Origin of the sequence: Bacillus sp. SM2101 (assembly GCF_018588585.1) — a bacterium.
GTDB classification, from domain to species: Bacteria; Bacillota; Bacilli; order Bacillales; family SM2101; genus Nanhaiella; species Nanhaiella sioensis.
The window spans coordinates 1-47,814 of sequence record NZ_JAEUFG010000029.1 but is presented as its reverse complement, the minus strand read 5'-3'; the positions used below and the strand labels follow the sequence as shown (position 1 = coordinate 47,814).

The 47,814-nt window shown below is 34.3% G+C and carries 50 protein-coding genes and 1 pseudogene; 42 read left to right on the top strand and 9 right to left on the bottom strand.

All coding sequences use genetic code 11. The features are described from left to right. Positions 1–394 precede the first annotated feature (394 nt). The 8 genes from JM172_RS20280 to JM172_RS20250 all read left to right on the top strand — a co-directional run bounded on the left by JM172_RS20280 (position 395) and on the right by JM172_RS20250 (position 6,737). Positions 395–1,102: an MBL fold metallo-hydrolase gene (locus JM172_RS20280; RefSeq protein WP_214484199.1), complete on the top strand. Its 708-nt coding sequence runs from the start codon at positions 395–397 to the stop codon at positions 1,100–1,102. Positions 1,103–1,126: 24 nt separating this feature from the next. Beyond that, on the top strand, positions 1,127–1,696 hold the full coding sequence (locus tag JM172_RS20275) for a TetR/AcrR family transcriptional regulator (RefSeq protein WP_214484198.1): 570 nt from the start codon (positions 1,127–1,129) through the stop codon (positions 1,694–1,696). A 236-nt stretch (positions 1,697–1,932) separates the two neighbouring features. Continuing rightward, a complete protein-coding gene (locus JM172_RS20270; protein ID WP_214484197.1) occupies positions 1,933–2,823 on the top strand; it encodes a 5'-3' exonuclease in 891 nt (296 codons plus the stop codon). 346 nt (positions 2,824–3,169) lie between these two features. Continuing rightward, positions 3,170–3,628 (top strand): NUDIX hydrolase, encoded by a 459-nt coding sequence (locus JM172_RS20265; protein WP_214484196.1) that lies wholly within the window; start codon positions 3,170–3,172, stop codon positions 3,626–3,628. A gap of 74 nt (positions 3,629–3,702) precedes the next feature. Further along, positions 3,703–4,167, top strand: a complete 465-nt coding sequence (locus JM172_RS20260; RefSeq protein ID WP_214484195.1) for an NUDIX hydrolase — start codon at positions 3,703–3,705, stop codon at positions 4,165–4,167. A gap of 473 nt (positions 4,168–4,640) precedes the next feature. Continuing rightward, positions 4,641–4,766 carry a hypothetical protein gene (locus tag JM172_RS25255; protein ID WP_284730488.1) on the top strand — a complete coding sequence of 42 codons (126 nt, stop codon included), beginning with the start codon at positions 4,641–4,643 and terminating at the stop codon, positions 4,764–4,766. A gap of 343 nt (positions 4,767–5,109) precedes the next feature. Then, a complete protein-coding gene (locus tag JM172_RS20255) occupies positions 5,110–5,724 on the top strand; it encodes an HAD family hydrolase (protein WP_214484194.1) in 615 nt (204 codons plus the stop codon). A gap of 296 nt (positions 5,725–6,020) precedes the next feature. Next, positions 6,021–6,737 (top strand): YebC/PmpR family DNA-binding transcriptional regulator, encoded by a 717-nt coding sequence (locus JM172_RS20250; RefSeq protein ID WP_214484193.1) that lies wholly within the window; start codon positions 6,021–6,023, stop codon positions 6,735–6,737. Between the two features lie 36 nt (positions 6,738–6,773). Here the strand turns inward: JM172_RS20250 and JM172_RS20245 are convergent, their stop codons facing one another. Next, positions 6,774–7,202 carry a VOC family protein gene (locus JM172_RS20245; protein ID WP_214484192.1) on the bottom strand — a complete coding sequence of 143 codons (429 nt, stop codon included), beginning with the start codon at positions 7,200–7,202 and terminating at the stop codon, positions 6,774–6,776. 218 nt (positions 7,203–7,420) lie between these two features. Here JM172_RS20245 and JM172_RS20240 point away from each other — a divergent pair, with 218 nt between their 5' ends. The 12 genes from JM172_RS20240 to JM172_RS20185 all read left to right on the top strand — a co-directional run bounded on the left by JM172_RS20240 (position 7,421) and on the right by JM172_RS20185 (position 17,598). Beyond that, positions 7,421–7,828: a VOC family protein gene (locus tag JM172_RS20240; RefSeq protein WP_214484191.1), complete on the top strand. Its 408-nt coding sequence runs from the start codon at positions 7,421–7,423 to the stop codon at positions 7,826–7,828. 325 nt (positions 7,829–8,153) lie between these two features. Next, positions 8,154–8,672 (top strand): NUDIX domain-containing protein, encoded by a 519-nt coding sequence (locus JM172_RS20235; RefSeq protein WP_214484190.1) that lies wholly within the window; start codon positions 8,154–8,156, stop codon positions 8,670–8,672. A gap of 133 nt (positions 8,673–8,805) precedes the next feature. Then, complete coding sequence (locus JM172_RS20230; protein WP_214484189.1) at positions 8,806–9,435, top strand: NUDIX hydrolase; 630 nt, start codon at positions 8,806–8,808, stop codon at positions 9,433–9,435. Between the two features lie 417 nt (positions 9,436–9,852). Further along, on the top strand, positions 9,853–10,116 hold the full coding sequence (locus JM172_RS20225) for an ArsR/SmtB family transcription factor (RefSeq protein WP_250886799.1): 264 nt from the start codon (positions 9,853–9,855) through the stop codon (positions 10,114–10,116). 93 nt (positions 10,117–10,209) lie between these two features. Then, complete coding sequence (locus JM172_RS20220; protein WP_214484187.1) at positions 10,210–11,076, top strand: permease; 867 nt, start codon at positions 10,210–10,212, stop codon at positions 11,074–11,076. Positions 11,077–11,359: 283 nt separating this feature from the next. Next, complete coding sequence (locus tag JM172_RS20215; RefSeq protein WP_214484186.1) at positions 11,360–11,692, top strand: PadR family transcriptional regulator; 333 nt, start codon at positions 11,360–11,362, stop codon at positions 11,690–11,692. A gap of 14 nt (positions 11,693–11,706) precedes the next feature. Further along, on the top strand, positions 11,707–12,378 hold the full coding sequence (locus JM172_RS20210) for a hypothetical protein (protein ID WP_214484185.1): 672 nt from the start codon (positions 11,707–11,709) through the stop codon (positions 12,376–12,378). A 1-nt stretch (position 12,379) separates the two neighbouring features. Continuing rightward, on the top strand, positions 12,380–12,937 hold the full coding sequence (locus JM172_RS20205) for a DUF4825 domain-containing protein (RefSeq protein ID WP_214484184.1): 558 nt from the start codon (positions 12,380–12,382) through the stop codon (positions 12,935–12,937). A 341-nt stretch (positions 12,938–13,278) separates the two neighbouring features. Then, entirely contained in the window at positions 13,279–13,518 is a 240-nt protein-coding gene (locus tag JM172_RS20200) for a transcriptional regulator SplA domain-containing protein (protein ID WP_214484183.1), read from the top strand. Positions 13,519–13,629: 111 nt separating this feature from the next. Continuing rightward, the gene (gene splB / locus JM172_RS20195; protein ID WP_214484182.1) at positions 13,630–14,658 is read left to right on the top strand and encodes a spore photoproduct lyase; all 1,029 of its coding nucleotides are present in this window, start codon (positions 13,630–13,632) and stop codon (positions 14,656–14,658) included. Between the two features lie 242 nt (positions 14,659–14,900). Beyond that, the gene (locus JM172_RS20190) at positions 14,901–16,115 is read left to right on the top strand and encodes an NAD(P)/FAD-dependent oxidoreductase (RefSeq protein WP_214484181.1); all 1,215 of its coding nucleotides are present in this window, start codon (positions 14,901–14,903) and stop codon (positions 16,113–16,115) included. 436 nt (positions 16,116–16,551) lie between these two features. Beyond that, positions 16,552–17,598 carry an ATP synthase beta subunit C-terminal domain-containing protein gene (locus JM172_RS20185; protein WP_214484180.1) on the top strand — a complete coding sequence of 349 codons (1,047 nt, stop codon included), beginning with the start codon at positions 16,552–16,554 and terminating at the stop codon, positions 17,596–17,598. Positions 17,599–17,814: 216 nt separating this feature from the next. Here JM172_RS20185 and JM172_RS20180 read toward each other — a convergent pair whose 3' ends face one another. Next, positions 17,815–18,741: a manganese-dependent inorganic pyrophosphatase gene (locus JM172_RS20180; RefSeq protein ID WP_214484179.1), complete on the bottom strand. Its 927-nt coding sequence runs from the start codon at positions 18,739–18,741 to the stop codon at positions 17,815–17,817. Positions 18,742–18,931: 190 nt separating this feature from the next. Here JM172_RS20180 and iadA point away from each other — a divergent pair, with 190 nt between their 5' ends. The 8 genes from iadA to JM172_RS20140 all read left to right on the top strand — a co-directional run bounded on the left by iadA (position 18,932) and on the right by JM172_RS20140 (position 24,988). After that, positions 18,932–20,101: a beta-aspartyl-peptidase gene (gene iadA, locus JM172_RS20175; RefSeq protein WP_214484178.1), complete on the top strand. Its 1,170-nt coding sequence runs from the start codon at positions 18,932–18,934 to the stop codon at positions 20,099–20,101. A gap of 277 nt (positions 20,102–20,378) precedes the next feature. After that, complete coding sequence (locus JM172_RS20170) at positions 20,379–20,780, top strand: DsrE/DsrF/DrsH-like family protein (RefSeq protein ID WP_214484177.1); 402 nt, start codon at positions 20,379–20,381, stop codon at positions 20,778–20,780. Positions 20,781–20,808: 28 nt separating this feature from the next. Continuing rightward, positions 20,809–21,048, top strand: coding sequence for a sulfurtransferase TusA family protein (locus tag JM172_RS20165; protein WP_250886796.1), 240 nt, complete (start codon positions 20,809–20,811; stop codon positions 21,046–21,048). Between the two features lie 38 nt (positions 21,049–21,086). Beyond that, positions 21,087–22,226 (top strand): NAD(P)/FAD-dependent oxidoreductase, encoded by a 1,140-nt coding sequence (locus tag JM172_RS20160; RefSeq protein WP_214484176.1) that lies wholly within the window; start codon positions 21,087–21,089, stop codon positions 22,224–22,226. Between the two features lie 44 nt (positions 22,227–22,270). Then, entirely contained in the window at positions 22,271–22,807 is a 537-nt protein-coding gene (locus tag JM172_RS20155; RefSeq protein ID WP_214484175.1) for a hypothetical protein, read from the top strand. A 215-nt stretch (positions 22,808–23,022) separates the two neighbouring features. Beyond that, complete coding sequence (locus JM172_RS20150) at positions 23,023–23,388, top strand: hypothetical protein (protein WP_214484174.1); 366 nt, start codon at positions 23,023–23,025, stop codon at positions 23,386–23,388. Continuing rightward, complete coding sequence (gene yidC / locus JM172_RS20145; protein WP_214484173.1) at positions 23,337–24,146, top strand: membrane protein insertase YidC; 810 nt, start codon at positions 23,337–23,339, stop codon at positions 24,144–24,146. Before JM172_RS20150 ends, yidC begins: the two co-directional genes overlap by 52 nt. Positions 24,147–24,271: 125 nt before the next feature. Continuing rightward, positions 24,272–24,988: a hypothetical protein gene (locus JM172_RS20140; RefSeq protein ID WP_352223901.1), complete on the top strand. Its 717-nt coding sequence runs from the start codon at positions 24,272–24,274 to the stop codon at positions 24,986–24,988. 196 nt (positions 24,989–25,184) lie between these two features. Here the strand turns inward: JM172_RS20140 and JM172_RS20135 are convergent, their stop codons facing one another. Then, the gene (locus tag JM172_RS20135; protein WP_214484172.1) at positions 25,185–25,472 is read right to left on the bottom strand and encodes a hypothetical protein; all 288 of its coding nucleotides are present in this window, start codon (positions 25,470–25,472) and stop codon (positions 25,185–25,187) included. Between the two features lie 332 nt (positions 25,473–25,804). Here JM172_RS20135 and JM172_RS20130 point away from each other — a divergent pair, with 332 nt between their 5' ends. The 3 genes from JM172_RS20130 (at position 25,805) to JM172_RS20120 (ending at position 28,027) form a co-directional block, all read left to right on the top strand. Then, positions 25,805–26,425, top strand: a complete 621-nt coding sequence (locus JM172_RS20130; protein WP_214484171.1) for a DJ-1/PfpI family protein — start codon at positions 25,805–25,807, stop codon at positions 26,423–26,425. Between the two features lie 178 nt (positions 26,426–26,603). After that, the gene (locus tag JM172_RS20125) at positions 26,604–27,041 is read left to right on the top strand and encodes a GNAT family N-acetyltransferase (RefSeq protein WP_214484170.1); all 438 of its coding nucleotides are present in this window, start codon (positions 26,604–26,606) and stop codon (positions 27,039–27,041) included. 287 nt (positions 27,042–27,328) lie between these two features. Further along, positions 27,329–28,027, top strand: a complete 699-nt coding sequence (locus JM172_RS20120; protein WP_214484169.1) for an aspartate/glutamate racemase family protein — start codon at positions 27,329–27,331, stop codon at positions 28,025–28,027. A 211-nt stretch (positions 28,028–28,238) separates the two neighbouring features. Here JM172_RS20120 and JM172_RS20115 read toward each other — a convergent pair whose 3' ends face one another. Continuing rightward, the gene (locus JM172_RS20115) at positions 28,239–29,294 is read right to left on the bottom strand and encodes a beta-propeller fold lactonase family protein (RefSeq protein WP_214484168.1); all 1,056 of its coding nucleotides are present in this window, start codon (positions 29,292–29,294) and stop codon (positions 28,239–28,241) included. Positions 29,295–29,661: 367 nt separating this feature from the next. On the opposite strand from JM172_RS20115, the gene JM172_RS20110 reads away from it, so the two are divergent. Then, positions 29,662–30,711 carry an acyltransferase family protein gene (locus JM172_RS20110; protein ID WP_214484167.1) on the top strand — a complete coding sequence of 350 codons (1,050 nt, stop codon included), beginning with the start codon at positions 29,662–29,664 and terminating at the stop codon, positions 30,709–30,711. Between the two features lie 99 nt (positions 30,712–30,810). Here JM172_RS20110 and JM172_RS20105 read toward each other — a convergent pair whose 3' ends face one another. The 3 genes from JM172_RS20105 to JM172_RS20095 form a co-directional block, all read right to left on the bottom strand. Further along, positions 30,811–31,464, bottom strand: coding sequence for a class II aldolase/adducin family protein (locus JM172_RS20105; protein WP_214484166.1), 654 nt, complete (start codon positions 31,462–31,464; stop codon positions 30,811–30,813). Next, positions 31,464–32,696 (bottom strand): MFS transporter, encoded by a 1,233-nt coding sequence (locus tag JM172_RS20100; RefSeq protein ID WP_214484165.1) that lies wholly within the window; start codon positions 32,694–32,696, stop codon positions 31,464–31,466. The genes JM172_RS20105 and JM172_RS20100 overlap by 1 nt, the downstream gene beginning before the upstream one ends. Before the next feature lie 108 nt (positions 32,697–32,804). After that, on the bottom strand, positions 32,805–34,334 hold the full coding sequence (locus JM172_RS20095; protein WP_214484164.1) for a xylulokinase: 1,530 nt from the start codon (positions 34,332–34,334) through the stop codon (positions 32,805–32,807). A 652-nt stretch (positions 34,335–34,986) separates the two neighbouring features. Between JM172_RS20095 and JM172_RS20090 the strand changes: the two genes are divergently transcribed. The 3 genes from JM172_RS20090 (at position 34,987) to JM172_RS20080 (ending at position 37,539) form a co-directional block, all read left to right on the top strand. Beyond that, a complete protein-coding gene (locus tag JM172_RS20090) occupies positions 34,987–35,547 on the top strand; it encodes a TetR/AcrR family transcriptional regulator (RefSeq protein ID WP_214484163.1) in 561 nt (186 codons plus the stop codon). Between the two features lie 14 nt (positions 35,548–35,561). After that, positions 35,562–37,022, top strand: a complete 1,461-nt coding sequence (locus JM172_RS20085; RefSeq protein WP_214484162.1) for an aspartate aminotransferase family protein — start codon at positions 35,562–35,564, stop codon at positions 37,020–37,022. A 178-nt stretch (positions 37,023–37,200) separates the two neighbouring features. Next, entirely contained in the window at positions 37,201–37,539 is a 339-nt protein-coding gene (locus JM172_RS20080; protein ID WP_214484161.1) for a group-specific protein, read from the top strand. 107 nt (positions 37,540–37,646) lie between these two features. Here JM172_RS20080 and JM172_RS20075 read toward each other — a convergent pair. Beyond that, positions 37,647–38,111, bottom strand: a pseudogene (locus JM172_RS20075) (SAM-dependent methyltransferase). A 360-nt stretch (positions 38,112–38,471) separates the two neighbouring features. Here JM172_RS20075 and JM172_RS20070 point away from each other — a divergent pair. Both JM172_RS20070 and JM172_RS20065 read left to right on the top strand, forming a co-directional pair. Further along, positions 38,472–39,698: an MFS transporter gene (locus tag JM172_RS20070; protein WP_214484160.1), complete on the top strand. Its 1,227-nt coding sequence runs from the start codon at positions 38,472–38,474 to the stop codon at positions 39,696–39,698. Positions 39,699–39,787: 89 nt separating this feature from the next. Then, positions 39,788–41,002 carry an MFS transporter gene (locus JM172_RS20065; RefSeq protein WP_214484159.1) on the top strand — a complete coding sequence of 405 codons (1,215 nt, stop codon included), beginning with the start codon at positions 39,788–39,790 and terminating at the stop codon, positions 41,000–41,002. 207 nt (positions 41,003–41,209) lie between these two features. Here JM172_RS20065 and JM172_RS20060 read toward each other — a convergent pair whose 3' ends face one another. Next, positions 41,210–42,391 (bottom strand): DUF418 domain-containing protein, encoded by a 1,182-nt coding sequence (locus JM172_RS20060; protein ID WP_214484158.1) that lies wholly within the window; start codon positions 42,389–42,391, stop codon positions 41,210–41,212. A 155-nt stretch (positions 42,392–42,546) separates the two neighbouring features. Here JM172_RS20060 and JM172_RS20055 point away from each other — a divergent pair, with 155 nt between their 5' ends. From JM172_RS20055 to JM172_RS20035, 5 genes are all read left to right on the top strand, one after another. Beyond that, on the top strand, positions 42,547–43,260 hold the full coding sequence (locus JM172_RS20055) for a response regulator transcription factor (RefSeq protein ID WP_214484157.1): 714 nt from the start codon (positions 42,547–42,549) through the stop codon (positions 43,258–43,260). Then, positions 43,257–45,017, top strand: a complete 1,761-nt coding sequence (locus tag JM172_RS20050; RefSeq protein WP_214484156.1) for a sensor histidine kinase — start codon at positions 43,257–43,259, stop codon at positions 45,015–45,017. The genes JM172_RS20055 and JM172_RS20050 overlap by 4 nt, the downstream gene beginning before the upstream one ends. Before the next feature lie 693 nt (positions 45,018–45,710). Next, positions 45,711–47,030, top strand: a complete 1,320-nt coding sequence (locus JM172_RS20045; RefSeq protein ID WP_214484155.1) for an MFS transporter — start codon at positions 45,711–45,713, stop codon at positions 47,028–47,030. Between the two features lie 17 nt (positions 47,031–47,047). Then, entirely contained in the window at positions 47,048–47,338 is a 291-nt protein-coding gene (locus tag JM172_RS20040) for a glutaredoxin family protein (RefSeq protein WP_214484154.1), read from the top strand. A gap of 59 nt (positions 47,339–47,397) precedes the next feature. Continuing rightward, the coding region (locus JM172_RS20035; RefSeq protein WP_284730489.1) for a copper ion binding protein at positions 47,398–47,814 on the top strand (417 nt) is incomplete at its 3' end.

The window sequence follows — 47,814 nt, the reverse complement described above, 5'->3', positions numbered from 1 at the left end:
TTGTGTTTCTCCATTATACAAAAATGTACCCTATAGGGAGACTTTTTTAAAGTGTCTACTCTATAGGGTACATTTTATATATGGAGTCCTACCTTTTTTAAAATTATTTTCTTTATGTCGGATATATTGCTCTAAATGACTGGAGATTATAGAGCTAATATGCTCATTTTATTAAAGGCTCTTTTCGTAAAATTTGTTGCTATTGTTATCAATTTAGTACCAAAAAAGTGGTTTTATATTGTTAGTCATCAATGTACAGAAGAGAAGGTGCCAACTAGTTGAGTATGGTTTATTTCTAAAACAGCCATATTAAATATTAATGTTTGACAAAACTAATAACGTTAGTTATTATAAAACTAATATTATTAGTTTATGGATATGAGGTGAGAATGAAATGAGGAAAAAGCAAGAAAAATATTTATATCAGTTGACGTTTTTACCCCGTTTAATGCCTGTGAATAGCTATCTTGTCGAGGAAGATGATGAATTGACATTAATTGATGCAGCTTTGCCATACAGTGCCAAGGAGATTTTGCGTACAGCTGAATCAATTGGTAAACCCATTACAAAAATATGTTTAACCCATGCCCATGATGACCATGTTGGTGCTTTAGATAACTTGAAAAATAAACTCCCAAATGCCAAGGTTTATATCTCAAGTCGTGATGCTAAACTATTAGCTGGAGACAAATCTTTACACGCTGATGAACCAAACACTCCTATTCGAGGTGGAGTTCCTAAAGGTATTCAGACAAAACCAGATGTGCTACTTAACGAGGGAGATGTAATTGGTTCATTACTAACAATTTCAACTCCTGGGCATACTCCAGGGTCCCTAACCTTCTTAGATACGCGTTCAAACACATTAATTGCTGGAGATACATTTCAAATAAGGGGAGGAATAGCTGTTGCTGGACAATTAAGAGTTTCGTTCCCCTTCCCTGCAATGGCAACATGGAACAAAGAACAAGCACTTCAAAGTGCAAAGAAGCTAATGAAGTATAAGCCAGCACTACTAGCAGTCGGTCACGGAAATCTACTAAATAATCCCGCCTCAGCAATGAATCATGCTATTCAAGAAGCTGAAAGAAAGATTGGCTAATTCAATTGACAAAGGAGAAAGAGCATGTCACCTAGAACAGGTTTAGATTTACAAACAATATTACAAGCTGCAGCAGAGATTGCAAATGAACAAGGGCTTGAAGCAGTAACATTAGCTATATTAGCAAAGAAGCTGAACATTCGTCCTCCTTCATTATATAACCATATTGATGGGTTACCTGGATTAAGAAAACAGCTAGCCATTTATGGACTTGAGAAACTTCATAATGAACTGACAAGTGCTGTAATAGGGATCGCAGGGGAAGATGCTGTATATTCATTAGCGAAAGCCTACGTGAACTTTGCTCGTTCTAACCGTGGATTATATGAAGCGACATTAATGGCACCTGATGCATCTGATGAAGCAGCGCAAAAGGCAAGCCGTAACATCGTTAACCTTGTGTTAGCTGTCCTGCAAACTTTTCGATTAGAGGATGAAGCCGCTCTTCATACCGTTAGAGGCTTAAGGAGCATCTTACATGGATTCTCTTCATTAGAGCAGCATGCTGGGTTTGGTTTGAATCTGAGCCTTGATGATAGCCTATATTATATCGTAAGCACATATCTTAATGGTATTAACAAAATGCAGAAATAACAGTGATAGATGATTAGGCTTGGTTGTATGGAGTATGGAGGGGGACTCTATGTTTTGTCATACCAATGCCGAAAAATTTTTTATCCATTCAAGGTGAATTAATTCTTCGTCTGATACGTAATGATTGAGTTAAAAAGTCTCTGGATTTTCCAACATCTTAGCAAGTTATATGCAACATCGTTATGATAAAATGATAGGAAGTAAGTGCTGTTACTGAAAGGGTGTATGACGATAAAATGGAAAACCATAGTTTACTTTTAATAGATGGATTCAATATATTAAGCAGGTGTTACTTTGCAACTTCCTATGGTAGGGATGAGGATCAGCTTGCAAAAAATAGCCAAGGATTATACATTAACGCGTTACGAGTCAAGTTTAATAAAATCTTTGCGTTAATTGAAGATCTACGAGCGACACATGTAGCAATCGTATGGGATGTAAAGCGTGATGAAGTCATTAGGCGTGACATGTTTGAAGATTATAAAGCGACGAGAGGCGAACTACCAGACCCTCTCATTCAGCAATTTGAAACGTCAAAAATAATACTTGATAAAATTGGGATTTCTCAAATTTCTGTAGATCGCTATGAAGCAGATGATGTAATAGGCGCTTTAGCAACAAAATGGAGTCGTGAGCATCAAAAGCAGTGCTATATATACAGTAATGATCGAGACTTATTACAATTATTAGATCAAAATATTTCGCAAGTTATTGCAATTAAATCTAAAGGTGATACCATTTACAGATTACAAGACTTTCATAATGAATACGAAATATCTCCAAGTCAATGGGTTGATGTGAAGGCACTATTAGGGGACAAAAGTGATAACATTCCCGGCGTCACTGGTGTTGGTGAAAAAGCAGCACTTCCTTTAGTGAAAATGTATGATGGCATAGATAAACTATATGAACAAATTGATGACTTAGATAAGTCCTTCAACCGATATAAGAAAAAATTAATTGCAGGCAAGGAAATGGCTTTTTTAAGTAAGAAGTTAGCTGAAATTATTGTCGATATACCACAAATCAATGAATTTGAGATTTCTGAACTTCTACTTCAATTAGAAGAAGAAATAATTCACGAAGAGTTTGAAAAATATGGATTGAAAGCAAAGGTTAAAAGATAAGTAGAAAAACTGTTGCAATAGCATACTTGTAAGAAAGCACATGAGATGTAATGAATTTTCATGTGTTTTTATTTTTATTTGGCTCTTTTTGATAACTTTGTTGTAGAACAGTAAAATGAGGTGATATGTGCTATAGAGAGTTAAAGGTACCATGAGTACTTTTTGGTATGTGTCTTTAGTTCTTAATACGAAAAACAACAATTTATGCGAATACAATTTATTTGTATAGAAGCTTCATAGGAATGTCAGTGTGATAAACAACCTCTTTGTTATTAAATCTAGTATTAAAAATATGATATAATTACTAATATTCAGAAAATTAGTACCATGTTAGAGAAGGAAAAATATGGGCTATATCATGGATTTGAGAAAGTTAGTAGGTAATTGTCCTCTGATTATGGTAGGTGCATCTGTCATTCTTTTAGATAAAAGTAATAGAGTATTATTACAATTGCGCAAAGATAATCGACGTTGGGGGTTGCCAGGAGGCTCTTCAGAGATGGGAGAAACGTTAGAAGAAGTGGCAAGGCGTGAACTGTTTGAAGAAACAGGGTTAACAGCAAATTCTCTTAAGCTATTTAATGTTTTTTCAGGTGAAGAATTTTATTATAAATATCCAAATGGTGACGAAGTATATAATGTAGTTTCAGTATTTATATGTACTTCATTTGATGGAGTGTGTAAGAAGGATGTAAGTGAAGTAGCTGATCTACAATTTTTTCATCTTAATGAACTCCCGGAAAAAATAAATCCACCTGATTATCCCATTATAAAGGAGTATTTGCAAAAAAGAAGCTCTTTATAAAGGAGAATAACATTTTAAAAATTTTATGAAGTAACATCAATTATGCATACAACACAAAGGAAAGGTAATCGCAGATGAATTATATTAAGGATATGAGAAAGCTCATCGGTCACCAAACTCTTTTTACCGTTGGCTGTGGAGTAATTATCGAAGATGGAGAAAGAATTTTATTACAGCATCGAACTGATGAGGATAATTGGTGTATCCCTGGTGGGGTTATGGAAATAGGAGAGTCATTTGAACAAACAGCTAAAAGAGAAACGTTTGAAGAAACCGGCTTACAAGTAGAGAAATTAGATTTATTCGGTATATATTCAGGTGAAGCATGTTTCGTTAAATATCCTAATGGTGATGAAGTTTATAGCGTGCAACTCATCTTTAAAACGAGCTGTTACAAAGGAGAATTAAAGCAAATGGATATTGAAAGTCGGGAGCATAGATTCTTTTTGAAAGAAGAGCTGCCCCAAAATTTAAATCCACGTCAAAAAGCTTTTATTCTCGATTGGGCGGAGAAAAAGCAGTTACCTGTTATTAGTTGATTATGATACTTTTGAATATAGAAAACGCCTCAGCCTCATTGTGTTTAACGAATGGGGTTTTGTGTGATTATGATCCTTCTAAACAGTCATGTAATCGATTTGTCAGCTTATTTAGTTTAGGGTGTAATAAACAATAAACAGTAAACCCAATATCCGATAGCTGTTAAAAATAACATAAATGTCCCGATGTTAATCCTCCTATTACACTACCTGCAAAATATCCTAAAGGGCATAAAGAGCATAAAGAGCCTAACAGTGACGACAGAAAGGAAAATCCAGTTCCAATAAAGTGTTCGGGTAGATTTATTCGTATGCATGTTTGGATATAGCCCAAGCAAACCTAAACAAAACATAAGGAATGATAAGTCTCTTAATTGTGGTTATAGATAATAAGCAGAGAGCACCTGGAAATATAGAAACGATAGGAAAGACTCAGTTTAAGTGGAAATTTATTTTGTATACTAGATAAGGTAGTGCCAGCTATTATACCAATTGATATAGATGTTAACCATAACCCGTACTTTGCTGAGTTAGAGGAAATGACTGGAAACATTGAAATTTCCATCGTTGCCATAACTGCTCCTTTTAATTATATTTAATGGTAATTATTTCATAAATTTAATAAAATTTCTATTTATACATTGAATAATAAACGAAAGTATTGTAGAATAATAATTGGATTTTTTAATAGAAGGGTAGGGTAGAATGATTGGTGTAAAAGCGCCTGGACTAGGTAAGGTAACCCTAGTTGACGAGGAGGAGGTTTATCGATTTTTCGGCGGATACCTCCCGGTTGCTTCGACTACAACCGTAATCATATACGAAAACAAAGAGGTGACTTTTTGGACAATCGTATGTGTGTAATCGACAAAAAATATTAACTTGCAAGGGGACGAGAGCAGTCCTCTATAATTCTTGTCCCTTTGTATTGGAGGGCATTATATGGATAGCATTATTTTTGATTTGGACGGTACACTTTGGGATTCTAGTCGTGAGATTTTAACTTGTTGGAATGATGTATTAGCCAGATATGATGAAGTTAATTACAGTATAACAGTAGACGATTTAACTGGCACGATGGGCTTGCAATCGAAGGAGATTGGGGAGAAGCTATTCCCTCATCTTGGGGCAAGTTTGCAACAACGAATATTAGCAGATTGCTGTCAAGTTGAATGTAACCACTTAGCAAATCACGGTGGGGTACTATATGACCGTGTGGAAGAAGTCCTCAGTGAGTTATCTCAAACTTACAAATTGTTTATCGTTAGTAATTGTCAAGACGGCTATATCGAAGCATTTTACAAATATCATAAGCTAGATAAGTATTTTATTGATTATGAGAATCCTGGAAGATCTGGGCTATCAAAAGGTGAAAATATCAAGCTGGTCATCAACAGAAATCAATTAGTAGACCCGATTTATGTAGGTGATACTGAAGGTGACCGAACAGCAGCAAAGTTTGCGGGAATACCGTTTGTATTTGCTAAGTATGGGTTTGGTGAAGTTACTCAATACGATTATAGTATCGATACATTTGATGCAATAAAGGAACTATGAAATGTTTCTTACTAATGATATAGTCTGCTGAAATCAATTTTGATTCAGCAGGCTTTTTCACAGCTAATTTAATCTAATTTAGTATTGAGCAATGCCAATAATTCTTCAATATGTAATCAAAAATCACTTACTTAATTATGCTATAATCAATATAAGTGCTAAATTGGATGTTACTGCAAATAATTAAAACTAATTTAAGTGGTAAGAATGTCTGTGTAAAATTATTGACTTCTATCATTTAAAGAGCTTCATTAGTTATATTGTATAGATTCAAACATGAAAGAGAGTGAAAAGAAATGGGTCGTAAGTGGAACAATATTAAAGAGAAAAAAGCATCAAAGGATGCGAATACGAGTCGTATCTATGCTAAGTTTGGTCGAGAAATTTATGTGGCTGCCAAGCAGGGTGAACCAGATCCTGAAGCAAACCAAACTTTAAAATTTGTTCTAGAACGTGCAAAAACTTACAATGTGCCGAAAGCCATTATTGAACGTGCCATTGAAAAAGCTAAAGGTGGTTCTGATGAAAACTATGATGAACTTCGTTATGAAGGATTCGGACCAAATGGATCTATGGTCATTGTAGATGCATTAACGAATAACGTAAACCGCACTGCATCAGATGTACGAGCTGCCTTCGGTAAAAATGGTGGTAATATGGGTGTCAGTGGGTCAGTTGCATATATGTTTGATGCAACAGCTGTTATTGGTTTAGAAGGTAAAACAGCTGATGAGGTACTCGAACTATTAATGGAAGCTGATTTAGATGTTCGTGACATATTAGAAGAAGATAACGCAGTTATCATTTATGGAGAACCTGATCAATTTCATACAATACAAGAAGCTTGTACAAATGCAGGTATCACTGAATTTTCAGTAGCTGAAATTACAATGCTTGCACAAAACGAGGTAGAACTTCCACAAGATGCACAGGTGCAATTCGAGAAGTTAATAGATGTATTAGAAGACTTAGAAGATGTTCAACAAGTTTATCACAACGTTGACATTAAATAACAAAGGGGGACAGCCCCCCTTTTTTGCTTTGACGTGTTAACGTTGAGGGGACAGACCCCTTGTTATTTCATCCATTGATTTGTCATTGTTTATTTGCATAGAAAGTGTGATCGTGTAGTCATTTGGATCTTTTAAAATGAGTTCACGTGCATTCCATGGTTGGTCAATGGGACCTTCAATTACTTTAGTATTCGCTGCTAAAGCTCTTTCGAAAAATTGATGAACATCCTCTACTGATAGGTTTACAACGATCCCCTGTTTACTGCACTTATCTTGGCTATTATCCTTCAGCAACAAAATATCTTGATACTTTTCACCACGAATATGAGCCATAATTGTGTTACCCTCCTTATCTGGTAGCTCGAATATTGAGTTAAAGTTGATAACCTCGTTGTACCATTTCAGTGAATCATCCATGTTTTTTACTGAAAGTTTGACGAATAATGGCATTGGATAATATTCCATGTTACTTCCTCCTTTGACTAATGATAATTCAAAGATACGCCATCACGTTACGTGGGGGTCAAGAAGTTAAAAGTAACTTAGTATCATCTCTTCAATGATTATTTCTTCCCTAAATAATATTTACATACTTCAAATTAGTAGTCGATAAAATAGTTGAAGACTTATTGTATGGTATCGTACTATTTAAATATATTAATAATTTTAAGGGGGCTTTTAAATTGATTAAAGGGATAGGTCACACAGCTTATACTGTTAAGAATATGGAAAAATCGCTCCATTTTTACTGTGATATTTTGGGGTTTCAAAAGTTATTTGAATTAAAGAATAGTGATGATGAACCTTGGATTGTTTATTTAAAAATAAGGGAAGGGCAGTTTATTGAGTTATTTTATGGTGGTAAAAAAACGAATGAAGTAGATGGAAGTACAATTGGTTATGCTCATTTATGTTTAGAAGTTACTGACATCCATGAAATTGCAAATTATTTAAAGAAAAATGGCTTAAAATTAGATGTAGAGCCTTTGCAAGGGTTAGATTTGAACTTTCAATGTTGGGTTAAGGATCCCGATGGTAATGCAATTGAATTTATGCAAATGAACCCTGATTCGCCACAAATGAAGAATTAAGCTGTGTAGTTATTTTTTATTACAATGGGTTCTTTCGTAAGCTTTGTTGCTAATTTTATTAAAAATGGACTGTATGATGAGTTTTATAAGAGCTCAACCATTGTAAAAGTAGCAAATGTGCCACGAATGCTAGATGTATATGTTTAATGAAAAACAACAATCAATGCGAAAACACCCTTACATATTGACGCAAAATGGAGATTTCATCCCATAGAGGTTGATTTTAAAGAAGAAAAGATGTCGCAAGCATTAGTTATATACATATTTAACTTTAGTACGAACAGTCAATACGAGAATTACCTTTTAAATAGAGAAGGGTGAGCTTTTGAAACTACGGCAAATGGCAGTGGCTTTTCTAATCAATGAGGAGCAACAAGTGTTATTTCTTCAAAAAAAGCCAAAAGACACATTTCTAGCAGGCTTGTTAGTGCCAATTGGTGGCCATATTGAAGGAGAAGAAATATGTGATCCTAAATCTGCCTGTATAAGGGAGATAGCAGAAGAAACAGGTCTATCTAGTAGTTGCATAGATAACTTAACTTTGCGATACATTGTTCATCGATTGAGTGAAACTAAAGAAATAAGGATACAATATGTGTTTTTTGGGAATGTGTCTAAAGACTCTAAGTTAATCGAAAGCGATGAAGGGTCATTATGTTGGACAAATTATAATGAAATTTCTAACATTAATGTCTCAGCGACAACTAAAGAGATTGCTAAGCATTATGAAAAAACTGCAAAACTATCAAAGAACGTATATGTAGGTTCAATGAAATCATTAAATGGAGATCCTGTAGTCACATGGGGGTTGTTAGAAGATTGGGAAAAACCCTCGTTAACTTAACAGATCAAAGGTAGGGAACGATAGTAATAGAATTATAGCTATTTAAATGGCTGAAAGTTAATTTGCAGTCGAAAAAAGTAGTAGGAAGTTCACTTAGTCAACTCAAACAATTTATACATAAGCGGGAGTTAATATGGAAAAAGAATTAATTAAGGTCTTTGACGAGTCCCAAAATGAATGTGGTGTAGCTACTAGAGATGAAGTACATAAATTTGGTTATTGGCACGAAACATTTCATTGCTGGTTTATTAGAAAAGATGATGGAAAAGATTATATTTATTTTCAAAAACGGAGTGCAATTAAAAAGGATTATCCTAACCTTTTAGACATTACAGCTGCTGGACATATATTAGCTCATGAAACGATGAGCGATGGAGTGAGAGAAGTTCATGAAGAGCTTGGTATTCAAGTAACGATGGAAGAACTTGTTTCATTAGGGATCTTCAAATATTGTGTGATTCATGAACAATTAGTCGATAAGGAAATAGCAAATGTTTTCCTATTAGATTATAAAAGTAATATGGAAAACTTCAAACTACAAAAGGAAGAAGTATCGGGAATTGTGAAAGTCGATTTTAATCACTTCAGTGAACTGTGGTTAGGAGGTAGAACAGATTTAAACATAGTTGGATTTGAAATTGATGAGAATGGGAGAAGATTGCCTATAGATCAAATTGTGAGTAAAGCCGAATTTGTGCCACATGAGCAGGTGTATTATGAAAGTATTATTTCGAAAATAAATAAATACATCAAAAAAAATTGATTTAATCATTGACATTTAATAACATCGCATATATGATGATTATATCAAAAAAAATTGTTTTAATAAGTCCTTAGTATATTTTTTGTATATAGATGGCTGTTTTCGGATTAACTGTTGCTTTTCGTAATAAGAGCTAAGCATAAATAAAACTAATTTTCGGTTGCATCTTTTCTTCTCTAAAGACTATAACAATTATATTAAGTAGAAACTTAAATACAAGTGAAAAAAAGCAATAAAGTTTACGAACAGAAAGACAACGCTTATCATCGTCATATAGAAGAAAAGGTGCTAGCAGTATAAGAGTTGATGAAAAACAATAAGCAATATTTAGAACAATATATAAAAGGGAGTGGTAATGTGGAGAACATTATTCCATTAAATGATATATCAGCAGAACGGACATTTGAGACTTATGAAATGAAGTTTAAAGCACTTGCGGACAAAAAAAGGTTACAAATTATGAATATTTTAACGCAAAAAGGGGGTATGTGTGTATGTGATTTAGCCCCATTAGTAAATATGACTCAATCTAAATTATCATATCATCTGAAAATATTATATGATGCAAACATTTTAACAAGAGAAACGAGAGGAACATGGAGCTACTATGAGCTAAATATGGAAGAAGTCAACCATTTGCTTTCTGAGGAACTATGTTGCTTATTTAGGCCAAAATCTTAATTTTTTTTAGACTATTAATCAACTTTTTTTAATTAATATATCAATTTTTTTTGATTTATATAAATATATAAGCCAATTATAAGGAGGAAGAAAATGTGGATTAATACATTACATAGCTTTTTGTATATTGCATTAGAATTAACAGTTTTATTTGTCGTAATTTCGTTTGTCATTAGTTTATTACAAGGCTTTATTCCATACGAAAAAATTGAGAAAAAGTTAATAGGGAAAAACAAAATAATCGCAGCTTTTTCAGCAGTCATATTTGCATTTATAACACCGTTTTGTTCATGCTCGACAATTCCAATTGTAGTTAATATGTTAAAGAAAAAATTACCCTTTGGGATCGTAATGATCTTCTTATTTTCTTCACCTGTTCTTGACCCGACTATTTTAACGGTGATGGGAGTTATTCTAGGTTGGAAGGTAACGATTATTTATACAATCGTCACAACAATGATCTCGATTATTATTGGATTTATTCTTGAGGCACTTGGTTTTGAAAAGTATGTCAAAAATGTTGTGATGTCTGGGTATGAGGAACGACAGAAAAAATTTAACTTTAAACTAGCAATAAAGGAAACAATTGATCTTATGAAAAATGTATACCCATACCTTATTATTGGTGCTGCAATTGGTGCAGTTATTCATGGTCTTGTACCTACAGAATGGATTTCTAGTGCATTTGGTAATGAACACTGGTGGTTAATTCCTATTGCAGCTATCGTTGGAATACCGTTATATATAAGGCTTTCTAGCATGATTCCTATTTCACAAATATTAATAATGAAAGGGATGGCGTTAGGTCCAGTAATGGCAATGATGATCAGTTCAGCAGGAGCCAGCTTACCAGAAGTCATTTTATTAAAAACAATCTTTAAAAAAGAGCTAGTTACAACGTTTGTACTTTCTGTAGTCATTATGTCAACCATTTCAGGCTTTATTTTCTATATGATCTAACAATTCAGGTAGGAGTATCCGAGTAAGGAGGTGAAGTCGGTGTTACGTTTAATAAATAAATTGATAAAGAGTGATAAAGCTGAATCAAACTGCTGTACTGTAAAGATTAAAGAAGCTAGTGACAACAAAATACAGCAAGCTAAGTAATATGACATACCATACATAAACGTGTGGTATTTTTTTATTGGAATCGATTTACAATTTATAGAAATTGTATTATTATTACTTATAATAAAGTACTACGTCATACATAGTAATATGTTGTAATTGCGAGGTGAGTGCAATGAGTGAGATAAGCATTAGTCGAGAGTTGATTCGTGGAAATATTGATACGATTATTCTTTGCGTACTGTTGGAACACGATAATTATGGTTACGAAATAATAAAAGCAATTGCAAAGAAAAGTAATGGAACATACGAATTGAAGGAAACTTCATTATATACAAGTTTGAAAAGACTGGAATCACAGAAGCTAATTCAATCTTATTGGGGAAATGAAAGCCAAGGGGGGAGAAGGAAGTATTATAAGATAACCTCATTGGGAACAGAAACTTATCGAAAGAACCTTAGCGCTTGGAAAACTGCAAAAACGCTAATTGATCAATTAATTGAGTGAAAGGAGGCGTCAAGGTGAATGATTTAGAAAAGCATGTAAACCGCTTATTTAAAGGGTATGTGGAAAGTGCACAAATTAGAGAATTGAAGGATGAAATATTAAGTAATCTAGAAGCGAAAGTAACAGATCTTACTAACGATGGAATAGCTTATCATCAAGCAGTTAAACTTGCGACACAAAATATTGACAGTATCCAAATGTTAATTGGAGATCACAAGGATGTTTTTACAAATCAATATAAAACTGAAATGCTCCAGTACGGTTTGTTGTATGTCATTATCTCTTGGATCGTCACGATACCTATGAGTATTGTTGGAATGGGTAAGCTACTGTCGACTGTTTTGCTCATTTCCTTGTTCATCATCGGGATATTGTTCTTACTATTCAGTAGTATGAAAGATGAGGCTTTCATTAATAAAGTATCAAGATTCAATTTAAAATCAGCATTTTTATATAAAAAAATTGTTTGGAATATATGGATATTATTTATAGTTGTTTGCTCAATAAGTACAATTGGCATGCAGTTTGGAAGTGATATTTGGTTTGGGAGATCTATTGATATTAATGGACCATACCAATTATTGATTTTAGTTATCAGCCTTGTATTACCGGTCGTTTCAATTATTATCCCTTTACTTTTCAGTAAAGCCGTAAAGCTTATTCAAAAATATGAAGTAGGTGGATGAAATGAATTTTAGAAGCAAATTAATTATATTGTTATTAATATCAGGGTTAGGGCTGTATGGAGTTGTTAATGTGATCGTATTGCCAAAAATAAATGCAAATGAAAAACAATATGCCATAGAACAACAAGACCCACTAACACATGACTTTGACCGTATTCTAAGTTATAAAAATCAATACATGGGAAATGCTGCGAATCTGGGTATGCTTTTTGATCACTTACCATTAAACGATATTCAAAGAACTTATCAATCGTACCCAGAGTTACTTACTTTTGAAATTATCTATCAGGAAAAAATATTAAATAGTAACAAAGAAAATGTTGAAAGAGCTTTTATTTACAATGCGACAGCTGCTTTTGCGCTCATAGATAACTTAGAAGGTTTATATTTTTCACTTGATGATGAAAGGTATAAAGTTTCACGTACAAGTCTTGAGCAATGGTATGGGGTAGATTTGAGAAGTTTAACGCATAAAAGTATATGGGAAGAAAAAATCCAAAACAGGTTAGCTGATAATAATATTAGTATAACAACAGTATTTGAAAGAGAAACATATTGATTGTTCTTATATTCATGAGAAGTGTTGATTAAAGCCGAATAGTGAGCTTTAACAGAAAAAACAAGTCGATTCCATTAGTGAAGGAGTCGACTTGTTTTGTTTTATGCATTAATTACTACTTCATAATTTGGTAATAATGATCTTTCTCTCATAATTATTATTGATTCATATGAATGGAATACAAACTGCTTCATAGTTTTCATTGCAAAACAATAAGCAAAGCAATTTTGTAACTTTCTGATGGTGGTATTGCCTACAACAAGTGATAACACCTTGTTTAAAGGATAATACATAGATTCAGCATGGAAGGAAACGATATTGTTTAAAAGGAGGTTAACTGTATGGATAACAAACAAGTTAAAGCAGGAGATCAGGTGTATGTGATATATCGCAACCCTCATACCCCAAATGTAGCAAATATTGAGCAAGCTGAAATAGTAGCACATCCAGAAAATAACAATGATGTTGCACTTTTTCTTCATGAATCTTTTCATTTAATTGACGAGGATGATGCAGTTTATCCTACGTATGAAGAAGCAGAAAAAGCGTTCAATAATATATTTGATTACGAACAAGACTAAACTAACATGACTATTGAATTTACGGTAGGTTATAACATTAATTATTCATGGGACTGAGACTTATATTTTATGTAGTTACAATTCGGACATTACGATAAGGAAGTGAAATATATGGTAAAGCCCTTTATGCCACAGCTTGTCTACTATGAACCTAATGCTATAACTTATAAGCTTGGTGAAGAGCTTTTAGATAAATTTAACGACTTAGGCGTCGAAATAAGAAAAACGACCTCTCATAATCAAGTAAGGAATATACCAGGTGAAGGTCATTTGCAACAATATCGTAACGCTAAATCAACGTTAGTGATAGGTGTTAGAAAAACGTTAAAATTTGATTCATCGAAGCCTTCGGCTGAATATGCACTTCCTTTGGCGACTGGATGTATGGGACATTGTCATTATTGTTATTTACAAACGACGATGGGAAGCAAACCTTATATTAGAACGTATGTCAATGTAGAAGAAATTCTTGATCAAGCTCATCAATATATGGTTGAGCGTTCACCAGAGGAGACAAGATTTGAAGCCTCTTGTACTTCAGATATTGTAGGGATCGATCACTTAACACATACTTTAAAACGAACAATAGAGTATTTTGGACAAAGTGATTTAGGTAAATTACGGTTCGTCACAAAATTCTCCCACGTAGATCATTTGTTAACTGCTAACCATAACGGAAAAACTCGCTTTCGCTTTAGTATCAATGCAGATTATGTCATAAAAAATTTTGAACCAGGTACGTCGCCATTATCAGATCGAATTGATGCAGCTAAAAAAGTTGTAGATGCAGGGTATCCATTAGGTTTTATTGTAGCCCCTATTTACTTGCATGAAGGGTGGAAAGAGGGATATCGAAATTTATTCATCAAACTAGATGAACAGCTACCAAAAACACAAAGAGATGATATTACCTTTGAGATGATTCAACATAGATTTACGAAGCCAGCTAAACGTGTGATCGAAAAAAACTATCCAAAATCAAAGCTCAAAATGGAGGAAGAAGATAGAAGGTATAAATGGGGGAGGTATGGAATCGGAAAATATATCTATCAAAAAGATGAAGAGGCAGAACTTAAAGATACATTGGAAAGTTATGTAGATCAATTTTTTCCAGAAGCAAAAATTGAGTATTTTACTTAAGCTGTTTTCTGATGGATAAATGTAGAACCTTAACTAGCAATAAAACATGAGAGTTACAAGAAGTCTTCGGTGTTGATCTAGCTTGCAATATTACTTTTATGCCCTGGGCCTTTTCTTAAAAAGTTTGATAAAGTCTTGCTTTTTCCGTAGCATTTCTGGTACCTTCTCTCTTTTAAAACTGACAATTGTAGTAAAGAAGCCTACGAAAAGAGCCTAAGAAAATATATATGAGGAGCTATTTTATGGACTTGCAAAGTGGTAAATTTTATTGGCCGACAACTTATAACAATCCTCCATCATATCCTGTGTTAGAAGAAGACATCAATTGTGATGTTCTTATTATAGGTGGAGGGAGTTCTGGTGCACAATGTGCTTATTTACTCAGTGAAACTGATTTAAAGGTGGCTGTTGTTGATAGAAGACAAATTGGACAAGGCAGTACAGCTGTAAACACTGCTTTAATACAATATTTGGGAGATAAAATGTTATTCGAACTAGTCAATAGTTTTGGTGAACAATCGGCTATTTTACATACAAAATTATGTGAAGAAGCAATGAATGACATCGAAAAAGCTGCAATGCAAATGAAAATAGACCCGGAATTCAACCGTAGAGATAGCCTTTATTATGCTAGTGATGAAGAAGGAGTAGAAAAGTTAAACAAAGAATATCACTTTCTTCATAAACATCACTTTCATGTCGATCTATTAACTGAAAGACAGATTAGTGAGCGGTATCCTTTTGCTAAGAAATTAGCTTTGCATATTTATGATGATGGGGAAATTAATCCTTATAAATATACGCATGGTCTGCTAATGGAGTCTCAACAGAGAGGAGTTCAAATATTTGAGCGAACTAGAATTAACGGTCATAAGTTTGAGAACGGTTCAACAACTTTTTTTACAGCAAATAAGCATGCTATTAAAGCAAAACATGTGATTATTGCTGCTGGCTATGAAGGATTAGAATTTAAAAAAGAAAAAAATGGGTACTTAACTAGTTCCTATGCTATCGTAACTAATCCTGTAGATGACTTTTCAGGCTGGTATAACAAAACATTGATTTGGGAAACTGCTCGCCCTTACATTTATATGCGGACAACACCTGACGGTCGAATAATTATTGGAGGCTTGGACGAGAATACCCACTATGCTAATGATCGTGATTCGAAAATTATTCATAAAAAGAAGAAATTAGTAGAGGAATTCAATAAATTGTTCCCAAACATAGCAGTTAATCCAGATTATTATTTAGGTGCTTTTTATGGTGGCACCCGTGAAGGATTACCTATGATTGGACAATATGAAGAATTCCCAAGCTGTTATTTTATGTATGCATATGGTGATAACGGAATGGTTTATAGCGGAGTGCTAGCAAACATATTAAGAGATGTCATAACAAAGGGCTCACATCCAGCGATGGAGCTGTATGGAAAACATCGAGCTTCATCTATGTAGACTGTTGTAAATAAGGGCATAAGTGCATCTAGTTTTAATTATTTTGTCTGAAGTGTCAGGAATGTTTAAGCTAACTAAGAGCTGTGTAGTAAAAGGGTTCGTATGCTACACAGCTCAATTGTTTTGTGAAGGCTGTTTTCGCACTAATTGTTGCTTTACGTAATTAGAGATAAATACGATTATAACTAACGTTCGTGGCATCTTTTCTTCTGTCAACGATGCAAACAGTATAATACTATTTTTTTATGATACTAATTTGCACAATAGAGAAAAGTTTGGGATAAGAGCCTTTGTAAATGACATATGGCAATATGATATTATGCGCTGAAAATTATACATTATATAATCAAAACGAAAAATAAATTACTCTTAAGAGTAATTTATAGTTGCTTTCAAATGGAATAAATATTACTATATAAAGTAAGGAGGTGTTATTATGGAAAATTTAAGACTAAATGTCACTTTATTGCGTAGAAGAGTTCCGAATTTAACGAGTGCTGCAAAATCTGTAGGTTTACGGCCAGCTACTGTTTCTAATTTATGTACCGGAAAAATTCCTGTAGGGCGTTCTGAAGTTCGTACGTTGGTTGCACTTGCATCATTGGCAGAATGTAGTTTAGACGAATTAATATTAAGAGGGGAGAAGGTTAACATGGTTGAAACGGGAATAAAAGCATTAGATTTGTTTGCACCGTTAACGAAAGGGGGAACTGTCGGTTTAGTAGCCCGTCCTGGAATGGGGCAGCTAGTCGTCATTGCTGAAATGCTCGAGCGACTAAAAAAAGAAGGCTATTATTCAATTATGTTAAAACCAGAAGGCGAGCACCCAGAAATAAATGATATCGAAAAGATTGTGGATCTCGTAATAAATTCAATCGACGATGCTTATGAAAAGATGGTTAGCATAGGGAAAGCAAAAGAAATTACTTTTGTAACAGACCGCTCTCATGTTATTTCAGGTGAAATACATCGTTTGCAAGAACGACTACACGATGTAGGTGTTGAATCAGTAACTACTTTCCTTGTTGATCTAAAGGGAGAGGCAGTCGATGAAGACTTACCGTATGGTCCTTTAGAAACATTATGGCAATTTGACGCTGACCTTGCAGCAAGGCGTAAGTTTCCAGCAGTGAACCCCATTTTTTCAACATCCTCAGTTCTTGAAGGAGCACATATTGACCCAACCCACCTTACGATTCAACAGCGTGCAAGAAAATTATTACGTCGCTACCGTGAATTGCGTTCAATAGTAAATATTAAAGGAGAAAAAAGCCTACCAGCCTCTGAAGTACAGACGTATAAGAGAGGACAACGACTTGAGGCGTATTTAACTCAACCATTCTATGTTGCTGAGTCTTATAGTGGACAGAAAGGAATGACGGTAAGTCTTCAGGATACGTTAAGTGATGTTAGAAAGATACTAGATGGATCATTTGATTCAGTTGACGTTGAGAAGATGAACTACGTAGGGAAACTTATTTAATTAGAGTAACTAAATTACTCATAAGAGCAAAAGTTGTAGAAGTTTAATCTATATTGTGTATTTGTTAGATTGAAAAAAAGCTGTTTTAAGCATGCCAACAAGTGATGTGCAAAAAAACAGCTTTTTATAGGTTTAAAAGTATAAACGTATTGGACCGTGCTTACACTTTACATTTTTCGTAAGTGAGATTCCTTCAGCATGTTACTTAGGTATTTCTTAAGATAATGCTTCAGTTAATTGAGGAACAACTTGCTTTTTACGTGAAACAACACCTTTGAGAATAGCAGTATTGTCTTGTAATGATACATTGAATGCTTTTTCTACAGCATTAGCAGATTCACCTAGTGCAATAGCAGTTGAATCATTCGTTAAAATGTCAGTTACAACGAATAAAAACAAATCTAAACCTTTATCATTAATAACATTTGACATCGCTGTTTCTAAGTTGTTTTTACGAGTAAGAACATCAGCTGTATCTACTGTGTTTACTTGTGCAATTTCAACTTTAGCAGTACCCATTTGGAATTCTTTTGCATCAAGGGATATCATCTCACTAGGAGATTTATCACTCAAATCTGCACCAGCCTTCAGCATGTTTAAGCCATACTCTTCGAGATTCACCTCTGCAATTTCTGCTAATTCACGAGCAGCAGCTACGTCTTCTTCCGTGCATGTCGGTGATTTGAATAATAATGAATCAGAAATGATTGCAGATAACATTAATCCAGCAATTTCTTTTTTAATTGATACACCGTGCTCTTTATATAGCTTGTTTAAGATCGTAGCTGTACAACCAACTGGTTCAGCACGATAATACAAAGGGTCACTCGTTTCAAAATTAGCAATACGGTGATGGTCAATAACTTCGAGTACACGAACGCTATTGATATCATCCACACTTTGCTGACGCTCGTTGTGGTCAACTAAAATGACACTGTTTACTTCATTTGAAACTGTTTCAACTAAACGTGGGGCATCTATATGGAAATGGTCTAAAGCAAATTGTGTTTCTCCATTTACTTCACCAAGGCGTACAGGCTCAACGTTCATCCCAATTTGTGTTTTTAATTCCGCATAAGCTATTGCAGAACAGATTGTATCTGTATCTGGATTTTTGTGTCCGAAAATGAGTGTTTTTTCCATTCATATTCTCCTTCACTTATTCATTATTAATAGGATTCCAGTCGAAATCCTTTATTAAAATATGATATATATACTAACAACATATTTTATCATATATGAATACTTACAATAAAGATTTATATCGATAACGAGCTGTAGACTGTTTTGTAAATTATGTTATGATTGGTGAAAATTAGATAGGAGAGTAGAGATGTCATACATATTAATTAAAAATGGTGAAATATACAATCCTAACTATCACGGAAAAGCAGACATATTAATGATTAACGATAAAATCGTGAAGATAGCTGAGGATATTTCTGTAGAACATGGTCTATTTGATGTGGAAGTCATTGATGCAATGGACAAGATCGTCGTTCCAGGGTTTATTGATCAACATGTTCACCTAATAGGTGGTGGTGGCGAACTTGGTTTTTATAGTAGAACACCTGAGGTGGTGTTATCTGATCTTGTGCAAAATGGAATCACTACCGTCGTTGGATTGCTCGGAACAGATGGTGAAACAAGGCATATTGAATCCCTCCTCGCAAAGGCTCATGGTTTAGAACATGAAGGAATAACGACATTTATCCATACAGGTTCATATACAATACCGAGTGTCACGATTACAGGTAGTGTGAAGAAGGATATTATGTTTATTGATAAAGTAATTGGTGTGAAGGTCGCGCTTGCAGATCATCGGTCTTCACAAATGGCGGATCAAGAAATAATTCGTTTAGCTTCTGAAGCAAGAGTAGCAGGTATGTTAAGTGGCAAAAGTGGTATGGTGCATATCCATGTAGGAAGCGGAGGCGCTCGACTTGATCAGTTATTACGAATTGTAGAAGAAACTGACATTCCTATTACTCAATTCATGCCTACACATGTTTCAAGAACGAAGGCGCTACTAGAACAAGCTATTCAGTTTGCACAAGTTGGTGGTCGTATTGATATATCAACATACGCAGAGGTTTATAACAATGACGAAATCACACCGAGTGATGCCGTAGTAGAATGTTTTAATCATAAAGTTCCGGTCGAAAACATTACGATAAGCTCTGATGGAAATGGAAGCTTACCTGTTTATAATGAAAACAGTAACATCATTGGGTTAGATGTAGGTAAAGTGGATACTCTATACACTGTTTTTAAGCACTTAGTTACGAAGAAAAATATCGACCTTGCTGATGCTTTAAAAATCGTAACCTCTAATGTTGCTAAAGCAATTGGTGCGTATCCACAGAAGGGTTTGTTAAAAGAAGGTAGTGATGCAGACATTGTTATTCTAAATGAACAAACTCTTAATATTGAACATGTATTTGCAAAGGGACAACAGGTGGTCAAGGATAGGCAAGTAATTGTGAAAGGAACATTTGAATAATTAGATATATGTAAAAAGGTACTAAGCATAATATTGTTTAGTGCCTTTTTCGCTGTTTTTGTATAAAGGTGAATGAAATAAGAGTTGAAGACAGCTCTGTTAATGGCGAGTTATACATAAATGACGTTTAAGTTTTTTACTTCCAGCAACTTTAGTTACAGTTGTTGGAAGAAAAAAGATAAGAAGTATACTGTTCATGAAGTTGTAACACCTATACGGGTATGGGTAATATATAATATAGTTGTAAATAAAATTTTTAAGTAAGGAGGAATAAAAAGTGAGTGCGCAGCAACCATCTATAGGCATTATTCTAATGAGTGACGAGCTTGAAAAATTACATGCAGGTGCATTAGTCGGATCAGTAGCATCGATGTCAGGAATGAAGGTAAATGTTTTTGTAACAATGAATGCGTTGACGTCGTTTCGTATTGACCAATTCAAGAAGCAAGAATTCAAAACAGGAGTTGTTGGTAAAGAACTGCTATTAAAAGATATTCCTTTATTTGATCATTTATTAAAAGAAGGAAAAGATGTAGGGGACTTGCATATTTACGGCTGTGCGTTAGCAATGGATATTATGGGCTGGCAGCAAGATGATATGATTAACGTTTTCGATGATATTATAGGGGTCACCAAATTTTTAACAATGACACAAGGTTCACAAGTCATAACTATGTAAGAAAATATTTATTGGAGGTGTTATTCCTATGGCAGATGTTATGATCACAAGGTCTATTGATGCTCGTGGCTCATATTGTCCAGGTCCATTAATGGAGCTTATTAAAACGATTAAAACAAGTAAGGTAGGTGACATTATTGAAGTTCTTTCATCCGACAAAGGATCGGCTGTTGACATTCCCGAATGGGCCAAAAAAATGGGTCACGAAATAGTTTATTTAAAAAGAATAGAAGAAGAGTACAAAATAGCGGTCAGAAAAATGAGATAATTTTATGTAATTTGAAGGAAGGAGAGGTGTTTTTCTCCATGAAAAAAAGGATTGTTATCATCGGTGCAGGTAGTGGTGGCATGATGGTAGCGAATAAATTAGCACGGCAGTTAAATGATGAAATAACAGAAGATAAAGTTGAGATTCAATTAATTTCTAATACGGAACAGCATATTTATCAGCCTGGTTATTTATATGTTGTATTTAATGAAAAAGCCCCTGAACATTTTATCCGTCAGCAAGACACACTCGTCCATAGAAATGTTCATTTACAATTTGATGATATTGAAAAAATTATCCCTGAAAAAAATATGATAAAGTCAAAGACAACTCAATATTCCTATGATTTTTTAGTTATTGCTACTGGCTCTCACCCTAATTTTAATAGTATCCCTGGTTTACAAGAGGGAGCAGATAATTTCTATACACTTGAAGGGGCTATTAAATTACGAGATAAGCTAGTAGATATGAAAAAAGGTAAAATTCTTATTACGATTGACGTTCCTCATAAATGTCCTGCAGCTCCTCTAGAATTAGCCCTAATGTTAGAAGATTATTTTAGCAAGAGGGGTATAAAAGACGACATTACGATTAAATACACATATCCAATAGGTAGAATTCATTCCTTGCAACCAGTGTCAGCTTGGGCAGAACCGGAATTTGAGAAACGCAAAATAGAATTCGAGTCATTTTTCAACGTAGAATCAGTTGATCCACAACGCAAGGTTGTAATGACGATGGATGGTGAGGAGCATTCTTATGATCTACTCATTTCTATTCCATCTCATGAAGGGGCACCAGTGATTGTAAATTCAGGACTAGGTGATGAGATCGGCTTCATTCCGACAGATCGTTATACATTAAAAATGGCAGGATCAGATAAAATTTATGTGATAGGAGACGCCACTAACTTACCAATTAGCAAAGCTGGCTCCACAGCACATTATCAGACAGAAGTGTTAGTACCTAATATTGTGAATCGTGTTAAAGGTTTACCTGAAACTCATAGATATAATGGTAAAGTCGCGTGTTTTTTAGAAAACAGTTTAGAGGACGCAAGTATGATTACATTCGACTATCATACACCACCTAAACCAGTTGCCACTTCTGATTTTCTACATTGGTTCAAGCTAGTCTATGGTGAGTTATATTGGCTAAACGCAAGAGGAATTTTGTAAAGAAGGTGTTCATATTGAGTACTAGTGAGCAAGGAGAACACTTAGTGGTTGATCAAACGAGTGATAAAATAAAGCAATTAATGGATGCTGTTAGTCAAGCAACAACTGGAGAAATGGTTTCAGAGCTAGCTCATAAAACGGTAAAGATTACTGAAGTAGCTGATCAAATAATTCAGCCTGAAACGATAGAATTATTGACAACTCTCGTTGAAGTAAGTAAAAGTTTACAACAGACGTTAGTTGAAATTAAGCAGCTAGAAGAAAATGGCGTATTAACAACTTTAGCTCAATTGGCTGAGCTGATAAATGGTATGAAACAAGCTATGACTAGTTCTATGGTTAGTGATATGTTTGAAAAATTAATAAAAATGATCGAAGTAGCTGATGTGATGTTACAGAATGGTTCAATTAATATGGCTGAAGGTGTAGTTAACGCTTTTAACAAAGCACAATTAGATCGTAAAGGAAAAGATCCATTAACTGCAATGCAACTGTCAAGATCAATGTTTGATAGAGAGACAAGAGAAGGTTTGAGTTTACTGTTGTTTTTTTTGAAGTCCCTTTCTACAGAACTGAAATAGTCTCAAAATCCTTAAGGCGACATATCCTGTATGTTGCCTATTTTATTAGTACAAAAAAATAAATACATATATAACAAATCTACGTGGTATCTTTTGAAAGCAATCCTTTATGGTGATTCTAACAACAAAGTAAATATAAAAGCCGTAATATAAAATGAAACCTTTTAGGTTGTAGTCCGTATACAAAGATACATTCAAGCAGGAGGTGAATACAGATGTTCGTTGAATTGATAAACAATATCTTCCCTTATATATTTTCACTTAGTTTACTTATTACTACTGCACTTGTAGTGTCAGCAGTCCTTTATATTTCTAAGCAATATGTAAATAAACATCAATTTTCAAATAAAGAATACTTACAATCCATTCAGCTATCTCCTTTACTTGATCAACAAAAATCAGGAGAGGTTAAGCTTATACAACATTGGATCAATTCAAAAGTAAAACGGAAAGAAGCTCCTGATGACGATTCAGATTGTTTTCCGGTCTCATTAAGAACAAAATTACAAATGAGACGAGGAGGAAAACTGTGGTACGTCAGTCTGTATTCACAATTCTTAAGAAAAAGAGTAGTTTATTAGTTATTATTGGATTGGTCTTGTTAAGTGGCTGCCAAGCAACGGCAGAGCCAATAGATGCCAATACATCTGGATGGTTTAATCATTATTTTGTGTATACATTTTCTTATTTAATTCAATATATTGCAGCCCTGTTTAAAGGTAGTTATGGATTATCTATCATTGTGATAACAATCATCATTAGGCTAATTTTAATGCCTATGATGATTAAACAATACCGTAACCAATTGAACATGAAAGAGAAGATGAACATGATTCAGCCTGAAATGGAGGAAATACAACAAAAGCTTAAAGACAAAGCTATGAAGCCTGATGAACAAAGAAAGCTGCAACAAGAGATGTTAGAACTTTATCAACAGCATGGGATTAATCCTTTATCGATTGGCTGTCTACCAATGATCATACAATTCCCAATTTTAATTGGCTTCTACTATGCGATTCAGCGCACACCTGAAATCGCTACCCATTCATTTCTATGGTTTAACCTCGGGCAACCGGATATAATTATGGCGCTCATAGCAGCATTCGTTTATTTGATTCAGTATAAAGTATCACAAATGGGCATGAACTCACAGCAGCAACAACAATTTGCGTTTATAGGTTATGTGTCACCAATTTTAATTGGCTTATTTTCGTTAACCGCTCCAGCAGTTTTACCTCTGTACTGGACAGTCGGTGGAGTATTTATGATTTTTCAAACTGTCATTGCGCACGTTCTTTTTAACAAGAGGCTAATGCCAAATGGCAATGTTGTAGAATAATTAATGATAGACAGATTTTTATCTCCTCTCTTGCCAAATAATACTGTTTTATACAGGGTTTATAATCTTAACATTCTCATTTATAATTATCGTAATCTTATTAGGAGAATAGAGGGGGGAGATTTATGAAGGAAGTTTATATTTTATTAACGGATACCGGTACAACACTTAATAGAACAATTAAACTTGTCACACATGCCCCATATAATCATGCTTCAATAGCATTAGATAAAGAGTTGAATGAAGTGTTTAGCTTTGGACGTAAGCAACCAATTAACCCTCTATACGGTGGATTTGTACAAGAGGACTTTGTGAAAGGTACTTTTAGTTGGTACCCTGAAACAACGTGTGCTATTTATAAATTAGAAGTAAATGAACGTATTTATAATAAAATGCTGCGACTTATTGCAGCTTTTAAAAAGAATAAGAAATGGTACTATTACAATTTTATAGGATTGTTTGGTGTACCTATTAACCATCCAATTGAAGTTCCTTCATCCTATTTTTGTTCGCAGTTTGTTGCAGAGATTTTGAGGCGTAGTGGTATAAAGCTTTTTAATAAGCCTAGTTCACTAGTCTCACCAAATGATTTCCGCAACGCTAACAAACTAGATTTAGTCTATGAAGGAAAAATCTATGACTATCCTGAATTAAAGCTTAGTTATAATCCGAAAAAATATAATAGTTTTCCATTTCGAAAGTATGTAGCTCAACAAATTAAAGCAGCCTTTGATGGAAATAGTGATGAAAGAGAATATTATTTTCGAGATGGATTTGTCAAACCGAAAAAGATATTGTTTGAAAGAAAGATAAGAGACGCTTCATCTATCATTAAAAAATAAAGGCACTTCTTGAAAGATTTGTTAATATAATGGCTAAATAAGGACAGATGAAACGATTGCTAGCTGTTCATTTCGGATTTAATTATAGCTGCTATCACAGCCTATGAACATCAAACTACACCTCCAATGTTACTGATTAGTAATAACAGGAGGTGTAGTTTTTTTACGGTAATAAATATAAAAAGAGTGCTAGTATTTAATCAAACACTTTGACAGTAGACGCTTCAAAATCTAAGAGTTCGTTAGTTGTTTGTTCTAGTAATGCAACATTAAATAGATATTCTCCAGGTTTGTTGAATGTACCAATAATGTTGGCACATGTGTTTAGTATAACAGGGTCAAAGATATGAACACCTACTTCATTAAACTCTATTGGAGTCCCATCACTAAATACAAATTCTATATCATTAGCTTGATCGTGATCTCCTAGTGCTACTAATACTTTTGTATCTATATCTGCATCAGTAGTAGAGAAGGTACACACTTGAATAAATTCTTGTACCCCAACTTCTGCATTTATAGGTTCTCTAAGTCGGACACAAAACGCCAGTTTTCATACACCTCCTTATATAAAACTACTTTAGTATATGAACTGATCATTTAAGAGATTGGACAAAATGTATAATTTACAAAAAAAGGTATGTATCTTGGAGTGTAGGTCTATTTGTATAGAGTAGGAATATAGTTTGTAGTTTGTAATGGTGGAGAAAGATAAGTTTTTCTTATGTTTACATATAAAAATTTAAGAATTTTCTTATGTTAAAATCGAGAGTAAGATATAACTAGAATAACATTCATGTGATTTGAGGTGTACGAATGGTTATACAAATTATATTATTTAACGGCTTTGATGAATTAGATGCAATTGCTCCTTATGAAGTTTTAAAGCGTTCGAATGAAATAAAAGACTATTTTCAAGTAAGTCTTGTCACGTTAGATGGGCAAAAGGAAGTAAAAGGCTTTTATGGTTTGAAGGTAAATGTAGATGCTACAATCTCCGTTGAAAAACGTCCAGATATGTTAATAGTTCCGGGGGGTGGATGGAACCATAAAGGGGAGCAGGGTGCTAGAAAAGAAGCAGAACGCGGTGTTTTACCTCAGATAATCAAACAATTTTACGAACAAGGAACGATTATTGGTGGTGTATGTACAGGTGGAATGTTAATGGCGGTTTGTGGGATAACAAAAGGTCGTACAACTACAATGCATCACCTAGCATCAAAAGAAATGGCCGCTCTAGGTTGTGAAGTGATCGGTGCAAGAATAGTAGATGATAATAAGTTACTTACTGCAAGAGGAGTCACGTCAGGTGTTGATTTGGCTTTATGGTTAATAGAACGGTTTGTTGGATCGGATGTAGCCTATGCAGTGGAAAAGAGATTAGAGTATGAGAGAAGAGGAACGGTGTGGAGAACGAGTGCGACTGATAGCAATTAAACTATCATCTTTGTTTTAGCATAAGTTTTGTTTTGTCCGTATTTTAATAAGTTTGAAGGGAATTAGAAGTATACCTAACCAATACGAATTAATCTTGTGTAGTATTATATGTTACTTATCACTTTACATTCTTCTCGACAATAATTGAGTGTAAATTTATGTAGAAAGGGGCTTAATCATGATAGCTGTAAAACAGATAAACCCTGAAGACACTTATGAAATACGTAATGAAGTATTGCGCCCTCATCAAACAATAGAGGCATGTAAGTACGAGCATGATCATCATCATCAATCATTTCATTTAGGAGCTTTTGTAAATAACAGCATAGTAAGTGTAGCCTCGTTCTATAACGAGTGTCACCCGTTGATTGACGGTCATGTACAATATAGGCTAAGAGGGATGGCGACTTTGAAGAAATATAGAAATAATAATGCAGGTAGTCGTTTGATTAATTATGCAGAAGCATTGATGAATGAAAAAAATGTGGACTCTTGGTGGTGTAATGCGCGTGTATCTGTATGTGATTACTACGAAAAATTAGGCCTTTTACCACAAGGTGAAATATTTGAAATTTATCCAATTGGCCCTCATAAGTTAATGTATAAGGTTTTTTAATTAGGTTGTTTTCGTAACAAGTATACAACTAGGTTTAAGGCATATTTTCTTTTGTACAACGATGACTGTTGAGTAAAAGACGTTTTTATCTTCTATATTAGGAACGATAGATTTAAAAATAGCCTAAAATATATAACCTTTGTTACAATTACATTATTTTGAAAGTAATTAGAGAAAGTGGACATAGATCATTCTAATCTACTATGATTTATCTCATAAGGTGTTAAAATAAACTTTAATTATCTGAATGTTAAAATAATCATGCTGATGAGGGGGGGAGAAATATAATGAAAACAATCGGGCTGCTTGGTGGAATGAGCTGGGAATCATCCTCTATATATTACAAATTAATTAATGAAAGAGTAAAAGAAAAACTAGGAAAACACCATTCAGCAAAAATTTTAATGTACTCTGTAGATTTTCAACATATCAAAGATCTTCAATTTGCTGGGAAATGGGATGAAGCGACCGTCGAACTTATCAATGCAGCAAAGTGTATAGAAAAAGGTGGAGCAGATTTTTTACTTATTTGTACGAATACAATGCACAAAATGGCTGAGGATATCCAAACAGCAATTACTATGCCAGTGCTTCATATTGCAGATATGACGGGAGAAGCAATAAAGCAATGTGGAATAACAAAAATTGGACTATTAGCAACGAAGTTTACGATGGAGCAGGAATTTTATAAAGGGCGATTACAATCGAATGATAATATAGAAGTGATTGTACCTAATGAACGAGAGCGCAACATTATTCATAATGTTATCTATAATGAGCTTTGTTTAGGCAAAGTAAGGGATGAATCCAAGCGTCAATATGTAGAGATTATTGATAAGTTAATTGAGCAAGGAGCTGAAGGCATTATACTCGGTTGTACAGAAATAACGATGCTTATAAAGGAGCAAGACATACCAGTTCCTGTCTTTGATACGACAAAGATTCATGCTATTAAAGCAGCTGATTATGCTATGAATGAGGAATAAGAGCAATAGGTAGGAGGGGTTTTAGAAAAATTCATCTAAGAATATTTGAGTAATATAATATTACAAATGATTGTATAGCGTGACGTCTTTATTGTGTAGAAGGACGTCTTTTTATAATGTGAAAAAAGAAGTTGGATGAAAGTTAAACCTTGTCATGCTATCACATATTTACTTAAAGGTCATAGTGGCTTGTGAATCTACGATAATGCTATTAGATAAGAATTTGAGTCACATAAGCTAGCTTACCATCTGGTGTGAATATAACAGTGCTAGGCCGAAAATTAATTTGAACTGTAGCAATCAACGTATGGGTCTTAACATCAACCACTGAGACAAACTCATCATTTTGATGAGTCACATAAGCTAGTCTTCCGTCAGGGGTGAATGTAACATCGGATTGTCCGAATGGAATCATGATATTCGCAATAACGGAATGGGTTTTCACATTGATGGCAGTTAAAAAATTATCAGAGGTCTCACTGGTTACATAAGCCAATTTACCATCAGGACTAAAATCAATATTACCTGATAAGGCATTCACAGGTACAGTTGCTATGACTGTATGAGTTTTCACATCGATAACTGATACTGATGCACCTCCTCTGTTAACGACATAAGCAAGTTTGCCATCGGGGGTAAATTTAAGGCTAAATGGAGAATCACCAACTACAATTGTAGCAATGACTGAGTGTGTGTCTGTATCAATCGCAAAAACAGTTGAGTTAGGTGAGTTTCCAACAACATAAACGATGCTACCATCAGGGTTGAATGCAATATCCAATAAGTTATCAGTAACTGCAAATTCTATTGTGTTAATCAATGAATGAGTTTTTACGTCAATAACAGATATTGTGTTCGGCTCTACAATTTGAATATCTTTATTTGTAACATAAGCAAGTTTGCCATTTGGAGAAATATCTACGATGAAAGGATTTCTACTTACTTGAATTGAAGAAATAACTGAATGAGTTTTTACATCTATTATGGAAATTTTCTTACTGAGAGGGTTAGTCACGTAAGCTAATTTACCGTCTGGTGTAAATGCAATATCAACTGGGAAGTCATCTGCCAAATCATCAACTGCAACCGTAGCAGTGATTGAATGTGTTTTCACATCAATGACAGATATTGAGTCAGGTAAAGTTGTTACATAAACTAGTTTTCCATCGGGAGTAATAGCCATCCCATAAGTATCAAAAAGGCCAGTACCTACAGGGATTGTGGTGATCAGGCTATGTGTTTTCACATCAATGACAGCTATGGTCAATATGAATCACCTCTTCAAAAGTATGGATAATACAATCATATGAAGCTATAACTTGTTTTTTTCCAGTTCCTAGATTTTTTTGTAGGAGAAGAGTATAGCGCTACAGAAGGAAGTAGCTGTTGGAGTAACCTGTTAAATAGATGAAAAAAAGTTGATTCTCTGTTATGGTAGAGAGTCAACTTTTTTAACGGCGAGATGTCGGTTAAAACAATTAAATAGAGTGATTCAATACTTGATTTTTTCCTAGTTGTTTTATTGGTAGTAAATAACAACATATATATTGTAACGATTTAGGGTTTAAGGACGTCTAACAGTAGTAAATGTATTGAAACTAATATTTTGTTAGTTAGATTATTGATAATTAATGATGGGGTGTTTTGCTATCAGCAAAGATATTACACAAAAGAAGAGTAGAGACCCTTTTTTTGATAATGCAAAATTTATTCTAGTTTTGTTGGTTGTATTTGGTCATTTAAGCAGTATGTTTAGGACGCAAAATGAATTTCTAAATGTAATGCTCAATTTCTTGGCTGCTTTTAGAATGCCTGCTCTAATATTGATTGCAGGATATTTTTCTAAAAGCTTTTATAAAAAGGGATTCATAAATAAGGTTATTAAAAAGACGCTATTTCCATATGTTTTATTCGAAATCATTTATTCTTATTACAATTATGTTTTATACGATTACGATACATTTCAACTGTCATTATTTATGCCAACGATGGGTATGTGGTTTTTGTTGAGTATGTTTTGTTGGAATTTAATGTTGTTTATATTTACGAAAATTCCATATTCACTCGTATTTGCTTTTCTATTTGGAATTGGAATTGGTTATGTAGATAGTGCAGAATCATACTTTAGTATTTCAAGAACTTTTGTGTTCTTTCCGTTTTTCCTTATTGGCTATTATATGAAACCAGCATATTTCCATTGGGTAAAACAAAGTTATGGAAAGATCATATCTATTACATTATTTATTTTTTGTTTGGCTATATTTCTAGTTTTGGATCCATCTACAATGAGAATGTACCTATTAGGTAAATATTCTTTTGATACAATTGGACATTCTGCTTTGTATGGGTCATTCTTTCGCATGATGGTTTATGTAGTTATGCTTTGTGGTATTATTTCTTTTTTACCTTGGGTTCCAAAAAAACAGATGTTTTTTACGCCTTTAGGTCTTAGAACATCGTATGTATTTATTTTGCATTTCTTTTTTATTAAATTCATTAAAACACTAGATTGGTACGCTACTGGAAGTGTATGGCATATCATTATTATTCCGTTGTTAACGATAATCATCACATTTGGATTGAGTTCTAGGCCAGTCTTGTTCTTGACAAGATCGGCTATTGAATGCAAATTTGAAACAATGAATGTTAGGAAGCCATATGATTCCGTTAACAAAGCAGCTTAAAAATGCTGAACGAAAGTGTGGAAATATACGTTCTTATTAAAGCAATGAAAGAGGCTGATACAATCACTTACATGTATCAGCCTCTTTGTTATTAAAGTGTTATATTGACTGTCTTTTAGAATATTTTTTTAAATAATATTGGTGCATTGCAATGGCTTCTACTTTATTTATTTGAGCCGCACCACCGATACTTTGTACATCAATAAATATCCGACATGCTTTTTCAAGTACTTGACACGTAACGAATGCTTCGTCAATCGATCTGCCTACACAAATTGTACCGTGATTAGCTAATAGAGCACCATTTCTGCCTTTAAGTGCTTTAATAACGTTTTTTGTGAGTTTTTTTGTGCCTGATATTGCGTAGTTAGCCACTCTAATACTCGGCCCTACAATTTGTACCATATCATCTAATATTGGAGGGATTTCTTTACGAGCAGCGGCAACTGTACACCCGTGAAGGGAATGAGTATGAATAACGGAATTTACATTTTTTCTTTCCTTATATATTTCCGCATGTAAGCCACATTCTGTGGAAGGTTTTAGCTCACCTTCATATGTTAAATCCTCCAAATTGACAACGACCATATCATCAGATGTTTGATCTGCATAATTTTTACCACTTGGTGTGATAACCATTGTGTTCTCATCAACTCTTGCACTAATATTTCCCCAAGTTCCTTCTACAAGTCCGCTGGAAAGTAGTCTCTTTCCTGCGTCACAAACCATCTTCTTCACTTCAGTAACTTCCATTACATTTCCTCCTTATGTTCACTTGATAAAATCATCGTTGATTCATTTAATTTAGACGTCAGAAATAACCCAATTAACATTAAACCTATAAGTATGATCATGGCAGGCGTTAGTGATCCAGTTGAACTAACTCTAAATGCATCCATACTATAAGTGAATATCACACCTGAAATTTGCCCCATTAGCATAAGCATGCCATAGGATGTACCTTCTGGGATTGGATTAGCGATCTCTGCGCCATATTGAAAAGCGATTGGACCAACTCCCATCATGAAAAATCCTAGAAATGCACAAGACAGAAGGATTAAGCTATATTGGTGAAAAAAAGTAAGCCCAATAAAACCAGGTATAGATGCGATTAATGGAATGATTAAAAGTAAACGGCGTTGATGGAGACGATCTGAAATAATTGGGAGGATAACAGCTCCAACGAGGCCTAGTATAACTAATACACCGCCAGCGATACCTGCTTGAGAAGGGGTGACACCTCTAGGACTAAGGATATTTTCAATCCATGTCATCACTGCATTGAATACGCCCATTACGATAAAAACACACGCCATTAACACGATAAAATCTCTTTTGTATAACATTTGCTGTAACCCTTTAAATGAAAAGGTTTGTTCTGTCTCTTTATCAATACTTGGAGATGTCGGTGGATGCTCTTTGGATAAAACTAAAAATATACAAGCAGAGATGAGCGCAACAATACCATATATACTCAACATACTTTCTAAGCCGTACTGGTCAGTAAGGATTGGGGTTAACACTAAGGCAATAATCATCCCGATATAAGTAGCCATAGATGCAATTCCTGTAGCGGTAGCCCTTTCATCAACAGGAAACCAACGTGCAGCAGCCTTTGTTATGGAATTCGTTAGAAATGGCTGACCGATAGCAACACCGATTTGTGAAATAACTACTATAGTAAAGCTTGACGACATAAACCCTCTTGATAGGCCAAATACAGCAGTAATAATAGCGCCAACTGCAACAGCGATGCGAAAACCATACGTATCAACGAGCCAAGAAGCTGGTAAGGTCATTATGATATACACAACCATAAAACATATTGATAAAAATGCGATGCTAAGACTAGAAACGTTGTAATAATCTTCTGCGATACGAGTAATTGGAGCGAAAGTTAACCAAAATAAATTGGTTGTAGCAAGAATTGGAATCATTGAAATAAGAATAACCCATCTGTAACGGTAGACTTTAGGTTTTTCCATACCAACCTCCATATCATTTTTTATTAGGTAGATTTTCTAGTTATCTTTTCTATAACTTGAGTAGTATTGTGGAAATAGCAAACGATGTATACGGAAAAGAGTCTTCTGTTAGAATCGAGCCGAATTTAAATCGGCATAAGATTGTTTTAAAGAGTAGTAGATTGATTTATATGAGGATAATAACTGACTATAGATTTGAGCATTTTGTACATTGGGTTCATAATGTTTATCCGTTTTTATTAAATCATTAACACAGTTAAAATCATCATAGATACCAAGTCCAATCGCTGCACAAATTGCTCCACCAACCGCACCGGCCATTTGTGGTTGTAACACTGTGGTGACAGGCTTTTGTGTTACATCTGATAATATTTGCATCCATTGGTTGTCAAGGGAGCCTCCTCCAATTAACTTTAATGTTGAAACATCAAACCCGTAATCACGTTTGAAGTTTTCTAAAATCCAACTTAAGTTGTAAGAGACACCTTCATAGACAGCTCTCATCATATGTTCCCTTGTATGTTCTAGGCTTATATTAAATAATGTGGCCCTAGTGGTAGTAGTACTCACTGGACATCTTTCTCCTAGCATCCAAGGTGTACAAACTAAATAGTCAGAACCAGGAGGGATTTTCTTTACATCTTCATCCATAAGATCAAATATATTATCAACATTCGGATCTTGCTGTTCGTGAGAGTAGAATTGATCAGCAATCCATTGGATACAAGATCCAGCAGCTTCAGTAATACCCACAACATGAGCCATGTTGGGATCAGCACTTTGAATAACAGCAGCACCATTTTTATGCTTTAAGTTTTTTGAAGTTGAAACACATACCCATGCAGAAGTCCCGAGGTAAATATGGGCTTCCCCTTCACCAACTGCATTGGCACCAACTGCAGCACTTTGCACGTCATCACAACCACCGAAGACAGGGGTCCCTTGAAGCAATCCCATTGCATCAGCAGCCTCTTTAGTAAGGCCACCAACATTATCTATTGAGCGCACAAGAGGTGGAAGTTTATTCGTATCAATACCACAAAGTTGAAAGAAGAACTTTAACCAATCTTTTTTCTTTAAGTCAAACCCATAGGATGATGCACCAGACCATTCAATGACTGGATTGCCGGTTGATTTAAATTTAAGAAAGCCATTTACGTCTAAAAAATACTTCGTTTCATGATATACCGTAGGTTCCTTTTCTTTGATCCATAGAAGTTTTGGGATCACATCTTTGCCCATTAATTTTACGCCAACAACCGCTTTAAAAAGCTGTTCGCCTAGAAATTTCCTCATAATTCTTTTTGCTTGCAGTTCAGCTCGACCATCTACCCACGATATATTAGGTCGTAATACTTGACCATCGCTATTAATGGGTATTATACCCATTGCTTGAGTCGTGAAAATGATTCCTAATACTTCTTGTGGTGATACGCTTGCTAATTCTAACACTTGTTTTGTCGTTTTAATGATTGCGTTCCAATAGTCTTCAGGTTGTTGCTCTACCCAATTTGGGTGTGGTGTGAGTAAAGGATAGGAAGCAGTAGCACTAGCAATGATTTTTCCGTTTGTATTTACAAGAACTGTTTTATTGGAACTCGTACCTACATCATGAGAAATTAAGTATTTCCCCCCCATACAAAACCTCCACTAATAGATTAAAGGCTACATTCGTATTGATTTGTGTTACTAAGAAATACACCGTAGCCAATTAAATTACAGCATCTTTTCTTCTACTGATAATTTTTCGATCTTGTAATGACAATAAGTAACGAATGCTACAAAGTTCATGATAAAGTGTTTGGAAAATAATAGATTCCTGTAGTTGTAAGCGCAGTGGTGATGCATATTTTACTTTTAATATGGAGTCATGGTAGATGAAGGTGGCATAAACAGTACTGAAAATTCAGAAAAATACACATAATAGAAAAGCCTCTAACTATATTATATATGCTATTCCAAATATGGAAATAGTTTTTTCTGAGAAAAGTATACCTTAGTACGATTTAATAATCAAGTATATAATTAGAATATATTTTATATTCAGACTTTACAATAAAAATAGACTGATATATAATACCGTTATTAGGAAAAGGCTGTTTTCGTATGAAGGAATAACACGTATCCTCATCTTAAATACAATGATTATCCTATACAATCCCATTGAACACTTAAGAAATTAGTAATAGCTTCAATGTATACGAAAAGAGCCTAGGAAAAAGCGTAACTAGGAGGAAAAAACATTAACAATCATAGTTCGTATAACCTATCCAGGCGAGAGCGTAAGAAAATGAAAACCACAACAAATATTCTCAAGTCAGCACGTTATTTATTCCGAGATAAAGGCTATGAGAAAACATCAATAGAAGACATTACAGAAATGTCAGATATCGCAAAGAGTACTTTTTTTAAGCATTTTCCGAATAAAGAAAGTTTGTTGATTGGAATTGCAGAAGAAGAAGTAGCTGATCTATTAGATTTAATGGACGACCCACTTTATAAATCCTCGCAAACAATTGAAAAGATTAGAACCATTATGCTTAGACTTCTAGAAGATTCTTTACCCTATTTACAGCTTACAGGGCGTGTAGTTTTCTCATCAATTATTAATAAAAGTGATAAAGAAACTCCTTACTTGCAAATTAGAAGAATATTAGAAAACTTAATTAGAGAAAGTCAGGAAAAAGGTGAGATCAAAGCAACTTTTTCACAAAGTGAGATCGTTACGTTAATTATGGGTAGTTATTATGGGCTCTTATTCAGGTGGCTTGAAGAAGATTCTAAAGTAGGTGCAACTTCGGAATTAGATCACATTTTAGATATGATTTTTAAAGGAATTACCGAAGAATAAAGGGGTGTCTTTCTATGGAAAAGAAAGGATACGCAATCTCAACATGGCACGATACAGCGGAAATTTACAACAAACTTGATCATTTAATGCAACAGCCGATAAGGCCGATTAAACGTGAAGCGATGAAAGAATATCTAGATTACTATGAAACTAAATGTAGTAAATCTAAAGAAATGATTACAGAGGCAAAAAAATATATTCCTGGTGGTGTGCAGCATAATTTAGCGTTTAATTATCCATACCCTATTGTCGTAAACAAAGCAGAAGGAGCTTATTTGTGGGATATTGATGGGAATAAATATATTGATTTTCTACAATCAGGTGGGCCCATTATTTTGGGGAGTAATTATAAACCAGTTAGAGAAAAAGTAATTGAATTATTAAATGATTGTGGACCTGTTACTGGACTATTCCACGAATATGAATTTAAGATTGCAAAGTTAATTAATAAACACATGCCTGCAGTAGAAATGTTTCGTATGCTAGGAAGTGGTACAGAAGCCGTGATGGCTTCAATCAGAATTGCTAGACTTGCAACAGGGAAGAAAAAGGTTGTCAAAATTGGCGGTGCGTATCATGGCTGGAGTGACCAAATGGTTTATGGATTAAAGATCCCAGGTACAGGTAGATTTGAAGCACACGGTATACCTCGAGCAAGTACTAGGCATACGCAAGAAGTAAAGCCAAATAACTTAGGTGCATTAAGAAGGCAGCTACAGCTTAATAAGCTAAAGGGTGGTACAGCTTGTGTAATAGTTGAACCAGTTGGTCCAGAGAGCGGTACGAGACCGATATACAAAGATTACAATCATGAAGTTCGCAAACTTTGTGATGAGTTTGGTGCTCTGCTCATATTCGATGAGGTTGTAACTGGTTTTCGCATAGGTTTAGGAGGAGCTCAAGGCTATTTTGATGTAAAACCAGATTTGACGGTGTTTGGAAAAGTAATTGCTGGTGGGTATCCAGCTGCGGGCGGTATTGGAGGTCGAAAGGATTTAATTGAACGACTTGCTGCAGGTTTGGAAAGTGGTAAAAAAAGAGCATATGTTGGCGGAACATTAGCAGCAAATCCGTTAAGTGCACTTGCTGGCTACTATACAATACTAGAAATTGAGAAAACAAACGCATGTGAAGTTGCAGGAAGGGCAGGGGATCGTTTAACGAAGGGGCTTAATGAACTTATTAATAAATATAATCTACCTTTTGTCGCCTTTAACCAAGGATCTATATGTCATCTAGAAACTGCGGCAGCGATGTTTGTCAAATTAGGAATCAATATTTTAAGTGCACTCGGCGAAATTAAAAAACGGAAGCACATGATGGAGGAGATGGGTGCTGCTTATATGGCGGAAGGAATCGTTTCGCTGGCAGGAAGTAGACTATATACTAGCTTGGCAGATACTGATGAAGTGATTGATGATGCACTTAATCGTTTTGAGCGAGTTTTTCAAAAAATTGAAGGTGCGCATGTTTAACTGTTAATTGGATGAAATAAGATGAAGATGAGGGGTGTCTTATAATTAACGTTAAGAGACACCTTTTTTGTATGTACACCCTTAATAATCTGTGCTTAGTAATAACTAGCGTTATCGTAATGTTTATTGAAGATATTACTGTAGTTTTAGTAGGTTATCGCCAAACACGCATGGTTTTGTGAAGTATGTGAGTGAAAAACTAATAGCTAAAGGCTATACTCAAACGTATGATTGGACTAAAAATAACAGGACATTGACTATTGATCAGCTTAGGCATATTGGTCAAAAAGAGAAAGATGCAGTATGTGAAGCTGATTTTTTAGTAGTTTTATTCCCAGCAGGTAAAGGTAGTCATGTTGAATTAGGTATCGCACTTGGCAGAGGGAAAAAGGTTTATCTTTATTCAGAAAGTGAAGATATAAATGACTTTGAAACTACAACTACCTTTTATCACTTAAATGGCATAGAGAAATGTATAGGTACTATAGATGATTTAATAAGGCTGGTTTCGGCGTAGGTTGTTGTTTTTCGTATTTACATATAAGGGTAAGGTATCTCACCTTTTCCTAGAGCTGTTGTCGAATGACCATGTCTCTACATATTAAAAGCCTTCATTTCCTCTTGTTATTGTTCTTTCCAATAATTAGTCATTAAATCTATCGACCACCTCGGCTGTTTAATTGTTCCTTTAGGTAAAAACTCTTCCATAACAGGTTTGATGTCTATGACTGGTGTGTTATGAATTGCATCTAGACCTGTTACAAACAGTGTCTTGCCTTCTCGTTTTACTAACTTTACAGTAGTTAAGCCGAGTTTGTTCGGGCGGTTTTTACCACGCTGAGCCAAGATGCCGACCTTTGGATAGTTCTGATTATTGCGGGGATGTCTTGCTGAGAAGTGGGTGTGACTATCAGCCACCTTGTCGAATAAAAAAATGACGTCAATGTGAGAAAATTCTTCAATTCCTAATAAGCTCTCTTCTGAAAAATCTTCTGTTAGTTCTATTAATGATAATACATCTCCTCAATTGTCATCTGCTATTTCTTCTCTATTATTTTTAACGTAAGCGATCGGCTTTAATGAATACATATATTCTCCTTTCTTACTTCATAGTTTTAATGGATTACTCTTAGATTGTTGTCGAGTTATTGATATATATTTGTAATTGCAACGCGGACCAGCTTTAGTTCATGCTGTTTTCACTTAGTTATTAGTACGACAGTAAGAGTTTAATCAAACGTTTGTTTAAATGATGGTTTAGGCAATGGTGGTAAGATGTTATGTAATATAAATGCATAATTGTGTTATATTAGTAATTATATAAAAATTTTAATAATTATGAAATATGATTATGACCTAACAATAATACATTACAGGAGCTAAGTTCAATGTGAGAGAAAGTTTATTTCTAATATAAAAATTGAATAGAAGTTTGTTAGAGGTGTTAGGATGTTCAAAAATAGAAACTTTCTACTGTTATGGTCAGGTCAACTCGTTTCGATATTTGGAAATCGTTTTAGTGAGCTTGTCATACCATTAATTATTTTACAAGTGACAGACTCACCGTTGAAGGCTGGAGTTGTTGCGGTAAGTACTCACATTGCACCGCTATTATTTTCTATACCGGCAGGTGTTCGGATTGAGCAAAGATCAAAGAAAGCAGTTGCGTTAGTAAGTGGGCTTATTCGAGCATTGACGATGTTTATGTTAGTTGCCACCATCTTTTTCGGAACGTTTAATTTATGGTACGTATCTGGTATCCTGCTTTTGACTGGTTTAGCAGGAGTTTTCTTTCGAATTTCATTTAATGCGATGCTACCACGTGTAGTACAACGTCAAAATTTAGTTGACGCACATAATTATTTGGAAGGTGCAGATGCGGTAAGTACTTTAGTAGGTCCTGCTCTGGCTGGTATTGCTTTAACTGTCATTGGTGGAGCATGGACGCTAAGCATTGATGCTTTGTCATTTTTACTATCTTTCATTGCAATATTTTTTCTCGTTGTAAAAGAGCCAGTTGAAAAGGCTGCTCGTAACGTGAGTGGAAAACAGAAGGTCAATGAGGGGCTACAAGGTGTTAGGTTTTTGTTTGGAAATCGTCTTCACAGGTTTGTAACACTTAACCATACTGTGCTAAACTTTTCATCCTATGCGGTCGTTTTATTGGTCATTGTATATGCTTCACAGGTTTTACACTTAAATGATGTACAAACGGGTCTGTTGCTCTCAGCAGCTGGTTTAGGGAATATATTTGGTGTTATTCTCATGCGCAAAGTGAAATTAGTTAATTGGAATATGCTATATGGAAGCCTTATACTTACATCTGGAATAGGAGTTTTATTAATTGTATTATCAACCAGTTTTGTTCCTGCATTTATTGGGATGTTCATCTTCGATGGTGCATTGTCAATGGCATTCGTTATTAATGGTGCAGGTAGACAAACAGTTACTCCAACAGCTTATTTGGCAAGGGTAAGTAGCGCTGGATTATTTATTTCAAGTTTAGTAGCAATTGTAGCTAATCTGTTTGCTGGTGGAGTCGCGCAATTTGTTAACGCAAATTTAGGACTTGTAATCTGTTCAATGATCTTAGTTATGAATGGCCTCATAGCGTATACCCAGAGGAGCTTAAACAAACCCGTTTCTGCCTTTGAAGCGAGTAATGAATTGATATAATACATATTTTATTAATAAGGAACGGAGTGAAATGAATGTAGGTGACTACCCCAAACCAATAAAATTTGAAATACAAAGGGGTAGTAAAAATGAAAAGTAAATCATTTAAGTATTTATGGATAGGTCAATCATTTGCAGATGTTGGCGATGTCCTTTATATTGTTGCGCTAATATCTTTACTATACAGTTCCACTGGCTCGCCATTCTATTTAGCCTTCTTACCTTTTGCAATTACTTTTGCCAGGTTTATAAGTGGAATTTTTGCACCAATATTAATAAATCGTTTAAAGTTAAAATCATTACTAGTAAGCTCTCAAGTAATTAAAACAGTATTGTTATTATTATTGTCGCTTTATGTGTATATGCAAATTGAAGCGATGTCTCCATTTATTGTTATCACATTTGCTTTTACCATTTCTTTCTTTGATGGATGGGCTAATCCGGCTCGGGATGCCATGTTACCGAGGCTTGTAAGTTCTAAAGAACTGGTTAGAGCAAATAGCTTTCTTGCAAGTGTAGATCAGATTATACAGTTAGGTGGCTGGGCTTTCGGAGGCATTTTGGTAGCAGCATTAAGTGGCTCATATGTGATATGGCTGACTTTGTTGTTATATTTCGTATCGACATTGATGATGTTTGGTATTATTGACGAAACTCAGCACGAAATAAGTAAGGATAAAGAGAAAGCCTTTTGGTATGTGCTAAAAGAAGGATGGGCAATCATTTGGAGGAATCCTTCTCTTAGAAATATTCATGTTATGTTGTTTATAGAATCAATTGCTCATGTAGTATGGATTGCTGCTATTCTTTACGTGTTCGTCTATGAAGTCTTACAAGAATCTGAAAAATGGTGGGGCTATATTAATGTAAGTTTCTTTGTCGGTCTTTTAATTGGTGGTGTAGTTGGAATGAAATTCTCTACTATGATCGAAAAACATATGACAAAGACAATTATTATGACATCATTTGTAATAAGTGTCATGCCATTTCTTTTTGGTGTTAATTCAAATGCTTGGATGGCTCTTATTATATCAGCTATGTTTGGATTATTTGAACAAATAAAGGGAATTAGCTTACAAACAGGCATACAACAAAGTACCTCAGCAGATATGTTACCAAAGGTATACGCAGCTCAAAGTGCGTTAACTGCGATAACATTTGGTTTATCAACACTATTTTTTGGTTATATTTCAGAGCATTACAATATAAGGTTTGTTTTTATTTTAGCAGGTATATTATTGGTTATGTCAGCAATATATGCGCTGAAAAATAAAAATTCCTTAGAGGTTAAGAAGGTAGCTTAATTATATAAATCTGTCATGAAAGTTTAAAGCTGTTGCTATGGGAATGTACACCATAGCAACAGCTTTTTTTATTATTGAAAAATTCATATGAAAAAAGATTGAAATTATATACTTAATTATGAAAGTTGAAATCATGCCTGAGATTACACATATTGGAATAAACCACTCCGAATTTGTAAAGACCTTCTTTTTTTTCACAGGATATTCTTATGCAATTCGTTTATTTTCTATTGCTGCTTTAATTCTCGGTTTACCTGAAAGGGTGAAATATGTCCAAATACGTATCATTTTTTCGAATGGTCCAGATCTGAATCTCTTTAAGTATAGGTAGCTAAGGGAAACCTGTAAGGAGTAAATGATGATGCCGAGGAAAAACGCATTAACTATTCCTAGTTTTCCAAATAAGCCGAAACCATAACCATAAAAGATAGTTGTACAGATAACAGTTTGTAGTAAGTAATTTGTCATTGATAACTTGCCAACAGCTTCAAATGACTTAAATAGTAAAGTACCTTGCTTATAACCGAGTGCCATTAAATAGATATAGCCTAGTGATAACATATTTGCCCCGAGTAATGAACCAATACCGACCCAAGATTGATTTGGAATAATGTAAACTAAGCTTTTTAGTAATAGACCGATTGGTACAAAAAATAGTGCGTATTTAATATATAAATCATGTTCTTTTGCTGGATCTGTGAAGCGTTGTTTCTTTGCGGCGTACATCCCAAGCAAGAATAAAGGTGCCGAAGCAATAGGCGCTAATAATAATAAAATAAGGTACATATAATCAGGCAAATTAAGCGGGTCAACGTTGTTTCTATGATATGTTATTTCATTATAAGTACCACTACCATATATCTCAAATGTATCTTTTACGTATTGTTCTAAAATAGCTTTGTCTTCAATAGTTCCAGCTTCACTTCCATACCCGAAGAGTGAGGTAAGTAACAGTAAAACTATTCCCCATACTAGGACAGTCTTACTCTTTCGATTCATAAACAATAAGAGAAAAAACCCCATCATTCCATATAAGAGTAGAATGTCCCCTTCCCATAACAATGTACTGTGCACTAGGCCAATAGCTCCCAAAAATATAAAACGACGCACAAAATGTCTTTTTACTTTGAGTTCCTTTCGCTCTATGCTTTCTTTCATTTTAATCATCCCATATCCAAATAAAAATGTGAAAATGGGCATAAAACTACCTTCGATGAATATTTTTATCAACTTATATGCAAATAAATCTGTTGCTGATAACGAAAGAAGTGATACTTCATCTTTTCCAAATAAACCATATTGAAAGATTAGTAGGTTCGCCATTAATATTCCAAATAAACTAAAGCCCCTTATACCATCGATCATATTTACTCGGTTGTTTACCGTCATTGTAGTTCCCCCTTGCTCAGTTTTCTAAATATAGCATAAATGATATTCCTTACTGCATATGAAACAGCACCTTATTTTTATCTTAATTATTAGGTATCGCGTTAAGATTCTCGTAAGGTTAACATGGTAATATTAAGATGAGGTGGATAATCATGGTGGAAAATTCGAGGGTATTAATTGTTGATGATGAGAAATCTATCGTAAAAATGCTAGAAATGGTGTTGATGAAGGAAGGATTTAATCTAATCTTTAAAGCTCATTCTATTAATGAAACAATGGTTATTTTAGAGCAAGAACAAATAGATTATATTGTGCTAGACGTAATGCTTCCAGATCAATCAGGGTTTGAAGCATTGCCAAAAATAAAAACAATGACAAATGCTCATATATTATTTTTAACTGCAAGGACATCTGATTTAGATGTATTAACAGGCTTTGCGATTGGTGGTGACGATTATGTTACAAAACCATTTAATCCGTTAGAGATTGTTGCTAGAATAAAAGCAGCCAATAGAAGGAGTGGAAATCAACTAACAACAAGTAGTTCAGAGCGTGAAAATTTATATGATTTTGGTTTCTTTATTTTAGATGAGATTACAAAAGAGCTCAATGTAAATGGAGAGGTTGTGTCATGTCCTCCACAAATCTATCGTTTACTCCAATTCTTATGTGAGAATCCTAATCGTGTGTTTTCAAAAGAAGAGTTATTTGAAAAGGTGTGGGGTCTTGATACGATGATTGATGATAATACAGTTATGGTTCATATTAGGAGACTAAGGGAGAGAATCGAGCCTGATCCTAGTAATCCTCGCTTTTTAGTAACTGTTCGTGGATTAGGATATAAGCTTATGAAGGAGCAAAAGAAATGAAGTTGAAATCAAAGTCGATAAAACGAAGATTTGCGTTTCAATTCACATTTCAATATATTACGCTTGTGTTGTTCATATTTGTTGTATTAGTTATTTTTCTGTTAATATTTTTACGTTTTATCGCATTATCAGAAATTCATAGTAATTATCCCATTGGTGTACTCGAATCGATACATACAGAAACTAGTATTGCTGACGGTAAAGTAGAATTTTCAACGGATTGGCATCGAGAGTTAGCTAAGAAGAATATGTGGTTGCAAATTGTTAATTTTGATGGTGAAGTCATGTATGCAATTAATACGCCGTCACATGTAAATGATAAATATACGATTAATGATCTTGTCCAAATAGAAGAGGCTAATCAATATGAAACATATAAAGTTTATTATAAATACGACGCTACTTTCTTTGATGATCCGTATTTGTTTTTATTAGGATATGAAGATAAAAACTTGGAGCTGTTGGAGTCATGGGTGAATCAATTTACTTCCAATGAGGCACTAGCAAAAGAAGCGAAATTCCATCTGGAAAAGGTGTTAGCAGAAATGGGTGGCTACCTTCAGATTTTAAATAATGATGGTGAAATTGTACAATCAATTGGTCATAAGGACGATGCTCAAACATACAAGCCTTTAGACGTCTTAGGTAGAAAATTACAACCCGGAAACTACGAAACTGATGCAATCATTTATCATGACAATAAGTGGGATACGATTTGGATGTTGCATTTGAATAAAAAGGAAGATGAAGTCATTCAATTAATTTTTATAAAAAAGGCTATTTTGACATTAGTCATTATGGGTGGTGTGCTACTATCTTTAGCTATAGCCTTAACTGGATGGCATGCGTTTCGCTATGGTCAACCACTACACATTTTTATAAGCTGGTTAGAAAGAATGGGTCATGATGAATACACTCAGGTATTTACCGATAAGGAAAGACAAAAGATATTTAATAAAAAAGGAAAAGTTCGTTACCGATACAGATTATACCAAGAAGTGATACAAGCCTTTTATGATGTCACTGAAAAGCTATCAGAATCTTTGAGAGAACGAAAACGACTTGAAAAAGTAAGAGAGGAATGGATGACAGGTATTTCGCATGATTTAAGAACCCCATTATCAACGATTCAAGGGTACGGTCACATACTTGAAAGTGGAGAATACGAATGGAGTTCAAATGAGCTTCAAGAAGTTGGTGCCATGGTAAGAGAAAAGGGTGACTATATGTTAAACCTCATCCAAGATTTTTCGTTAGTGTTTCAGCTCAAAAATGACACACTTCCGTTAAAGTTAGAACCAATAAATATTGTTGAAATTATTGAACATACTTTAAAAAAATTCAGTAAAGATGTGACCCTTGGTCAAAATATTATAAATGGTAAGTACAGTCAGCTCAATATAGAAATTTTAGGTGATCGAAAATGGCTTCTAAGGATGCTAGATAACTTAATATATAATGCGATCAAACACAACCCACCTGGTATTTCAATTGTAGTGAAAGTTGAAAAAAAACTGAATGAAACATTTGTTCAAATTATTGACAATGGACAAGGTATGGATGAAGAAACGAAGCAAAACTTGTTTGAAAGGTATTACAGAGGGACGAATACAGACGAACAGATAGAAGGAGTTGGGTTAGGAATGAGTATTGCAAAAGAAATTGTAAACTCTCATCACGGTGAGATTAAGGTTGAATCAACAGTTGAGGTAGGAACTAAAATTACGTTAATTTTCCCTATATACCCTAATGAGTAAAAGTATTAATTGCAAGTAAGATTTATAACATACGCTGAATGAGCTTATGATCAGTAAATTAAAACCTCCATAGTCATTATATCTTCTAGCCTCAGGATTAAGGTCCAGAGGCTACTGTTATATCTCCGTCTTCCACGAAAACTTATACTTTTGAGGGACAACGTTTAGTTGAAAGCATATAAAAACATCGTGTTAAATATCTATATTTACGATATGGGTAGTCGAAATGATCCAAGTAGCATCTTTTTTTACATTTTTAAACATTCTGAAAAAAGATATAATCAACCGTAACAATTATAGGTATCCTTTTAATGCTGACAAGTAAGTTAATAATCTAAGAAAACTTAAGGTAAAGTAAATTAAGATGAAATTTGGAATTTAAATGAAAAAAATTGAAAACTTTTTATTGACAGTATACCATACAGGGGTATAGTATATAGTTAAAGAGGTGATTGAAATGGATAATGATTGTCAAGCGATGATGGGGAAGGATATTTATCTTCACTGTTAATAAAAGGCTGTTTTCACATGAATTGTTGCTTTTTGTTCTAAGTATAAGCGGGTATACATCTAGCATTCGTGGCTCTTTTCTACCTTCACTAATGTTGATCAATCTCTAAGAATAGCAACAAAGTTTACGAAAAGAGCCTAATAATATGAATAAAAATGAGGTCGCATTTGGAGGTAAATAACATGGAAGCTACTTTAAAAAAGCCAATAGTAAGTAAGAATGAAAGAAAAATAGCAATGACTCTGTTTTTAATTGGGATATTCATGGGAGCACTTGACCACGGTATCGTTGGTCCTGCTCTAAGCTCAATTGTCTTCACTTATAATATTGATACCTCGTGGGGAGTCTGGAGCTTTACGATATATACATTACTATTTGCAGTAAGTATACCCCTCATGGGTAAATTCTCTGATCGATTCGGGAGAAAGTTAATCTTTATTGTTGGTATTGGACTATTTGGCATTGGATCATTGTTTGCTGCATTAGCACATAACTTTGTTCTGTTTTTAATAGGGCGAAGTATTCAAGCTATTGGAACAGGTGGAATATTTCCAATAACTGCAGCATTTATAGCGGTAAGTTATCCAGAAGAAACTCGTGCAAAGGCTATGGGTATGATAGGGCTCATTTTTGGATTCGGAAGCATTCTCGGCCCAATGGTAGGAGGATATATCATTCAAAACTTTGATTGGCAGTGGATATTTTTAATCAATGTTCCAATTGCAATTCTAGTGGTAGTACTCATGAGTTTTGTGAAGATACAACAACAAATAATAAAAAATCCAATTGATTATAAAGGTATTATGCTTCTGACAGCTATCATTCTGTCAATCATGCTTGGGATTACAACAGTAAATATATATGTCCTAATTATAGGTGTTATATTAATACCAATTATGATATTCGTAGAAAAAGCTGCACCAGATCCAATTATTAAAATACATTTCTTTAAACAAAAGAATACTCTTATTATTTTATTCTACTCAGCGGTATCAGGGGTAATTATGGCCTCTACAATTAATTTATTACCTATATTTATAGAAACTGAGATGATGATTTCCAAAGCAAGTGCAGCTTTAGGTGTTGCGCCATTAGCTATTACATCAATGATTGCCTCAGTAGTTGGAGGTCAAATGGTTACAAAAATTGGCGCAAAGAAAGTATTGTTTATTGGCTTTCTTCTGACAACCATTGGAACACTACTGTTAATAAACCCTATAAATTATAGCTATGTTTTAGTAGTTTCTGCGATTATTGGCTTTGGAATTGGAATTATTATCGGTGCTCCTTTAAATATTTTGATTATACAAGAGACACCTATATCTGAGGCTGGTACATCAGTAGGATTTCTTAGTTTATTCAGATCTCTTGGATCAACTGTCGGTCCAACAATAGCAGGAATAATGATTGCTTCTTCTGCAGATGGTTTTGCTTATATTAGTATCTTTTTAGCTAGTGTTTCCATCATTTCATTAATCATATTCGCAATTTTTAAAAAATAATAGAAAGGTAGATATTTATGACTGATAAATTAATACTTGAACTTTATACAAGGCCTACATGCTCAGATTGCCAACAAGCGAAGGGATTTCTAGCGTTACATCAGATCCCGTATGTTGATAAAGATGTTAGTAAAGATTTGAAACTAGAAGATGATTTGAAGACTATTTCTGGTACAAGAATTGTTCCTTCCTTCGTCTTTTATAATAAAAATATATGGGGTAAGAAAAAAATTCACAAAAATATTATTGGTTTTGAACCAAATAAACAGGAGATTATGGAGCTGTTAAATGTACCAGTTGTACAATAAAAATTTTTATAGTGTTAGTGTAGTTTCGTAGTTTGTAATATATAAATCATTAAATGGAGATGATCAATATGAGTGGATTAACAGAATTAATAGCAAATCCTGCTCAAGAACAAATACAATTAGGAATAACAGGGATGACATGTGCATCATGTTCTACACGAATTGAAAAAATGTTAAACAAAATGGACGGTGTAGAGGCGAATGTTAATTTAGCAATGGAATCTGCAACGATTAAGTATAATGCTGATACAGTGAAGCCGGAAGATGTAGTGTCAAAAATTAATAAACTTGGCTACGGTGTACAGACTGAGAAGGTAGATCTTGATATATACGGCATGACATGTGCTGCCTGCTCCACGCGGATTGAAAAAGTGGTAAATAACATGGACGGTATTGAATCTGCAACGGTTAATTTGACAACTGAATCAGCTGCGTTATCGTTTCAACCAGGGTTAGTTAGTGTTGATGACGTAATT

Excerpts from the sequence above, each read along its gene's own strand:
- JM172_RS20105 (WP_214484166.1), bottom strand. The coding sequence starts at position 31,464 with ATGGAAGTTACTGAAGTGAAGAAGATGGTTTGTGACGCAGGAAAGAGA.
- JM172_RS20085 (WP_214484162.1), top strand. The coding sequence starts at position 35,562 with ATGGAAAAGAAAGGATACGCAATCTCAACATGGCACGATACAGCGGAA.
- JM172_RS20260 (WP_214484195.1), top strand. The coding sequence starts at position 3,703 with ATGAATTATATTAAGGATATGAGAAAGCTCATCGGTCACCAAACTCTT.
- JM172_RS20125 (WP_214484170.1), top strand. The coding sequence starts at position 26,604 with ATGATAGCTGTAAAACAGATAAACCCTGAAGACACTTATGAAATACGT.
- JM172_RS20165 (WP_250886796.1), top strand. The coding sequence starts at position 20,809 with ATGGCAGATGTTATGATCACAAGGTCTATTGATGCTCGTGGCTCATAT.
- JM172_RS20215 (WP_214484186.1), top strand. The coding sequence starts at position 11,360 with ATGAGTGAGATAAGCATTAGTCGAGAGTTGATTCGTGGAAATATTGAT.
- JM172_RS20050 (WP_214484156.1), top strand. The coding sequence starts at position 43,257 with ATGAAGTTGAAATCAAAGTCGATAAAACGAAGATTTGCGTTTCAATTC.
- JM172_RS20280 (WP_214484199.1), top strand. The coding sequence starts at position 395 with ATGAGGAAAAAGCAAGAAAAATATTTATATCAGTTGACGTTTTTACCC.
- JM172_RS20140 (WP_352223901.1), top strand. The coding sequence starts at position 24,272 with ATGAAGGAAGTTTATATTTTATTAACGGATACCGGTACAACACTTAAT.
- JM172_RS20160 (WP_214484176.1), top strand. The coding sequence starts at position 21,087 with ATGAAAAAAAGGATTGTTATCATCGGTGCAGGTAGTGGTGGCATGATG.
- JM172_RS20270 (WP_214484197.1), top strand. The coding sequence starts at position 1,933 with ATGGAAAACCATAGTTTACTTTTAATAGATGGATTCAATATATTAAGC.
- JM172_RS20130 (WP_214484171.1), top strand. The coding sequence starts at position 25,805 with ATGGTTATACAAATTATATTATTTAACGGCTTTGATGAATTAGATGCA.
- JM172_RS20245 (WP_214484192.1), bottom strand. The coding sequence starts at position 7,202 with ATGGAATATTATCCAATGCCATTATTCGTCAAACTTTCAGTAAAAAAC.
- JM172_RS20185 (WP_214484180.1), top strand. The coding sequence starts at position 16,552 with ATGGAAAATTTAAGACTAAATGTCACTTTATTGCGTAGAAGAGTTCCG.
- JM172_RS20120 (WP_214484169.1), top strand. The coding sequence starts at position 27,329 with ATGAAAACAATCGGGCTGCTTGGTGGAATGAGCTGGGAATCATCCTCT.
- JM172_RS20225 (WP_250886799.1), top strand. The coding sequence starts at position 9,853 with ATGAAGTTTAAAGCACTTGCGGACAAAAAAAGGTTACAAATTATGAAT.
- JM172_RS20200 (WP_214484183.1), top strand. The coding sequence starts at position 13,279 with ATGGATAACAAACAAGTTAAAGCAGGAGATCAGGTGTATGTGATATAT.
- JM172_RS20180 (WP_214484179.1), bottom strand. The coding sequence starts at position 18,741 with ATGGAAAAAACACTCATTTTCGGACACAAAAATCCAGATACAGATACA.
- JM172_RS20090 (WP_214484163.1), top strand. The coding sequence starts at position 34,987 with ATGAAAACCACAACAAATATTCTCAAGTCAGCACGTTATTTATTCCGA.
- JM172_RS20100 (WP_214484165.1), bottom strand. The coding sequence starts at position 32,696 with ATGGAAAAACCTAAAGTCTACCGTTACAGATGGGTTATTCTTATTTCA.
- JM172_RS20060 (WP_214484158.1), bottom strand. The coding sequence starts at position 42,391 with ATGACGGTAAACAACCGAGTAAATATGATCGATGGTATAAGGGGCTTT.
- JM172_RS20070 (WP_214484160.1), top strand. The coding sequence starts at position 38,472 with ATGTTCAAAAATAGAAACTTTCTACTGTTATGGTCAGGTCAACTCGTT.
- JM172_RS20045 (WP_214484155.1), top strand. The coding sequence starts at position 45,711 with ATGGAAGCTACTTTAAAAAAGCCAATAGTAAGTAAGAATGAAAGAAAA.
- JM172_RS20065 (WP_214484159.1), top strand. The coding sequence starts at position 39,788 with ATGAAAAGTAAATCATTTAAGTATTTATGGATAGGTCAATCATTTGCA.
- JM172_RS20250 (WP_214484193.1), top strand. The coding sequence starts at position 6,021 with ATGGGTCGTAAGTGGAACAATATTAAAGAGAAAAAAGCATCAAAGGAT.
- JM172_RS20255 (WP_214484194.1), top strand. The coding sequence starts at position 5,110 with ATGGATAGCATTATTTTTGATTTGGACGGTACACTTTGGGATTCTAGT.
- JM172_RS20110 (WP_214484167.1), top strand. The coding sequence starts at position 29,662 with ATGGGGTGTTTTGCTATCAGCAAAGATATTACACAAAAGAAGAGTAGA.
- JM172_RS20150 (WP_214484174.1), top strand. The coding sequence starts at position 23,023 with ATGTTCGTTGAATTGATAAACAATATCTTCCCTTATATATTTTCACTT.
- JM172_RS20275 (WP_214484198.1), top strand. The coding sequence starts at position 1,127 with ATGTCACCTAGAACAGGTTTAGATTTACAAACAATATTACAAGCTGCA.
- splB (WP_214484182.1), top strand. The coding sequence starts at position 13,630 with ATGGTAAAGCCCTTTATGCCACAGCTTGTCTACTATGAACCTAATGCT.
- JM172_RS20040 (WP_214484154.1), top strand. The coding sequence starts at position 47,048 with ATGACTGATAAATTAATACTTGAACTTTATACAAGGCCTACATGCTCA.
- iadA (WP_214484178.1), top strand. The coding sequence starts at position 18,932 with ATGTCATACATATTAATTAAAAATGGTGAAATATACAATCCTAACTAT.
- JM172_RS20095 (WP_214484164.1), bottom strand. The coding sequence starts at position 34,334 with ATGGGGGGGAAATACTTAATTTCTCATGATGTAGGTACGAGTTCCAAT.
- JM172_RS20190 (WP_214484181.1), top strand. The coding sequence starts at position 14,901 with ATGGACTTGCAAAGTGGTAAATTTTATTGGCCGACAACTTATAACAAT.
- JM172_RS20205 (WP_214484184.1), top strand. The coding sequence starts at position 12,380 with ATGAATTTTAGAAGCAAATTAATTATATTGTTATTAATATCAGGGTTA.
- JM172_RS20220 (WP_214484187.1), top strand. The coding sequence starts at position 10,210 with ATGTGGATTAATACATTACATAGCTTTTTGTATATTGCATTAGAATTA.
- JM172_RS20230 (WP_214484189.1), top strand. The coding sequence starts at position 8,806 with ATGGAAAAAGAATTAATTAAGGTCTTTGACGAGTCCCAAAATGAATGT.
- JM172_RS20265 (WP_214484196.1), top strand. The coding sequence starts at position 3,170 with ATGGGCTATATCATGGATTTGAGAAAGTTAGTAGGTAATTGTCCTCTG.